This is a genomic window from Fictibacillus macauensis ZFHKF-1 (genome assembly GCF_000269865.1).
GTDB lineage: Bacteria > Bacillota > Bacilli > Bacillales > Fictibacillaceae > Fictibacillus_C > Fictibacillus_C macauensis.
Map to the genome: position 1 here is coordinate 115,344 of NZ_AKKV01000026.1, position 57,671 is coordinate 173,014.

Genomic DNA, 57,671 nt, shown 5'->3' on the forward strand with positions numbered 1-57,671 from the left:
AGACAGCAGCCATTTTATCAATTACTTGCTTGCGCTTTTTGCGGCTTACATCAGCAGAAATGAGCATTTTTTCAGCAGCCATCGTCGTTAGACGCTCGTCCCATAACACAACCGGAACGTTGTATCGTTCTTGCGCTTGCGCCGCAAACGCCTGACACGCTTCTCCGCTCGGCCCAATAGAGCCGTTCATGTTTTTGGGTAAACCTACTACAATGGCTTCTACTTCATACTGCGTAACCCATTCACCAATTCGTTCAAATACTTCATCGGGTTGATGTGGTTTTCGCTTCACCGTCTCAATCCCTTGAGCGGTCCAGCCCATGCTATCGCTTACGGCGACACCGACTGTATGCGAGCCAACATCTAGTCCTAAAACCCTCGGCATTAGTAAGAGTCCTCTTTCTTGGCATCAAGATAGGATTTCACAAGCTCTTCAATCAATTCATCACGCTCAATTTTCCGAATCATCGTTCGCGCATCGTTATGACGCGGAATATAAGCCGGGTCTCCAGACAGCAAGTATCCTACAATTTGATTGATTGGATTATACCCTTTTTCCTGTAGGGCTTCATACACAGAATAAAGGACTTTTTGTACATTTGGATCCATTGAATCGTCATGAAAGTTAAATTTCATCGTTTTATCCATCGAACTCACGGCCAACACCTCTTTCTCTAAACTCCCAAATATAGAATGTAAGCGCAACTGCCTACAGTCATTGTACCCTTTATGACGCAATTAGGAAACAGATTTCACTGTTTCAAAGACAGATTGTAACGCCTCTTCTAGCTTCGCTGGGTCTTTCCCACCAGCTTGTGCAAGATCCGGACGTCCACCACCGCCGCCACCACAACGGGTCGCTACTTCTTTAACAAGCTTTCCAGCATGGTAGCCTTGGGCAATTAAATCTTTCGACACGCCCGCAACGATATTAACTTTATCGCCATTGACGGCACCTAAGACGACAATACCACTAGCAAGCTTACTCTTCAAATCATCAACAATAGAACGCAGACCATTCATGTCACTAGCTTCTACGACTTTTGCAATAACCGCAACGCCATTTACGTCAACTTGTTCATTGACTAAGCTACCCGCTTCCATATTACCAAGTTTCGCTGTTAATGATTCTTTTTCTCGTTGCAGGTCGCGCATTTGGCCTTGAAGGGCTTCAACACGCTGCGGTACGTCTTTTAAATTGGTTTTTAAGAAGCTCGCTGCTTCTTTAAGCAGTTGCACTTGTGCATTCATTGCTTTGTACGCTTCCTCACCTGTTACAGCTTCAATTCTGCGCGTTCCTGCACCTATACCCGTTTCCGAAAGAATCTTAAACAACCCAATTTCAGACGTGTTTTTAACGTGCACGCCACCACAAAGCTCTAAGCTATACTCACCAATGCGAACAACTCGCACGACTTTTCCGTATTTTTCACCGAAAAGAGCCATCGCTCCCATTGCTTTTGCTTCTTCAATAGGCTTTACCATTTTCTCAACAGCAATCGAATGCCAAATCTTCTCGTTTACAATGCTTTCAATTTGCTCTAATTCTTCTGCTGTTATACTTCCAAAATGAGAAAAGTCAAAACGCAAGCGGCCAGGAGCAACGAGTGATCCTGCTTGGTTAACGTGTGTGCCTAGTACGTCTTTCAGCGCTTGATGCAGCAAGTGAGTCGCTGTATGATTTTTTACGGTTGCTTGACGAAGACGCTCATTAACCGTCGCGGTCACAGTTGCGCCTTTTTTGATCGTACCGGTAAGCACTTCAACATGATGTACGTTCTGTCCATTTGGCGCTTTTTGTACATCTTTAACGCGCAATTGCACGCCATCCGCTGTTAGCACGCCTTGATCCGCTACTTGCCCACCACTTTCAGCATAGAACGGTGTTACATTTAAGATGAGCTGTCCTTCATTACCTGCTGCTAACAAATCTACTTTTTCTCCATTGCTTAACAGCTCTTCGACAGTTGCTTCACACTGTTCTTCATCATAGCCGATAAATGTACTTTCCACAGTAATTTGGCTTAAATCGCCACCTTGTACTTGCATGGAATCTACATCTTGGCGAGCTGAACGAGCGCGCTCACGCTGTGCTTCCATTTCACGCTCAAATTCTTCGCGATCAACGGTCATATTCTGCTCAGCCGCGTATTCTTCAGTTAATTCAAATGGAAAACCAAATGTATCATACAATTTAAACGCATCAGCCCCAGCAATCACGGTATGGTTTTGTGCTTTTTCCTTTTGCATAACCTCTTCTAAAATCGCTAAGCCTTCATTAATGGTTTCATGGAAACGCTCTTCTTCATTTTTGATTACTTTTTGAATAAATGGCGTTTTCTCTTCTACTTCTGGATAAAAAGCTTTCATAATTTCGGCTACAGTTGGAACGAGCTCATACATAAATGGCTTTTCAATGCCAAGCTGTTTTGCAAAACGAATCGCGCGGCGAATGAGGCGACGCAAAATGTAACCGCGGCCTTCGTTCGATGGAAGAGCATTATCACCAACAGCAAAGGATACGGTTCGAATGTGATCGGCAATGACTTTAAATGCCGTATCATCCGCGTTGTTTTGCCCATATGCGCTTCCGGACAAACGTTCTGTTTGCTTAATAAGCGGCATAAATAAGTCGGTATCAAAATTGGTAGGCACGTCCTGAATTACACAAACCATGCGCTCAAGCCCCATACCAGTATCAATGTTTTTCTTTGGTAGCGGTGTATACGTACCGTCTGGATTATGGTTAAATTCTGAAAAGACGAGATTCCACACTTCTAAGTAGCGATCATTTTCTCCACCTGGATACAGTTCAGGATCATTTACGTCATTGCCAAAAGCCTCTCCACGATCGTAGAAAATTTCCGTATTTGGTCCACTTGGGCCTTCGCCAATGTCCCAGAAGTTACCTTCTAAACGAATAATGCGCTCTTCTGGCACGCCTACAGTATGTAACCATAAATCGTACGCTTCATCATCTTCTGGATGAATGGTAACAGATAGCTTTTCTGGATCAAAGCCAATCCATTTAGGATCAGTTAAGAATTCCCATGCCCACACGATGGCTTCTTTTTTAAAGTAATCTCCAATAGAGAAGTTTCCTAACATTTCAAAGAACGTATGGTGACGCGTTGTAACCCCTACATTTTCAATATCGTTCGTACGAATTGATTTTTGCGCGTTAACGATACGAGGGTTGTCTGGAATGACACGACCGTCGAAATATTTTTTTAGTGTTGCTACGCCACTATTAATCCAAAGCAACGATGGATCTTCATGCGGAACGAGCGATGCACTTGGTTCTACACTGTGACCTTTTTCTTGGAAAAAGTCTAAAAACAGTTGACGAACTTGAGCGGAAGTTAAGTGTTTCATATGAATTCTCCTTTCATTTTCGAAAGCGATGACAAAGGCTATTTTTATACCATAAAAAAAACTCCCATCCCCGATTGATCTGCAATCAGGGACGAGAGTTGAATTCTCGCGGTACCACCCTGGTTATAAAGCACACATGATGCTTTATCACCTTCGTTTAAAGGGTAACGGCCTTCAACCGGCAGGTATTAGCTGCACTTATAAGAGTAGCTTTCTGTTTAGCCTTCCGAGAAACCTTGCAGCCGTGGGTTTCTTCTCTAGTAACAAAAGGAATTAAACATACTTTTCTCTCGTCATCATTTTACATTATTCTTGCGGTTAGTATACTTCCTTTTATGGCTCTTTGTCAATCTTTGCCGACCATCTGCTCTTTAACATATGCAAGGCAACCACTTTTAATACAGAGAAAAGAGGCACTGCAATGATTAATCCTACGACGCCTCCTATTTGACCACCAACTAAAAGTGCAAAGATAATCAGCGCAGGATGAATATGTAGACTCTTACCGACAATGAATGGACTTAAAATATTTCCTTCAATAAATTGTAGTGCTAACATGATCAGAGCGGTAAATAGCACCATTTTCGTAGATATCGTAAACGCTATAAACAACACCGGAATTGCGCCTAAAATCGGTCCGAAATAGGGAATAATGTCTGTTAACGCAATGATAATGCCCAGCACGATTGGATACGGCATGCCGACTAACCATAAAGCAATCATCGCACCTATTCCAAGCAGTCCACCTACAATAAGCTGACCCCGAATATAGCCGCCTAACGTATGATGAATATCAATGAGTAAAGATCTTCCCTCTTTGCGCCAAGCAGGCGGCGTCACATACCAGATAGCTCGTTTCATCACATCAATATCTTTAAGAAAATAAAAAACAAGAAAAGGAATGACTATAATTAAAAAGAAATAATCTACGATGCGTTTAAAAAACGTTAGTGAATGAAGTAAGCTTTGTTGTACATATTCCTCTCCAGAATGGATGTAATCCTCAATACGAATATGAATACTTCGAGGAAAATGAGACGTATGATGATCGATAAAAGCTAACCCATCTTCATACGAGTGAACAATCAACGGTAAGCTTTCCATCAGTTCGCGAAGCTGCACAATTAGTTGCGGAATGCCCTTGTATAATCCAAAAGCAAGACCGCCAAAAAACAGCAGATAAATACATAGAATAGCAGGTGTGCGTGGCATACCATGATGATGGAGCCACTCGACGAGCGGATGCAGCAAATAGGCAAGAAATAGCGCTAGCAAAAACGGGATTCCAACCGACCGCAGTACGTTAAGTAGACCACTTCCGTAAGGAGCCAGCAATAACAGTAACCAGCTGCATAAAAATAGGAGTAATACGATGGACAACCATTGCATCCATTGGATATAACGCTCCTTCTGCATCCAACTTCACCTCCATCCTTAGTGTAGCCAAGACGATAAGAATCCATGTAACAAAAAGAAGGACTTGGGACACAGGTTTTTGGGCGCACTTGCGAGCTCGGCGCTTGTTTTGCTCTCTTTTCGGACCCTTGCTCATGCTCTAAAGAGAGGATTGTCTTGTTTACCCGCAAACTAGGTGCCTCGACGCTTGACTTCTCCTTTTTGCGATGATTGCATGTCTTGCACGCTATTTCTGCTCATTTTGAACACATTTGCGAGCTCAGCGCTTGTTTTGCTCTCTTTTGGACCCTTGCTCATGCTCTAAAGAGAGGATTTGTCTTGTCTGCGCGCGAATCAAGTGTCTCTGCGCGCGAACCAAGGGCCTCTGCGCGCGAACGGAGTGCCTCTGCGCGCGAACCAAGGGCCTCTGCGCGCGAACGAAGCATCTCTGCGCGCGAACGGAGCGTCTCTGTGCGCGAACCAAGGGCCTCTGCGCGCGAACGAAGCGCCTCTTGCGCGCAATCCACTTTTTTCGAAATCATTGACATGTTTAGTAATAATCATGCGATTTCTAAAAAGTCCTTCTACTCTCTCTAACATGCTTTAGCGTTAGATCCATCACAGGTACGAGCAAAAAAAACGTGGCGTTGCGGTCATATCAGAACCTTGAAGGCCAGACAAGCTAAAGTGAAAATAACAAGTGACATAAAAAAATAGCTTCAGCGTCAAAAAGCGATGCTGAAGCTATTTTTTATGAGGTAGGGCTATTTATGTCCCTGCACCTCTTCTTTTTTGTTAATAAATGGCTTTTGCTAACTTTTTACGGAATCGTTTTACTTTCTTAGAAGAAAGCAAATCATCGACCGCTTTAAAGTGTAGCATATGGTTGCGAGAACGCATCCCATACATAGCAGCCCAAAGGCCTCCAAGCGCCAACATTGGTTTAAGATAACTGTTCATGCTGTCACCCGCCTAGTTTGGATAGTTAGTGAGCATCTGCGTTGTAGGATAGATCATGCTCTTCAAACAAGTCATCAAGTGACGTTAACGAACCGTCCTGTTCTACTTGATGAAGAGAAAGTCTGCCATTAACAATCGATAGCTCGATGAAACATCCCCAGCAATAATACTGGTTAACACCAATTTTCCCAATGTCTTTGCAACCGCAATTCGGGCACTTCATGAAAGGTCCTCCTTCTAGCACTAGCGTACAAAAAGGCGTTGTGTTCCGATGGTTACCGGCTCATGTGAGTAGATTAACGGTCTTCCGTCATTCCAATCAGGAAACAACCCTTTTGTTACTTCAATTGCTATAATCTTGGACCAATCACTGGAAAAATATACATCTTCAATTACCGCTTCTGTGCACCCGTCACTCGAACAAAGCGCTTGCTTCCACAAATTACGCGGTCCTTTTCCAATATAAAAGCAACCCGACGGCAAATGAGGCACTTTTGTTACCTCACCTTTGCAACAGACAAGAGAATGATCAAGAGATACGTGTGCACCTTGACAAGGCACATAGGTTCGATGCGGTAGCAGTCGTTTTTTACAAATGACCCAGCCTAACACCGTCCCTTTCGCATTTAACACGACATCTTCTACTTTGCCAAGGAGCTGACCTTGATCGTTAACGGCTTTTACACCTTTTAAAAAAGAAAATGTTCGCAAAGTATCCTCCACCCTTCCGAACATTTCTTAGAATGCCTCTTTGTTTACGAATTCATGCTTGAAACGTTTTCCATAAACTGTACGAGCTTTTCTTTTAACGCCGTATGGCGAATCGCTGCTTCTGAATGATCAACAGCCATGCGAAATGCTTGTTCATCGCCACACAGAATGAGAAATTCTTTACTGCGTGTAATTCCAGTATATAGCAGGTTTCTTCGCAGCATGCGATAATAACTTTTCACTACAGGCATAATAACGATTGGAAATTCACTGCCTTGTGATTTATGAATAGAGCAGCAATAAGCGTGCGTTATGTGATGAAACGAAGAACGCGGATAAAGAACTTCAATCTCGTCAAATGCCACAACAAGCTGATCTTCTTTGTCGACATTTTCTTTGCTATAAATGATAGCAACAATTTCGCCCATATCGCCATTATATACACCATCTTCTGGTTGATTAACGAGTTGAAGCACTTTATCGCCGGTACGAAATATACCTTGTGGCACGGCTAACTCACGCTTTTGTGGAGAAGCAGGATTAAAAAGGGTTTGCAACGACTCATTTAAGGCATCAATGCCAGCACTGCCTTTATACATCGGGGCAAGCACTTGAATGTCTCTTGCGCGAAAACCTTTTTGCACAGCATTGGCACACACTTGATTCACAACGTCTAACACTTGTTGCGGATAACACGTAAAAAAGCTGCGATCGCTTTTCTTTTGTAGCAGATCTTGGGGAACAGTGCCTTTTTTCATCGCATGCGCTAGTTCTATAATTGACGAGCCTTCCGCTTGTCGGTAAATGTCTTGTAACTCAACAACCGGAATAACCTTAGAATCAATAATGTCACGCAAAACTTGTCCCGGACCTACAGAAGGAAGCTGATCTTCATCACCGACAATCACGACTTGAATAGAGCCTGGCAAGGCGCGAAATAACGCATGAGCGAGCCAAATATCAACCATAGACATCTCATCAATGATTAGCAACGAGCCTTCTAATGGATTTTCCGTAGAATGATCAAAGCCCGCGCCGCCTTTCCAACCGAGCAAGCGATGAATTGTAGAAGCAGGAATGCCCGTCGATTCGGTCATTCGTTTCGCCGCCCGGCCCGTCGGAGCAACGAGTAAAACAGGAAATGGTTCGTCTTTTTTATACTTTTTAGGATCAAGAGAAACGCCATGAAGCTCACTAAATAGCTCCACGATGCCTTGAATTACCGTTGTTTTTCCGGTACCTGGTCCGCCCGTTAAGACCATAATGGGCGATGATAACGCTGTTTCAATGGCTTCTCGCTGTGTGGGGGCATATTCAATATTTAAACGCTCTTCTAATTGACCAAGCGCCTTAAGAAACTCCGCTTGGCCAAATTGTTCGCGGAATTGATCTTGTCCCGCTAAACCGACAATTGATTGCGCTAGCCCTTGTTCCGAAAAATACAGCGATGGGACATAAAGACGATCTTCCTCCATCATGACATGTCCTTCTTCGCGTAATGCTTCGATTTCTCGAAAAAGATCGCTATCTGTTAAAGGCTCATCGCCTCCTGCTAACAATTGCTTGGCAGCGGCTAGCAGTTGTTCGGTACTCATAAATACATGACCCGCTTCGGCCCCTTTTTCTTGAAGAAGATACAAACATCCTGCCTTTAGTCGGTCCGGATGATGATAGGCTAGTCCTAACCCTCGTCCGATTTCATCTGCGCGCTGAAAGCCAATTCCCTCCACATCATAAATGAGTTGATACGGATTATTTTGTACAACATGCAGCGCTTCTTCTTTGTAGGTTTGATAAATTTTTATAGACAGTTGCGGACCTATGCCAAATGGGTTTAAGGCAACCATCACTTGCTCAAGTCCTTGGTGCTCGACGAGAACATCATAGACGGTTTTTGCTTTTTCCTCATTTAAATGAGGAACGCCATTTAACACTTCGGGATTTTCTAAAATGGCGGAAAGGGCATTATCTCCGACGTGATCAACGATCGCCTCTGCGGTTTTTTTCCCGATGCCATGAAACAAATCGCCAGATAAGTAATGAATCATCCCTTCACGGGTTTGCGGCATGTCTTTGCGAAATTGTTTCACATCATATTGCTTTCCATACTTCGGATGTTCTTTAAACACACCAAAAAAAACGTAGCGTTCTTCTTGCTGCATGGGCGGTAACGTTCCAATAATAACGATTTCTTTTTCATTGTAGGCCTCATTCGTTTCAATCACACGAATGCGAGCAACGGTATATAGATTTTCTTCATTAAAAAAGATCGTGGAAAGCAACGTTCCTTTTATATATTTTTGTTGTTCATCAAATAGATCGAAGGAAGACTGTCTCTCCATCACCTCTTCTCCTTACATTAGCTTTTTTTCAGCATTATTTTTTCCATTCGCAGCCAGATAATGATCAGGTTGTAAGCGCAACGCCTCATTAAACTGAGCAAGGGCTTCATGCGGTTGATCAAAATACATATGCGCCACGCCAAGATTGTATCGTGCATCCGCATGCGCTGGCGCTTGAGCAATCACCTGCTGAAACACGGCCTGTGCCTCTTTAATTTGAGAACTATTCGCTAAACAGAGTCCGTATTGAAAACGTGCTTCAACATCGGCTTCATTCAGTTCAGTGGCTCGCAAAAAATGAGGCAATGCTCGTAGCGACTGCTCTAAAGACACATAACACATACCAAGCATAAAATGCACATCTCCTTCAATTACGCCACGCTTTTGCGCTTCTTGAAAGCACGAGATTGCCTCTGTAAAGCGCTCTAGATGATACAAGGCTATTCCCGCGCTATAATACGCCGCGCCTGCTTCTGCATCAAGTGCCATTGCTTTTTCAAAAAAGAGAAGCGCCTGCTCATGCTCATGCACTTTACTTAACAAATTTCCATAATTAATGTAGGGCACAGGATTGCCTGGCTCACGTTCCATTTCTTCTTGTAACGCTTTAGCAATTTCTTCTAATTTTCCTTTTTGTGCGTATGAATCCATGTCAAATCTCCTTATTCTGTCATCGTGTAGCCATTCTACTTATTATGTAAAAAAACCAGCCCTGCTTGAACATTCGAGGACTGGTTTTCTAGTGAATTACAAATACGAGATGCGTGTGTCGTTTTTAAACACTTCATCAATAGTAGCGCCACCAAGACAAACATCACCATCATAAAAAACAACGGCTTGTCCAGGTGTGATGGCACGCTGTGGTTCATCAAAAACAACGGATAAACGACCATCTTCCATCGTTGTTACCGTAACGCCTTTATCGGGTTGACGGTAGCGGAATTTTGCCGTACATTTCTTTGATCCTTCTAACGGTTTAGACGACAACCAGCTTGGTTCTTCAGCAATTAAACGATCGCTATATAACGAATCATGATCAAAGCCTTGTTCTACGTAAAGTGTATTTGACGCTAAATCTTTACCAACCACGAACCATGGTTCGCCGCTGCCTCCAATACCAAGGCCGTGACGCTGACCAATCGTGTAGTACATTAAGCCATCATGTTTTCCTTTTACAGCACCGTCTAGCGTCGTCATATTGCCCGGCTTCGCTGGCAAGTAATTGCTTAAAAACTCTTTAAAGTCACGTTCACCGATAAAACAAATACCTGTTGAATCTTTTTTCTTTGCTGTCGCAAGGCCTGCTTCTTCAGCAATTTTACGAATTTCCGGTTTATTTAACTCTCCAATTGGAAAGAGTACTTTACTAATCTGGTCTTGAGAAAGCTGATTTAAAAAGTACGTTTGATCTTTGTTAGCATCGACGCCACGCAACATCGTCACAAGTCCTTCCTCATCTTCTCCAATGCGCGCATAATGACCTGTAGCCACATAATCGGCCCCTAGGCTCATCGCATGATCGAGGAACGCTTTAAATTTAATTTCTTTATTGCACATCACATCAGGATTTGGTGTGCGCCCTGCCTTGTATTCTTCAAGAAAATACGTAAACACTTTATCCCAATATTCTTTTTCGAAATTGACGGCATAATATGGAATGCCAATTTGGTTGGCTACAGCGATGACATCATTATAATCTTCAGTAGCTGTACACACTCCAAACTCATCGGTATCATCCCAGTTTTTCATAAAAATTCCGATGACATCGTACCCTTGTTGTTTTAGGAGCAGGGCAGCGACAGAAGAATCAACACCACCAGACATTCCGATGACGACCCGTGTATCCGCTGGTGACTTTTTACTTAGTGCTGACAAATGGCTCCCCCCCTTTTTTTGTAATCGTTAGCAGACGTTCTCTAACATAATGCTTAGTTTACTTTATTTTTGCAGGCGTTTCACTATTTTTGCTGTTTCTTGTGCAGCTTGCTCGATTTCTTCCATCGTATTATGCAAACCAAAGCTAAAGCGCACCGCTTCTTTCGTCCGATTTTGCTTCCCAAACATGGCCGTTAACACATGTGATGGCTCCAGCGATCCTGCGGTACAGGCTGAGCCACTAGAGGCGGCAATACGAGCTAAATCAAGATTAACGAGCAAGATTTCCGTTTTTACGCCTGGAAAAGAGACGTTCAGTACGTGTGGTAGCGTATGCTCTTGCTCACCATTGCGTAAAAACGTAATGCCTGCTTCTGTAAAGATGGAGAGCATTTTTTGTTTATACGCTTCATAACGCGCCGCTTTTTCCATCCCTTCTTCTCTCATGATGGAAATGGCTTGCTTAAAGCCAGCTATAGCCGCAACATTTTCCGTTCCTGCTCGGCGTTTTCGCTCTTGCTCGCCGCCATACAACAGCGGATCTAGTGCTACTTCCTCGCGAATATAAAGAAAACCAACACCTTTTGGTCCGTTTATTTTATGAGACGAAACACTGAGCAAATCAACCTTTAGTTCATTAACATCAATTGGTAAAACGCCATAAGCTTGAACAGCATCTGTATGAAACACCGCCTGATGAGCTTCTAGCAACTCACCAATTGCAGCTATGTCTTGAAGCGTTCCTACTTCATTATTACCATACATAATAGAGACAATAATTGTATCAGGACGAAGCGCCGCTTTTAGCTCTGAAAGCGAAATACGGCCTGTTTCATCAACAGGTAAATACGTCACTTCAAAGCCTTCTGACTCTAAGCGCGCGCACGCATGTAAGACGGCGTGGTGTTCGATTTGCGACGTAATAATATGACGCCCGGTTTCTTTTTTAGCAAGGGCGGTTCCGAACAATGCCGCATTGTCTGCTTCTGTTCCACCACTTGTAAAGACGATGCTGTTCGGCGTGGCACCAATGCTCTGTGCCGCTACAAGCCGTGCTTCATCAAGCAACTGTCGTGTTTTTCGACCAAAGTGATGAATGCTAGACGGATTGCCGAAATGCTCGGTTAAATAGGGCACCATCGCTTCTACAACATCAGGATGGACGGGAGAAGTTGCTGCATGATCTAAATAAATGTAATCCATAAAAAACTCCTTCTTTCATTCTCCTAAATGTAAAACATATACGAATCCTGACTGCCTTCGCCTTCATAATTTGCTAAGTCATCGAGCGTTGTATGATCCAATACATCTTTTACCGCATCACGTATACGAATCCATAAATCTCTCTTTGCTGGCTCTTCGTCTTCTAACACTTCAACAGGAGAAATGGGACCTTCAAGCACGCGAATAATATCTCCCGCTGTAATCGTTTTTGCTTCTTTCGCTAAAATGTAGCCACCATACGCACCGCGAATGCTTTTTACGAGACCTGCATTGCGAAGTGGTGAAATCAATTGCTCTAAGTAATGCTCGGACAAGGAATGCTCCTTCGCGATCACCTTCAGCGCAGTCGGACCTTCACCGTGCTTTTTCGCTAATGCCATCATAATGGTCAGCCCGTATCGGCCCTTTGTTGATATTTTCATTTTGAACACTCCGTTCTATCCAATAATTCACGATTTTCTTACAAATAGGTAACGTATAGCCAACGAGCATTCCTATGGATAAACAAAAAAGTAGCGTTCCCATAAACACTGGCCCTTTTAATAACCAGCCAACGATTAAGACGAGCACTTCCATACCTAAGCGAACACGCGCAAGTTTATAACCCGTTACTTCCGTTACAGCTAACATTAAGCTATCTCGCGGCCCTGCTCCACAGTCACTAGAAATGTAAAAGCCGATTCCAATGCTATTAATCACGATTCCTGCTACGAGCATAAGCACGGCTCCCACCGTTGAATGTGGTGTTGTAATAAAAGGAAGCATTAAATAGCCGTCAATAAAAATGCCCACACATAACATATTCAAAAAAGCACCAAGCTGTGGTGGTTTTTTCGTTATGAACGCCGTCGCACCAATAATAAGAAAACCGACAAGAATACTCCATGTTCCGATTGTTAAGCCTATGTGGCGATACAGTCCAATGTGGAGGACGTCCCACGGTGCACTTCCCAAGTCAGCACGAATCATTAACGTAATGCCAAACGCCATAATAAGCAGCCCGCCAAAAAACACGAGCCAGCGTTTGAAACTTCTCTTGATGCTAAATGAATGACTTTTCACTCATATACCCTTCTCTCGGCTTATTTACCTGATTGCTATTCTGCTTTTTTCACCTATGAATTTCACCGATACGTTCTCTTTATACATACTGCTCATTATAGCATTCTGCTCTAAAAATGGCTATGCATCAAGCGAGGTGCACTCGTTTCCCCTTCTAAAATGGTCGGACCCTTTTGCACATAACAACATAGAATAAAAGACAGGTAAGTTTCTCTACCTACCTTCCCTATTATCCCCGTTGGAGGCTATGCATGTGATTGATAAACAAAAAATAGAACAGTGTATTCGTGAAATCCTAATTGCACTTGGTGAAGATCCTGATCGCGATGGCATTAAAGACACCCCTCGTCGCGTCGCTAAAATGTACGAAGAAGTCTTTCAAGGTATTCAGTATACAAACGATGAAATCGCAGACCAATTTGGAACATGTTTTGAAGAAGACATGGACTTTCTAAGTAAAGATGGCATTATCCTAGTCAAAGACATTGAATGTACAAGCTATTGTGAGCATCATATGGCGCTCATTTATGATATGCATATTACCGTTGCGTATAAACCAAAAGATAAAGTTATCGGCTTAAGCAAGATTGCGCGCATTGCCGATATGGTTTGTCGTCGCTTACAAATTCAAGAACGCATTACGTCCGACATCTTTTATATTATTGAAAAGGTAACCGACAGTGATGATATTTATGTAAAAGTAGACGGCAAGCATGGGTGCATGACAGCACGCGGAATTAAGAAACATCAAGCCGTGACCTTTACTGAACAAAAAAGCGGCATTTTTCAGCAACAACCTCCTACTTTTTAACCCTTGAATCGAAAGGAATTTATCATGATTTCTTTTAAAATCAAAGACACCATTTACAGCGTAAATGAAAAACGACATCGGATTGAAGATATCCTCCTCGTTGGCTCATTGATCAATGGTGATTATGAAGAAAAAAGCGATATTGACTTTTACATCGTTATTGATAATTGTTCACCGCGCGTTCGTCAGCAAACGTTCGAAAGAATTGCACAAGAATTAAACGTGCCAAAATATTGGATTACATTTTTTACGAAAGATGAATTTCAGCAAGAATGTAATCAAGGTCGCCAAAACTATTATTTTTGGTATGTTCGGCTAAAACACAAAAAAATCTACTCTCGAAACAACTTTGCGCATCAAGCGTTACAGCGCATGCCATTGTTTTCGGATGTGGATGGATTATTACAGATGAAAAGAAATCACATAAGATCCATCATGTCCGAAGTAAGAGCGAATCGCTACTCAGATGAAGAAGCTATCAATCAACTTGCTCGTGTCATTCGTGATACGTGTATTAATATTTGTTTCTTACAAGGCTATTTAGAATTTGGCAAATATAAGCCAGTGGAGCTTTGCTACCAATTTAAAACGATAAAAATGCCGTTTTCTTACGCTAATTATCGGCACCTTTATCGAATTAAACGAGCTTATAAATTTGATAAAGGTAATTTCGCTCTTTCCGGGGATGTTGCAGCCTTTATTGAGACGTGGTATGTACGCTATAAAAAGCTATCTCAGGAAGCCCTTCGCCTCTGTGAAGATGTGCAAACGAAAGACTTTAAAAACCCCCTCCAAAGCTTTATTTCATCATAATCTCTCTTACAATTCCTTGCATTCCCTCTACCAGTATAGTACCTTTTGATTACTGTGAACCTGATAGAGTAAGGAGGATCTGATGGATTTATTCAGCCAACATAGCGAAGATGTAAACCAAACACGCGGACCACTTGCTAGTCGCATGCGCCCGCAAACACTACAAGAATTTATCGGACAATCTCATATTATTGGTGAAGGAAAATTATTGCGTCGTGCGATTATGGCTGATCAGCTAACACCTATGATTTTCTTTGGACCACCCGGAACGGGGAAAACAACGTTAGCAAAAGTAATTGCGAATACGACCTCTGCCTATTTTGAACAATTAAATGCCGTGACATCTGGTGTTGCCGACTTAAAACGCGTTACGTCCGAAGCGAAAGAACGCCTCATCATGGAGACCCAAAAAACCGTTCTCTTTATTGATGAGATTCATCGCTTTAATAAGAACCAACAAGATGCGCTGCTGCCGTTTGTAGAAGATGGAACGGTCGTCTTAATTGGGGCAACAACAGAAAGCCCGATGTTTGAAATTAATCCAGCCCTGCTTTCACGCTCGCGCCTATTTCGCTTTGAACCGCTAGGCGAAGCAGATATTTCTCTTCTCATCGAGCGAACGCTTCATAATAAAGAACGTGGCTATGGCAAATACAACGTAGTGCTTGATGAGGATGCGAAACAGCATCTTGTAACAGTAGCCAATGGCGATGTGCGCACCGCCCTTAACGCGTTAGAGCTTGCTGTCTTAACAACGACCCCAAACAGCGATGACGAAAGCATTCACATCACTCTTGCCATTGCTGAAGAAAGCATTCAGCAACGTGTATTGCAGTATGATAAAAAAGGCGATAACCACTATGACACCACTTCCGCCTTTATTAAAAGCATTCGTGGTTCTGATCCGGATGCGGCGCTTTATTGGCTAGCGAAAATGATTTATGCCGGTGAAGATCCTCGCTTTATTGCACGGCGAATTTACGTACATGCCGCTGAAGACATCGGCCTTGCCGATCCGAATGCGCTGCTGGTCGCTCAGGCTGCTGCGTATGCCGTAGACTTTGTCGGCATGCCCGAAGCACGTATACCGCTCGCTGAAGCCGTCGTTTATTTAGCAACCGCTCCGAAAAGCAATAGTGTCATTAAAGGAATTGACACGGCTCTTGCTGCCGTTTCAAAAGAAAAAAGCGGCCAAGTACCGATTCATTTGCGCGATGCTCATTATAAAGGTGCTAAAGAACTTGGACACGGTCTTGATTATCAGTATCCGCATGACTTCCAAGATGGTTATGTTGTGCAACAATATTTACCAGACCATTTACGCAACAAAACCTTTTATGAACCGTCACCTCGCGGCTTTGAGAAAAGCATTCAAAATCGCTTACACTACTTTATGGAACGTAAACGTAAGAACCGTTAATCTAGCACTCTCCTAGAAAAAGACTAGCAAAGTTATTTTCTATGTATAGAACACTCTCCTTTTGCTCACAATGAAAACATAACCTTGTATTCGAAAAGAAGGAGAGGATTTATATGATGAAAGTGCGACAAGATGCTTGGTCTGAAGAGGACGATCTCTTATTAGCAGAAACCGTACTCCGTCACGTTCGTGAAGGCAGCACGCAGCTGCATGCATTTGAAGAAGTTGGTGATCAATTAGAACGCACAAGCGCGGCCGTCGGATTTCGCTGGAATGCGATTGTACGTAAAAAATATGAGCAAGCTTTAAAAATAGCGAAAAAGCAACGCAAAGAACGACAACGAGCACTTGCTAAAAGTGTAAAAGAACAACCAAGCCAACCGAAAGCACCCGTAGCACCTAAGAAAACAACGTATGAGCCGCCACTCGTTACAGATGAAGAAGTCTATCATCCCGATGATTTCTTTAAACACGCCTATAGCGCGCCTGTTGCAGCAGCGCCACCGCTCGTACCACAAACGCAACCTACACACCCACTAGCTCATCATCAAAAGCTAACGAATAACAGCACAGATGATTTGCTAGCAGACGTTATTGTCTTTTTACAAGATTTGCACAAAAACGGCTATAACACTGAAGAAATACATCGTGAAAATGAGCAGTTACAGCAAGAAAACAGCCAGCTCCGTCAGCAAGTAAACACGTTAGAACGAGATTTTGCAGCGATGAAAGAGGATTATCAAGCTTTGTTACAAATAATGGACCGGGCCCGTCGTATGGTACTTCTTCAAGATGAGCTACCTACCGATAATACGAGTTTCAGAATGGATAAAAATGGAAATCTAGAAAAAATGGCAAAATAGCCAGCAAAAAGAACCTAACCACGCGTATGCGGTTAGGTTCTTTTTCACGAGATTCTATTACTAGTTTCTCTAGCCACGGTTAATATGAATGTGATGCGTTTCTAACAACGTATTCACAACATAACCTGCCATAAATAACCCTGAGACTGATGGCACAAAGGAGTTGGATGACGGTGGCATTTTTGCCTTGCGAATCTCAGGTGCATTTTCTGGAACGATTTTTTCACGAATGTCTTCGCGAATCTTCACAGGTGTTTCATCTGAAAACACAACCGGTACACCTTTATAAATCCCCTCTTTACGAAGGCGTTGACGAACAACACGCGCAATGGGATCGTATGACGTTTTTGAAATATCGGTAATGCGCAAACGTGTAGGATCTAGCTTATTCGCAACACCCATGCTCATAATGATCGGAATGTTGCGTTGTAAACATTCTTTTGCCACGTGTACTTTATACGTAATCGTATCCGATGCATCGACAACAAAATCTAAATTGTGCGCAAAAAACTGTTCATACGTTTCTTCTGTATAAAACATTTTAAGCGCAATAACTTCACAATCTGGGTTAATATCGGCAATTCGTGCTTTCATAAGCTCTACTTTATCTTGACCAACCGTTGAAAGCAGTGCATGAATTTGACGGTTTACATTCGTAATATCGACAGCATCTTTATCAACGAGAACGAGTTTTCCAACACCGGCACGCGCTAATGCTTCTGCTGAGAAAGACCCAACGCCCCCAATTCCTAAAACCGCGACCGTACTGCCTTTTAGTGCGGCTACACCATCCTCACCAATTGCTAATTCATTTCTAGAAAATTGATGTAACATGTTTTCTCCTTTCACAAAGAACCACATAATAAATAACGAGCTACCAATTACAAAGAATATACTATTTTGTTTTTTCGTACAACCATTTCCACTAAAGATTTCCTTAAAATATGGTCTTTATCTTGATAAATAAGAAAAACCGACTATCACATAGCCGGTCATACCGTTAACGTATAAAGAAAGAGTCCCGATCTTGCCGTTACATCCTAAGTTTTGAACCTGCTTCGCAGGTGGGTGCCTTGTTTCGTAACTTATGCGTCCCTCTTAAAAAGAGGGCGTGCACGCCTTACAAAAACGCAGGCTCCCGGATAAAAAGTGTTGGCTCAAAACATTCGGTATAAACGAACAAATCAGGACTCTTTGATTGCTTTAACTATAGCATATCGTATTTCTAAAAATCAAGAAAATGAACACTATTTTAAAAATATTCTAATAGTTCGCTCTTCTTCCTTATGCTTGCGTCTTTTCAGAGCGTTGAATGCGTAAGTGCAAATCATCAAGCTGTTTTTCACTTACTGCAGACGGCGCATTTGTTAATAGGCAGCTTGCACTTGCTGTTTTTGGGAAAGCAATGGTATCACGGAGATTCGTTCTACCTGCTAACAGCATAACAAGACGGTCAAGGCCAAGAGCAATTCCACCATGAGGCGGTGTTCCATATTCAAACGCATCCAAGAGGAAGCCAAACTCTTCTTTCGCTGCTTCTTCTGAGAAACCAAGCGTTTTAAACATTTTCTCTTGAATGTCACGTTGGTAAATACGCTGTGATCCGCCACCAAGCTCATAACCATTTAAGACAAGGTCATATGCTTTTGCACGAACAGAAGCTGGGTCGCTTTCTAGCATATGAAGATCTTCGTCTTTTGGCATTGTAAATGGATGATGCGCCGCTACGTAACGATTTGCGTCCTCATCGAATTCAACAAGCGGGAAGTCGACAACCCACAAGAAATTAAATTGATTCTCGTCAATTAGATTTAAATCTTTGCCAAGTTTTAAACGCAATGCGCCTAATGCATCAGCTGTTACTTTTTTGGAATCAGCTACAAATAATAAAAGGTCTCCTGTTTCTGCTTGCGTTGTTGCGACAAGGCTTTGTTGCTCTTCTTCACCGAAGAATTTAGCAATAGGTCCTTTTAATTCGCCTTCTTCTACTTTTAACCAAGCAAGACCTTTAGCGCCATAACGGCTTACAAACTCCGTTAAACCATCAATGTCTTTGCGAGAATAGTTCGCTGCTTCGCCTTTCACATTGATCGCTTTTACTTCGCCACCATTTGCTACTGCACTAGCAAATACTTTAAAGCCCGATGTTTTTACAATCTCAGATACATTAACAAGTTCTAATCCAAAACGAGTATCTGGTTTATCAGAGCCGTAGCGTCCCATTGCTTCTGCATACGTCATACGTGGCAATGGTGTAGATACATTGACACCACGAATGTCACGAAGCAATGTTACCATCATGTCTTCCATCATTTTCATTAATGTTTCTTGTGTCATAAAGGATGCTTCAATATCGATTTGTGTAAATTCTGGCTGACGGTCAGCACGTAAATCTTCATCACGGAAGCAACGCACAACTTGGAAATAACGTTCAAAGCCAGATACCATTAATAGTTGTTTAAATAATTGTGGTGATTGTGGCAATGCGTAAAATTCACCCTCATGCACACGGCTTGGCACGAGATAGTCACGCGCGCCCTCTGGCGTGCTTTTCGTTAACATCGGCGTTTCAATTTCCATGAATGCTTCTGCATCTAAATAATCACGAATAAGCTTTGTTACGCGGTATCGCATTTTCATCGTTTCTTGCATTACCGGACGGCGCAAGTCTAAATAACGATACTTAAGGCGAATGTCTTCGTTAATGTCGTTATCATTAGAAATCGCAAATGGTGGTGTCTTAGATGCGTTTAACACGTCTAATTGTGCACCGTGAACTTCAATGTGACCTGTTGCTATATTTTCATTAATCGTTCCTTCTTGGCGCGCAACGACCGTTCCTTTTATCGAAAGAAGAAACTCACTGCGCACACTTTCTGCTGTTTGCAATGCTTCAAGCGAAACCGCTGGATTAAAGACGACTTGGACTTGACCAGAGCGGTCGCGCAAATCGATAAAAATTAAGCCCCCAAGGTCACGGCGCTTTTGCACCCATCCTGTTAATGTTACTTCTTGCCCTACATGTTCTTTTGTTAAAATGCCACACTGATGTGTTCGTTCCATTTTTTGTTTCCTCCTTAAATTCTTCCCTGTATATAGGCAACCGCTTCGGTTAAAGCTACCTCTGTTTGCTGACCGGTTGCCATTTCTTTAATCGCAATGACGCCGTTCGCTAATTCATCGTCTCCAAGTACCGCCACGAATTTAGCATTCGTACGATCAGCTGCTTTAAACTGTGCTTTCATTTTCTTATCGCAATAGTCTTTATCTGCTTTTAATCCTGCTTTTCGGAAGCTATACAACAGTGCTGGTGCTTGCGCCTTTGCTGCGTCTCCCATCGTTACAAGATAACAATCTAACGCTGTTTCTACCGGCAACGTAATACCTTCAGCGTCAAGTGCTAGTAGCAAGCGTTCCAAACTCATAGCGAAACCAATTCCTGGCGTTGCAGGTCCGCCCATTTCTTCAGCAAGACCATTATAACGACCGCCGCCACTTAACGTTGTAATCGCTCCAAATCCATCGGCTTCACTCATAATTTCAAAAGCTGTGTGATTATAATAATCCAGGCCACGAACGAGCGTTGGATCAATCACAAAAGGAATATCCATTGCCGTTAAAGTCGCTTTTACCGCTTCAAAATAACGAGCAGAACCTTCATTTAAATAATCATGTATCGATGGCGCGCTCTTCATCAACTCATGCTCACGATCTTTTTTGCAATCCAAAATACGCAGTGGATTACTTTCTAAGCGATTTTGGCAATCAGAGCAAAACTCGCCGATGCGTGGTTGAAAATGAGCAACAAGTGCCTCACGATGCGCTTGGCGGCTTTCTTGATCGCCGAGCGTATTCAAAACAAGCTTCAATTTTGTTAAGCCTAGCTCACGATAGACATCCATTGCCAAAGCCATTACTTCTGCATCAATTGCTGGATCATCACTACCCATCGCCTCAATCCCAAACTGAACAAATTGGCGATAACGGCCCGCTTGGGGACGCTCATAACGAAACATTGGTCCAATATAATAAAGCTTTGTTGGTTGCTGTGGAAGTCCATAAAGTTTATGTTCAACGTACGCTCGTACGGTGCTTGCCGTTCCTTCTGGGCGCAGTGTTAAACTGCGATCGCCACGATCTTTAAAAGTATACATTTCCTTTTGAACGATATCCGTCGTATCCCCAACGCTACGAAGAAAAAGTTCTGTATGTTCAAAAATAGGCGTTCGAATTTCATTGTAATTATATTTACCGCAAATTTCCCGTGCTTTTCCCTCAACATATTGCCATTTTTCAACCGTACCTGGCAAAAGATCTTGTGTTCCTCTTGGAATTTGATAGCCCATTTGTTACATCCTCCTTATCAACTAACCCATATAAAAAAAATACTCCCGTCCCTATTCTTTCTATGAAAAGAAAGAATAGGGACGGGAGTTATTATACCCGCGGTGCCACCCTAAGTTGAAGCTAACACAAGCTTCCGCTTTATTTTGCAATAACGCCTGCTAGCGTTCAACTCTACTTAGGGATGAAAATCCGTTCGAATTGAAACCTCAGAAGTGTCTTTCACAAAGTCATCATTCAGAAATGCTCTCAGCCGGTGGCATTTCCTCTCTTTGAATGTGGAACTTAGCTACTTTTCTCCATCAATGGTGAATTTCATATGAATTGTTTTTTATCTTACGCATGTCTGCAACTATTGTCAACGTTTTTTTATAACTAGTGCCAGATTTTTTGTTTAAACGAGGTCATTCGCATGGAAATCGTAAGCAGTGCTTCTTGATTTCCATCACGCATTACAACATCTTTTTTCATGATATCATTGATGTCGCTTCGGCCATCAATCCATTGCATTCCTGCTTGCTCTTCTTTCTTTCCTCTTTGCAACTGATCCTCATCCTTTCTTTTTCGGTCTATGGTTAGTGTTCCCAAAAAAGAAAGAAAATATGACACTTTTTACTGACTATCTAAAATTAACGTAACAGGTCCATTGTTTTTTAATTCAACGTCCATCATGGCGCCAAAGCGACCTGTTTCAACAGCAATTCCAAGCTCACGAAGCATCTTGTTAAACGTTTCATACAAAGCTTCTGCCTCAGCGGGTTTTGCTGCTTTCATGAAATTAGGACGTCTTCCTTTTTTCGTATCACCATATAACGTAAATTGTGAAACAGAAAGGATGGAACCACCGATATCAAGCAGAGAATGATTCATTTTTCCTTCTTCATCTTCAAAAATACGTAAATGAGCGACTTTTTCCGCTAGATAGGCAGCATCCTTTTCTTCATCACCATGCGTTACCCCCACGAGCAAAAGAAGGCCGCGGCCAATTTGACCTACGACTTCTCCTTCCACTGTGACGGAGGCATGATCGACGCGTTGTAAAACGACTCGCATTGTTCATTCGCTCCTTTACTTATTGCATCACCCGACGAACAGCATAAATGTCAGGAATTCGTTTTATTCTTTCCACTACTTTTTGTAAATGATTAACGTTATGAATCGAAATCGACATGCTAATGGTTGCCATTTTATTACGATCTGAACGACCGGAAACAGCCGTAATATTCGTTTTTGTTTCGCCAACCGCATGCAGCACTTCATTTAACAGTCCTCGGCGATCAAACCCGTTAATTTCTATGTCTACATTATAACTTTTTGGCTTTTCAATACTGCCTTCCCACTCTACAGGAAGTAACCGCGCTTTCACATCAGTTGTCGTGACATTCACACAATCTTGACGGTGAACAGACACTCCTCGGCCTTTCGTTATATAGCCAACAATGTCATCCCCTGGTACCGGGTTACAACATTTCGCTAAGCGAATTAATAAATTATCAATGCCTTTAACGACAATGCCTGAATCAGTTTTCTTTGGTGTTGGTAAGCTTTTCGATTCGCCAACCGCTTCTAGAATTTCTTTATTCTCTTGCTCTTGGTCTTTTTTACGGCGTAGCTTATCGGTTAAGCGCGTCGCAATTTGTGCGCCATTAATTCCGTTATAGCCGACCGCCGCGTACATATCTTCTTCATTGGAAAAATTATATTTGCGTACAATCATCTGCAAGTTATCAGAGGTAAAGACGTCTTTTAACTCAAAGCCTCTATTTATAACTTCACGCTCAATAATTTCTTTTCCTTTTGCGACATTTTCATCTCGGCGCTCGCGTTTGAAAAACTGACGAATTTTATTTTTGGCATGTGAGCTTTGCGTAATTTTTAGCCAGTCTTGACTCGGACCATATGAATGCTTGCTCGTCATAATTTCTATAATATCACCGGTCTTTAACTTATAATCGAGCGTCACCATTTTGCCGTTAACTTTGGCGCCAATACAGCGATTGCCAATTTCAGTATGAATGCGATACGCAAAATCAAGCGGAACAGAGCCGGCCGGCAATTCAATGACATCGCCTTTTGGTGTAAAGACAAATACCATATCAGAAAACAAATCGACCTTTAAGGATTCCATAAACTCTTCCGCATCCGCCACATCATTTTGCCATTCTAATATTTCTCGGAACCAAGAAAGTTTATTCTCAAACGTATCACTCGGCGCTTTTTTAGCCTCTTCTTTATACGCCCAGTGAGCCGCTATCCCGTATTCAGCGACACGGTGCATATCGCCCGTACGAATTTGCACTTCAAGCGGATCACCCTTTGGTCCAATAACGGTCGTATGAAGCGACTGATACATATTTGCCTTTGGCATTGCAATATAATCTTTAAAGCGACCTGGCATCGGCTTCCATGCTGTATGAATAATACCAAGCGCTGCATAGCAGTCTTTTATGTTATGAACAATTACCCGTACCGCTAAAAGATCATAAATTTCATTAAACTGTTTATTTTGTTTAACCATCTTCCGATAAATGCTATAGATATGTTTCGGTCTTCCAGAAATATCCGCTTTAATCTGTACTTCAGTGAGACGGTTTTCGATTTCATTCATTACTTCTTGAACGTATTGCTCACGTTCAGCACGCTTTTGTTTCATGAGATTAACAATCCGATAATATTGCTGCGGATTTAAATACCGTAACGAAACGTCCTCTAGTTCCCATTTAATCGTGGAAATTCCGAGACGGTGAGCAAGTGGTGCAAAAATTTCTAATGTTTCATTGGCTTTTTGAATCTGTTTTTCTTTGGTCATATGCTTTAGCGTGCGCATGTTGTGCAAACGGTCCGCCAGCTTAATTAAGATACAGCGAATGTCCTGTGCCATCGCTACGAACATTTTGCGATGATTTTCCGCCTGCTGTTCTTCTTTTGATTTGAATTTAATCTTCTTAAGCTTCGTTACGCCATCAACAAGCATCGCCACTTCTTCATTGAACCGGTCACTTATGTCCTTTAGAGTGATCGGGGTATCCTCCACGACATCATGAAGAAACCCAGCTGCAACCGTCACAGGATCCATTTGCAATCCAACAAGAATGCCGGCTACTTCTATTGGGTGTTGAATATACGGTTCCCCAGATTTCCGGAACTGCCCCTCATGAGCATCCTTCGCATATTCGTACGCATCATTTAAAAACTCAATGTCTTCTTCGGCAAGATAGCTTCTTGCATTTTGCAACACTTCATCTATTGTCATGAAATCACCTTAGGTAAAAAATTGTATATTGATTCTATTATCATGAAAAAAAACGATGATGTCCAGTAAAAAACGAAAATTGTCGAATTCCCTTTCATTGTAAGCCCTTCTAAAAAAGAAAGAGTACTCACCAAATGACGAGCACTCTTTCTCTATAGATTAATATTGCGTTAACGTGAAGATATCATGCCCTTTTAATTTAGCACGTCCATCTAAGTATGTTAATTCAATCATGAAAGCGATTCCGGCAATCACGCCACCTAATTCTTCAATAAGCTGGATCGTCGCATCAATTGTTCCACCTGTTGCTAACAAGTCATCTGTAATTAATACGCGTTGACCTGGTTTAATCGCGTCTTTATGCATGGTAAGTACATCTTTACCATATTCTAAGCCGTAGCCTACTTTTACCGTTTCACGTGGCAACTTACCTTCTTTACGCACAGGAACAAAGCCTAAGCCAAGCTTGTAAGCAACTGGACATCCAACGATAAAGCCACGTGCTTCTGGCCCAACGATGACATCTACATTTTGTTGTTTCGCATATTCCGCAATATCGTCAACCGCTTTCGCATACACTTCACCATTTTGCATGAGCGTCGTAATATCTTTAAAGCGAATTCCCTCCATTGGGAAATCTTCTACGACAGAAATATATTGTTTGTAATCCATCTTCTTGTCCTCCTGTATTAAGCCTGAGTCCGATTAATATAGTGCTCTAAACTATTCTTTAACTCTTGATAGGAAGAATAAATGAGCTGATTTTCAACTTCTCTTTGTTCTACCGTATTTCGATAAGTTGTTGAATGCGTTAAGTCTTTTTTCTCAGGCCGGTCATGGATAGTAATAACACCATCCTCTATTGTAACAAATTCCAGTTCAGAAAACACTTGTGACATGAAAGGAATTGATTCTTTTGTCCATCCTTTTAAGCGTGCTAACTCTTCTCCATGCTTTTTCATAGCAAATGTGCGGCGTTTGTGTAAAAAACCATAGTACCAGCGAAATTGCTCTCGCGATGGAACCGATGAAAAGAAGGGCTCGTTTTCATTGTAAAACACAACGTACGTTCGCTCTGGTACTTGACCTTCAATTAGATGAAACAGCTCTTCTCTCGTTGTGGGCGCGTCTAAAAAGACAACATAATAGCCTTCTACTGAGAGCGGTTCCTTCCTATCTTGTAGCACAATAATTGCATCAGCAATGGATGCAAACAATGGCAAGGACTTCGTTTCTTCATGAAAAGCTAAAAACAACGTCTGCTGTTTCGGCAACATAGCAAGCTTATCTTGCACATTTTTAATGCCGCGCAAGTCAAAGAGCTGCCACTGATCGACCCTCATATCTTGCAGCATGAGCTGCGGTTTACGATAGCCATTCCATTCATTAATGGAGAGCTCACCAATAACAGACACTGGCGCTTGGAACGTTACTTCTTCAAAAAGCACTCCTTTTTGAAAGCCAATCGCATCTAACTTCGCGCGTCCGTCACTTAACGTCATCTTTAAATGATTGGCTTGCGTGCCGATTTTTTTCATTTCAGAAATAGAAACATTTTGTAGGCGAACGCGTGGTGCTGGATTGCCAACACCAAACGGCGCTAACGTATTCATTTCTTCAATCGTTGAGAGCGTCACATCAGCTAATGAACAATCCACATCAATGCGCGTAACAGGTAAAAAGTCTTCTGCTGTTAATTGCGCTTGTGCTTGCTTTTGTAACCGCGTGCGCAACTCATCTACGTCATGTGCCTGCAGTGTCATACCTGCTGCCATCGGGTGACCACCGAAATGTGGTAAAATATCACGATTGCTTGATAGATTTTCAAACATATCAAAGCCTTCAATACTACGAGCGGAACCTTTGGCAAGTCCGGTACTTGCATCGATGCTTAAGACGATTGTCGGTCGATAATATTTTTCAACCAGACGCGAAGCAACAATCCCGATTACGCCAGCATTCCAGCCTTCTTTAGCCACCACGAGAACCGTGCTCTCATGACGAGGATCCTGTGCTTCCACTTCAGCAATTGCTTCTTCGGTAATTTCCGCAACGATCCCTTGTCGCGTCTTATTCAGCGTGTCAATGTCTTGCGCTAAACGTGTTGCCTCTGCATCGTCTTCCGTAATAAAAAGTTCAACAGCAGGCACAGCCGAATCTAAGCGGCCTGCTGCGTTCACACGAGGACCTATGGCAAAGCCAACATGTTCGGCCGTTAGCACTTCGTCTGCAATGCCAGCGACGGTAAGAAGCGCTCGTAAGCCTTTCTTCGTCGTCCGCTGTAACGCTTTAATGCCTTCTTTTGCAAGAATGCGATTTTCATCAACCAGCGGCACGAGATCAGCAATCGTTCCGATGCAAGCAATATCAAGTAGATGGAGCGGTGGCTGACGCAGAAGTGCATGTGCCACTTTAAAAGCTACGCCTACTCCTGCTAAGCCTTTAAACGGATAAGAACAACCTGGTTTTTTCGGATTTACAATGCTATACGCGTCCGGCAAGACAGGTGGTGGTTCATGGTGATCCGTTACAATAAAATCAAGCTCAATCTCTTTGGCAACGGCTGCTTCATGCACAGCAGAAATGCCTGTATCAACCGTAATAACAAGAGAAAACCCTTCTTCTTTTGCCCAGCGAAGCGCTGGTTCATTCGGTCCGTATCCTTCGGTAAAGCGGTTCGGTATGTAGTAATCGAACAGCGCACCGGCCTCTCTAAGCGCATAAATCATCACAGACGTACTGCTTACGCCGTCTGCATCATAATCTCCAAACACAAGAATCTTTTCCTGACGAGCGATTGCTCGCTCGAGACGCTCAATCGTTTCCTGCATCCCATCTAGTAGAAAGGGATCATAGAAATCATTACTATTGTTTTGTAAAAACCGCTCTGCGCTTTCTTTTGTTTCCATACCTCGGGAAATAAACAGACTCGCTACAAGCGTTGAAATATTTAAGGATGAGGCTAACTCCGTTACTTTTTCTGAATCAGGGGAAGTCATTTTCCACCTAGATTTTGGTTTTAACATACAAAAAATCACCTCGCAACCTACTCATTATACATAAGAGGTTACGAGGTGACAATTGATTTTATTAGGCTTGATTATCTGCTTCTTTTACGCGTGGTTTTTTTAACTGCTTACTTTTAAGCACATACCAAAGTTGTGAAGCAATACAAATGGACGCGTACGTTCCAAACACTAAGCCGATTAAGAGGGCAATGGAGAAGTTACGAATCGATTCATTACCAAAGATTAAGAGCGCCACGACCGTAATTAAAACGGCAACAACGGTATTAATCGAACGCGTTAACGTCTGCATAATGGAGTCATTAATGACTTTATAAAGATCGGCAGTCGTTTTCACTTTCGTAAACTTCATGTTTTCCCGAATGCGGTCAAACGTAATAATCGTATCATGTACCGAATAACCAACAATCGTCAGTACGGCGGCAATGAAGGTAAGATCGACTTCTAATCGTAAAATGCTAAACACAGCAACAATCAAAAAGGCGTTATGCAGCAACCCAACAATCGCCGATATAGACATTAACCATTCAAAGCGGAAACTTATATAAATAATGATGCCGATGGAGGCAATTAATACAGAAATTAACGCGTTACGTGCGAGTTCACGACCCACATCTGGTGATACGGTATTAATGTTCACTGAACCGTATTTTTTCGTTACCATCGTATTTACATTTGCCACTTCTGTTCGTGAAAATTGTCCGATAAACGATACAGTCGCTCGCTCATTGTTCTTACCGGATATAACGGGTTCGCCGTCAGGCTTCAAGGATAATTCTTTGAAATCCGTCTTTAATTGTTCGGCATTTAAATTTTTACCGCCAATTTCTACTCTCGTACCACTTTCAAAATCAATTCCTAGTTTCAGTCCGATCGTTAGTAAGCAAACAATACCGATGATTGTGAGCAAGCCTGAAAAAAGAAAGAATTTCTTTCGTTGCTTCACCACATCAAAATGAAAGTTCGGGTTTCTAAAGCTCATGGATATCACTCTCTTTCACTCCGAAGTAACGCGGCTTTTTGTTGAGGAATTTACTGTTCACCCATAAGCCTAACAAGATTCTAGAAACATAAACGTTCGTAAAGAAACTTGTAATGACGCTGACAATCAAGACAAGAGCAAACCCTTTAACAGAGCTTGTTCCGTATGCAAACAGAACAGATGCCGTAATGATTGATGTTAAGTTTGCATCAAAGATTGGCGCAAAGGAACGCTTTGTTCCTGCTTTATATGCAGACATAATTGATTTTCCTGAGCGAATTTCTTCTTTAATCCGTTCGGCTGTAATAATGTTCGCATCAACCGCCATTCCGACCCCTAAGATAAAGGCGGCAATCCCTGGTAAGGTTAAGACGGCACCCATCCAATAGAAGATTAAAAGGTTTAGGTAAATATAGAAGCTTAACGTCACAATAGCGATTAAGCCTGGGAAGCGATAATAGAAAATCATAAACAAGTAAACAATGATGATGCCAATAATCCCGGCTGTTACGGTTTCATCAAGCGCTTGTTTCCCGAATTTTGCACCAACAGAGTTGGAATACACTTCATCCAATTTTACTGGCAATGCCCCAGCATTAAGGATGTCACGTAAATTGTTAGCTTCTTCTTGAGAGAAACGTCCTTCAATAACGACCGTTTTTTGATCTAATTCTTGGTTAACAGCTGGCGCAGAAATATACTTTGGCTTCTTGCCTTGCTGTTCTTTTTTTGCTTCTTTTGCATAAGAATCGCCTTTAGCATAATCAAGCCAAATGACAAGCTGATTTTTGCCTGGTCCCATTCCTAGTACTTGCTTTGTTACTTTACCGAATTTGTTGCCATCATTTAGCGTTAATTGAACAATCGGTTTTGTTGGTGCGTTTTGATCATACGTAACTTTTGCCGCACCGCCTTTTAAGTCTGAACCGTCAAGCAACACTTTATCATTCACATCACGGAATGTTAACTGCGCTTTCGTGGAAAGTAGCTTTCTCGCTTTGTTTTCATCTTTCACGCCAGCTAGCTGCACGCGAATGCGATTCTTTCCTTCAATCGTAATGTTCGGTTCTGATACCCCAAGGGCATTGACACGACGATCGAGTGCACGAACGGCACTTTTTAGCGTATCTTTGTCAATTGTTTGTCCTTCTTTTGCAGGCTTCACATCATAAAGCACTTCAAATCCACCTTGCAAGTCAAGACCAAGTTTGATTTTTTTTACAATTCCCGTTGTTGTTGATCCTACAATCCCAACCAACACAGCGAAAATGATAAAAAAAGTAATTATCTTGCTCTTTTTTACCATTCCTTCTTTCCTCCTTCATGCTGCCGATCCACTTTACACGCCAAAATAAGTTCATATGTATAGAAAAGTGCAATCTTCCTCATTATAGCGATTGTTATTTTTTTCTGTCAATTTGATTCCGATAAGTTTGTGAAACTTTACATCTTTTCTTGTTGATTGACGCCTCCTTCTTTTTTTACATCCCGCTTATACGCTTCGAGCATTAACCAATTCATAAAGTCCGTTAAGCGCAAATTTAACAATTGACTAGCAAGCTGGTGCAGCTGCATGTCTACCTTTTTCTTGTTCATAACATACAGTGTACATCGCCATATTTCCTCAGGTGTAACACTTTCATACCCAAAAAAATGAAATTCCTCCGCTTTATTTTGCAACACACCTTCCATCTTCGTCTTTAGGCGTTCTAGCTCCGAAGCGTTCAATAGTGTAGCCTCCTTTTATTTTAACATAAAAAAGTTCAACTACTTGTCATGACTGTATAAGCACGTCCATATACATGAGTTACAAGAGAGACATTTACGATAGAAAGCAGGTCGTCTGTATGTCGAAACAAACGCTTATTCAAGGAACGTTATTGCTTATTCTGGCAAGCTTTATCACGAAAGCACTCGGCTTTATTAACCGAATTGTTATTGCACGTGTCATGGGACAAGAAGGGGTCGGTCTTTATATGATGGCCGTTCCCACCTTGCTGCTTGCGATTACGCTCACACGAATGGGTCTCCCGATTGCCATTTCTAAACTCATCGCAGAGGCGGCAGCGATCAATGATCGACAAAAAATTAAAAAGATTTTAATTGTATCACTAAGTATTACTGGTTTTTTAAGCATCGTGATTACCGTAGGCATGGCCTTAGCTGCACCCATCCTATCCACTTTCTTCTTTACCGATGAGCGTGTCTTTTACCCGTTAATCGCCATTACACCAGTAGTACCGATCATTGCCATTTCCTCCGTATTGCGCGGTTATTTTCAAGGCTTACAAAACATGCGCCCTTCTGCGTATTCACAAGTAATCGAACAAGTCGTTCGCATTACGTGCGTTGCTATGTTAACCGGTTTCTTTCTGCAATATGGCGTGCAGTATGCAGCAGCTGGTGCTATGCTTTCCGTCATTCTTGGCGAGCTTGCTTCTCTTCTATACATGTTTTCCATGTTTAAGATGAAAAAAAACATGAAGGTACGCAAAGGCTTTTTTTCTCACTTAAAAAGCAGCAAAGGAACCGTTTCTGAATTGTTAGGCATTGCCTTACCAACGACAGGTAGTCAGCTCATCGGCTCCCTTTCTTATTTTTTTGAACCAATCGTGGCTGTACGCAGCCTGGCGATCGCTGGAGTAAGTACGATTATGGCTACCCGACAATACGGAGAGCTGACGGGTTTTGTCATCCCGCTCTTGTATTTGCCGACCTTTATAACGTATTCGTTATCCGTTTCACTCGTCCCTGCCATTAGTGAAGCAAATGCAAATAAAAAATACGGTCTTATAGAACATCGACTGAATCAAGCCATTCGTTTAGCCATGCTTTCCGGTGGCCTGTCTGCTGTCATTACGTTTGTGTATGCTGTACCACTTATGGACATGATGTATGATTCACCATCTTCAGCAACGTTTGTAAAAATGATGACGCCTCTTTTTTTCTTTTTATACTTTCAAGGGCCGTTACAAGCGGTGTTACAAGCATTAGATTTAGCCAAAGCGGCGATGATGAATAGTTTAATTGGTTCGATTGTCAAGATCGGTGCCATCTTTTTACTCGCTACGCGACCTGAATTCGGGATTATGGGCGTCGCTTTAGCAATCGTGTTCGGCATTGTTGTTGTGACACTGCTTCATTTTGCAACGGTTGTCAAAGCCATTAGCTACACGATTCAAGTAAAAGACTTTTTGAAAAGTGTGCTTGCCATTGGCGGGGCAGGCGTTATTTCTCATCTTTTCTATCGCTATCTCTTTCCTTTCTTTTCACCGCTTCAAAGCCTCTGTCTTGGGCTTGTCATGACCATCGTATGCTACACCATTCTCGCGCTTTGCTTGCGCTTAATTAAGCGCAGTGATTTGAAACAAGTCCCGCTCCTTAAGCGCTGGGTGTAGTACATTATTTTTTTACAAACGCAAAATCACTATTGAAATAAACATAAGGCTGCGACTCAACTTCTCAAGAAGTGTGAGCGCAGCCTTATTTTTTATCCTTTTGATCGACATACAGTGAACCATTGCCATCGACCGTACAAATCGCAATGGATTTTAAATCGGTAACACCTATTTTTTTTAATTGCTGACGAAGCCAAAGAGGAGTGAAACCAAGTTTCGTTAAGTGCTCTTCTTGAATGTTTCCGTCTAATACGACTGGGAACACGAGTGAGGCTGCGTTCTTTTGCTTAGGTGGACTCGACTCTTCTTTCGTAATAACAGATAGCTTTCCAGTCGTTTCTAGAATGCCAAATTCCACATCAGCAATACTTTTAACATTGTTTTCGCGCAATTGCGATAGCAAGTCATCGAAATTATAACGCGACATTTTCATTTCATAATCGTTAACCTTCCCCTTTTCTATGAGAATGGTCGGTTTTCCGTCCGCTAATTCCCGAAACTTCTTACTCCAAAGGGATAGCAAGGAAAAGATAATTTGAATGACAAACATAACAAAAATCCCCGTTAAATGCTTGAGCATCGGCTCTTCTGGATTTTCGATAGATATGACTGCCATCTCTGCAATCATAATAAAAACGATAAAATCAAGGACAGAAAGCTGACCAATTTCCCGTTTACCCATCATGCGAAAGATGCCCAACAAGATGAGATAAATGAAGAGTGTTCGGTAAATAATCGTATAATATTCCATCACTTTCCCTCCTTTCCTTTTTTATAGTGTAGCCATCCTTGTTCAGAACATGAGACGTATGTTTTGTAAGGTCATGAAAAAAATGGATTAATTTCTAAACAGCGTGAATATCGTTATATAAAGGCTTGTTTATAAAGGAGGACAACTTTCATGAAACTAATGGCAACAAGTATGTTTAAAGGCGTCATTGCAATTATTGCTACGATTTTAATTGCTAGCCTCTTATTATCGTTGCTTCTTCGATTCACGTCGATGACCGAAGAATCTGTTAAATGGGTAATTATTGGCTGTTCCTTTCTTGCTTTATTTATCGGGGGCTTTTTATCAGGAAGAAAAGGGAAAGAACGAGGGTTAATTCTCGGAACAGGAACAGCGTTACTTTTTTCTTTGCTCGTCTTTTTCGTGAAATATTTAGGCTACCATACGACGTTCTCTGCAGAACAATACATGTATCATGGCATCTTTCTCGTCCTCTGCATTATAGGAGCTCTCTTCGGAGTGAATACGAGTCGCCCATCGTCTTAAAAGTGTACGCAAAAAAGGTTCAGCTCGAAATTCGAGCTGAACCTTTTTTTATAAAAGATTACACTTCTGTCGTTGGTGCAGGTGCAGATTGACGCACTTCACGAATTGCATTGCGTTCAAATGTTAGCTTAGCGCCATCTTTAGAACGAATTACCGCTGTGTTTTCATCAATCATATCAATTGTGCCGTGTAAGCCGCCAATTGTTACAATTTGATCTCCTTTTTTCAATCCACCTTGCATTGTTTGAACTGCTTTTTGTCGTTTTTGTTGTGGACGAATAAGCAAAAAGTAAAACACGACGAACATTGCAACGATCATAATAATAGAACCCATTTTAGTTTCACCCCTTTCTACTAGTTACGAGCGATCTTTAGAAATTACGAGCATTTGGTTTATTAAAGCCGTAAGCTTCAAAAAACTCTTCACGGAAATCAAGCAAACGATCTTCTCGAATGGCTTGTTTCACTTGTTCCATCAAGTTCACTAAGAAATATAAGTTGTGATAGCTCGTCAAACGGAACCCAAATGTTTCATTGCTTTTCACTAAGTGACGAATGTAAGCACGCGAATAATTTTTACATGTATAGCAATCGCACTTCTCATCAAGCGGTCGGAAGTCACGCGCATACTTTGCATTGCGAACAACAAGACGACCTTCACTCGTCATTAACGTCCCATTACGTGCAATTCTCGTTGGCAATACACAGTCAAACATATCAATTCCACGAATTGCACCATCAATAAGTGAGTCAGGCGAACCCACACCCATTAAATAACGCGGTTTGTTGCTTGGCAAATGAGGCGTCGTAAACTCTAGCACGCGATTCATGACGTCTTTCGGCTCACCGACAGACAACCCACCTACAGCATAACCCGGGAAATCAAGCGACACAAGGTCTTCCGCGCTTTTACGACGAAGATCTTCATATTCGCCCCCTTGCACAATTCCAAATAGGCCTTGATCTTGTGGACGTTGGTGCGCTTCTAAACAACGCTCCGCCCAGCGACTCGTACGCTCTACCGATGCCTTCATATACTCATGAGAAGCAGGATATGGTGGACACTCATCGAAGGCCATCATAATATCGGAACCGAGAGCGTTTTGAATATCCATCGCTCCCTCTGGACTTAAGAATAGCTTTTCTCCACTTAAATGATTGCGAAAATGCACGCCTTCTTCTGTAATTTTTCGTAAATCACTTAAACTAAACACTTGGAAACCACCAGAGTCTGTTAAAATCGAGCGATCCCAATTCATAAATTTATGAAGTCCACCTGCTTCACGAATAATTTCGTGACCTGGTCGTAGCCAAAGGTGATAGGTGTTGCTTAAGATAATATTCGCTCCGAGGTCTTTCACTTCCTCCGGGCTCATCGTTTTTACTGTCGCCAATGTTCCAACCGGCATGAAGACGGGCGTCTCAAATACGCCGTGTGGTGTGTGTACTTTTCCAAGACGTGCCCCAGATTGCTTACACGTTTTGATTAATTCATAGCGAACCGCTGCGGTCATGATTGTTTCTCTCCTTCTAAAATGAGCATCGCATCTCCAAAGCTAAAAAAGCGATACTTCTCTTCAACAGCTTTTTGATAAGCAGCTAAGACGTGTTCTCGCCCAGCGAGCGCACTGATGAGCATAATTAACGTCGATTTTGGCAAATGAAAATTTGTTAACATGCCATCAATCGCTTTAAATTCATAGCCTGGATAAATAAATATATCTGTCCAACCTGAAGCTTTTGTAAAGTCACCATGTTTTTGAGCAATCGTTTCTAATGTGCGCGTAGAAGTCGTACCGACTGAAATAATGCGACCGCCGTTTGCTTTCACCGAACGCAATAGCTCTGCCGTTTCTCTCGTCATTTCGTAATACTCTGCATGCATGTCATGCTCTAAAATGTTATCTACTGACACAGGGCGAAACGTACCAAGACCTACGTGTAACGTTATAAATGTAACATGTACGCCTTTTTGTTTAATCGCTTCTAACAGCTCTTCCGTAAAATGAAGTCCTGCTGTTGGTGCCGCTGCCGAACCTTCATGTTTGGCAAAAACCGTCTGATAACGATCGCGTTCCTCCAGCTGTTCTTTAATGTATGGCGGTAATGGCATTTCTCCAAGTGCATCGAGAATTTCGTAAAAAATACCTTCATACTGAAATTGAAACACACGACCACCTTGATCGGTCTCATCGACACAAGTCGCTTTTAAACGACCGTCACCAAACGAAACGACCGTGCCTTTTTTCACGCGTTTGGCAGGCTTTACAAGGGTTTCCCACGTATCGTTACCAACTTCTTTTAACAACAATACTTCAATCTTCGCTTGTGTTTCTTCTTTTTCACCGAGAAGGCGTGCTGGTAGCACTCTCGTATCGTTTAAAACGAGACAATCTCCTGGTTGAAAATAGTCAATAATATGCTTAAACGTTTCATGCTTTACCTCACCGGTCATCGGGTTTAGTACCATCAAGCGGGATGCGGTGCGATCTAAAAGCGGCGTTTGCGCGATTAGCTCGTCCGGAAGGTTAAAATCAAACATTGTAATATCCATGATCTTCTCCTACGATTTCATTGTTTCTTTTGCTTTATGAGTTTGGCATTTCTAATTGAAAATGGTCGTACGCTAAAGCGGTTGCTACTCTTCCTCTAGGCGTTCGTTGAATAAAGCCAATTTGGAGTAAGTAGGGCTCATAAACATCTTCAATAGTGTGCGTTTCTTCACCAATGGTGGCTGAGAGCGTTTCAATACCAACAGGACCACCTTTGTATTTGTGAATGATCCCCTCTAATAATTTATGGTCAATATGATCCAAACCTAAACGGTCGACCTGGAGCATCTCTAATGCTTTCATCGCAAGTGCCACAGAAATCTCTTCTGTGCCTTCAACTTGTGCGAAATCACGAACCCGTTTAAAGAGGCGATTGGCGATCCGCGGCGTTCCGCGTGAACGACTCGCAATTTCTACCGCTGACTCATCATCAATTTTCATGTTAAAGACACTTGCCGTTCGTACGACAATTTCTTGTAAATCACGCGTTCCATAAAATTCTAAACGAGAAAGCACACCAAAGCGGTCGCGCAATGGCGACGATAATGAGCCTGCTCGTGTAGTGGCTCCTACTAGCGTAAAAGGAGGCAAATCAAGGCGTACAGAACGCGCTGTTTCTCCTTTACCGATCACAATATCAATAAAGAAGTCTTCCATCGCTGAATAGAGCACTTCTTCCACTGCTCGCGATAGCCGATGTATTTCATCAATGAAAAGGACATCACCTGGCTCAAGCGCTGTTAAAACAGCGGCTAAGTCTCCTGGGCGCTCAATGGCCGGGCCGCTCGTAGACCGAAATTGCACACCCATTTCATGAGCAATAATGGCGGCTAACGTTGTTTTCCCAAGTCCCGGAGGACCATACAATAAAACGTGATCGAGCGGTTCATTTCTTAACTTTGCGGCTTGAATAAAGATGGCTAAGTTTTCTTTCACACTGTGCTGTCCAATATATTGTTGCAACCATTCTGGTCGAAGACTTAATTCAAATGCATCTTCTTGAGAAGAGTTGCCGGATACGATTCGATCATCCAAAAAAGATCACGCCCCTAATGATTCACTAGCTTCTGTAGCGCTTTTCTTATGTATTGGTCCGTCGATAATTCTTCTTGTTTTAGCGCTGGGAGAACCTTATTAATTTCTTTTTTTGCATAGCCGAGGGCAATAAGCGCCTCCACTGCTTCATCAAGCTGTTCGGATACGCTAACTGGCTCCATGGCAAATAAGCCTTCGCTTGGTGCCTCTGCAAAAAGCGTTAATTTCCCTTTAAGATCAAGAATCATTTGTCGAGCGGTTTTCTTACCTACACCTGGAAACTTAATAAGAAAGGCTTCATCTTCGGCTTCGATTGCTGTAATCACTTGATCCGGCTGACCAAATGCCATAATCGCTAAGGCCCCTTTTGGACCGATTCCAGATACATTAAGGAGCTTTAAAAACAAATCGCGCTCTTTGCGCGAGCGAAATCCATACAATGCCATAAGATCTTCACGTACGTAGTGATGCGTATACATCGTCTCTTCTGTACCCACTTCATATACGAATGGGTTGGGACACATCACTTGATAGCCTACGCCATTAACGGTAAGCACCGCATAGCCTGCACACACATACGTAATTTTTCCATTCAAATGTTCTATCAATTTTCTTTCTCTCCTTACATGTAAAAAGCGACCATACGTTTCTGTGAGTATTGTAACATACCGCCATCCAAAATGGGGACTAATCACCATGAAAACTAAAAAAAAGAGAACAGAATAGTCTGTTCTCTTAACGATTGTTTTCGAAAGGACGCTTGACAGCTTTGCCGAGATTGCTGCCCGCTTTACCGATATCCGTCATAATGCTTTTGAAGTCATTTTTGAATTCATCGGCAGCTCTACCATTGGTTAACCCAAGATCAACATTTTTAATGCGGCTAACGATGGAACGGTTTGCCGTCACGTGAACTTTCATGTTCGGAACGATGTCTTTCACTTTGCGATAGACCATTCGTTCGGCGTGACGTGTGTTCTTATCACTTGTCATAAATCCGACAATGACGTTGTTATCACGAATAATAACATGAGCATCGTCTATATGACGCATATGATTGACACGTTTTGTAATCTTTTTGTCGAGCGCACCATTATAGTTTTTATGGTACACGACATTTTGATTATTATAATCCATCATGTTGCCGTCATTCATGTTGTCCTTATGGTTGGAATAGTAGCCAATTGGCCTCACGTCATTATTGTTGTTTCGATCAAGGGCACCTTTTTTATTACAGCCGACAAGACCACACGCTAACGTAAGAACCGCCATACCACTAATGATTTTTTTGTTCAATGGAAAAACCTCCTTTCACCACTAGAATGGCAATCGGAGGCTCTTTTTAATCTGTTATATAAAGGTAATTCCATCATGAGTGATGCATAATTTGCGATTGAAGTGCTTGAATGTAAGCGCGACGGGTTGGTAAATCTGAATCGGTAAAAGCTATCATTTCACGAATTTTTTCCCTGCCACCTTCAAACGCCCGATTCCATTCTCGATATAAATCAGTCGGAAATACAAGCGCTGTTAAAAACCATTTCTTTTGCATAAGTTGTTCTAAATAGTGACTTTTGCATTGCCGCAGTATATATGGTGACCATTGCCAGTAGGGCATGATGCGGTTAACATACTGCAACACGTCATATTCATGAGGAACAACAGAAAAAAGATCATAATCAATTAAGATAATCTCTTGTTCATCTAGGCGCATAAAATTATGTGGTGCCACATCGCCATGACACACTTCTCCACGCTTGCGTGCAGCGTTTTCTAGCAGGTCTATTTCCTTCTTATCAAGATGATGTAACGCCCATTTCCCCCAAGACAGCATTTCTTCAAAAGCAGGTTTCAATGACTCAGGATACGATTGTTGCTGAACATTTTTCTTAAACGCATTTAATCGTTTATTCCACTTTTTTAAGAGCGAATACGTCGATAACACCGAATGGTATTTTTCGGATGAAATGACGCTTTGTTCATGAAATTTTAAGATCGTATGCAAGCCTTCACGAACGTCTGTTTCATCATTTAAATCCAGTTCTTTGCCGTTATAAAACGGCATCATACACCAGTACATGCCATCATAATGATGGACTTTTGAGCCAGATGGATACGAAATATATACTGCCATCATCGGATGATTTTGCTTACTGTACCATCTTGAAAGCTTTAGCTGTTCATAATAATCGCGCTCTTTAGAAAATCCTTTTAGAACAAAATTACCCGCTTTCGTTTCGATAATACAAACATTATATTTTACAAAATAGTAATTTTTAATATCTAATCCTTTTTCCGTAAGACTCTCTAAAAAACCCCGGTTTTTTTTAAAGCCCTCCTGATTTCCGTTAGTTCTCATTAGCGTCGCTTCGCCCTTGATCAAAGTTGTACGTTTGGAAACGATTTCCTTGATTATGGCCTGTTGGAGGTGGATATTCTCCGTACATTTGCGTACTTGGCATGTGCATCATGCTTGAGGACTCTAAATGATGCTGACCGGTAGACATACCTTGTTGCCCTTGATATCCCTGATAGCCCGGATACCCTTGATACCCTTGATAGCCTGGATACCCTTGACTGTTATACACTGGCTGCCCGCCTCCAGTTGGATACGGTTGTGATGATTCTAACCATTGCTGTTGCTGCGTCGTTCCCGGATATGCTTGCATCGTCGGTGTCCACTGTGGCCCTGGTTGCGCATGAGACGACTCCATATGCGCATAACCCAGTCCTCCTTGCTGGTTACCGCCACCGGTCATCGGCATCGGGTGGTGCATCGGCGCCATGTGAGACGACTCCATATGGGCATAGCCCAATCCACCGCTTTGCTGATAACCACCACCATAGTTCATGGAATTCATGGGCATTGGCTGATGCATCGGCTGGTGCATCGGTTGCGCCATCGGCATTAGTGCACAAGAGTGATGACCATCGTGTGGCAGCATAATGTAATGCGAACCAGGCATCATGTTTGGCGGTGCTACAGCAGCTGGTGGCATCGTTTGTGCCGGTTGTGCCGGTTGTGTTCCTAACATTTTTCCATAAGGCGCGGGAGCTGGAGCGGGTATCGTTGCTTTTGGTAACACTTGTGGAGCAATTGTCCCTGTTTGTTGGAACATCGCCGGTGCTCCTTCGTACATGTGCTCCACGATGGATGAAGATTCCTTTTTTAAGAATTGCTTTTGCGGTTCTTTTAACGGCAGTATTTCAGGTGAAAAATAAGCGGGTGCTTTAGACGGCTGTACCTCTTGCTTTTGTAACATCGGCTCGCCGAGTTTCATATGAGACGACGATTCCAATTTCCCTTTGCTTTTTGGCACAGGCATTACGTGTGATGATTCTTTCCCTTTCATCTTAGGAAGCAATTGTTGTAATAGTGATCCTTTCTTTGCTGGCTCACTATCTTTTTTCATTTCAACGTCTTTTTTCGGTAGAACAGGTGCAGCTTTTGGTGTGGAAATGGGGGCCGGTTTAGGTAGTGGCTTCGGCTTTGGTGTTTCCTGCACCGGCATTTTCGGCATTTCTTTTGGTGCTTTCTTTTCCCCTCGTGTTACAGGCACTTCATACGACGGAATCTTCACTTTATCTCCGCGTTCGATGCTTTCCATCGAGAGACCATGATTTGCTTTTCTTACGTCATGAACGGACACGCCATATTTATTAGCGATCTTTTCAATCGTTTCCCCTCTTTGAACGATATGGATTCTCACGTAAACAAAACTCCCTCCTGCCAATATTTCAATACAGTATATGAACATTTGGGCATTGTGCTACTACCTAACTTGCTGTTAAAAAGGTATGCCTAAATGAACGACTGTATGACTTTAGAAGGAGGGAGCCTCTTATACGCGCTCTAACATTCGCTGAAGCGCTTTTACTGCATAGTGAGTTGTTTCCTCATTAACCGTAATTTTATGATAGGTTGGATTCTGCTCTAACTGCTCTAATGCATAAGCTAAATGGGGTAAATCAATTCGATTCATCGTTAAACAAGGACACATGTTAGGATTAAGCGAGATGATTTCTTGATCGGGATGATTCTTTCTTAATCGATTTACTAAATTCATTTCGGTGCCAATGGCCCATTTCGTACCACTTGCCGCCTTTTCAATCATTTGAATAATATAATGAGTAGAGCCATTATAATCTGCCTTTTGCACAACTTCATGGCTACACTCTGGGTGCACAATAATCTTCATAGCAGGATCGCTCTCACGAAGTGCAGCAATATTTTCTACGGTGAATTTTTCATGAACGGAGCAATGTCCCTTCCATAAAATCACTTTAATCTTTTCAACGTCCCCCTCATACTCTAACTGTTCTGTATCTGGGTTCCATACCGCCATTTCTTCGAGAGCAACGCCGAGATCATAGGCTGTATTGCGGCCTAAATGCTGATCTGGTAAAAATAACATCCGTTCTTTTTGCGTAAAGGCCCATTCTAGCATTTTACGCGCATTAGAAGACGTAACTGTTGCGCCTCCATATTTACCACAAAATGCTTTAATCGCGGCTGTTGAATTCACGTATGTTAACGGTAAAATCGTATCTCCAAATAACGCCTGAAGCTTTTCCCACGATCGTTCTGTTTGATGAATCGTTGCCATATCAGCCATTGAACAACCGGCTCGTAAATCAGGCAAAATCACCGTTTGGTCTTTTGTTGTTAACATATCGGCTGTTTCAGCCATAAAGTGAACACCACAAAAAACGATAAACTCAGCCTCTTGATTGAGAGCAGATTGCTGCGCTAACTGCAACGAATCGCCTGTTGTATCGGCAAACTGAATCACTTCATCTTTTTGATAATGATGACCGGGAATAAATAACCGCTTCCCCATTTTTTCCTTTACTGCCTGCACCCGCTTTTTTAGCTCATCTTCACTCATCGCATAGTAAGACTCAGGAAGAAGTGATTGTTGTTTGAATGCTTCTAAAATGCTCATCTTTTACGCCTCCCAAATAATTCAAGCTAATATCAAGTGATTTTGCCGAGTGTGTTAACATACCAAGTGAAATATAATCAACACCCGTATCCTGAAATAAATGTAACGTTTCCAGTGAAATGCCTCCAGACGCTTCTGTTACAATAGAGGGTGACACGTACGTTCGCCATTCTGTAATTACTTCTGGCGAGGCATTATCAAACATAATCACATCCGCTTGTGCCGCTACAGCTTCTTTCACTTGTTCTAACGTTTCCACTTCTACTTCTACTTTCACCATATGTCCTGTTGCTTTTTTTACCTTCGCAACAGCTTCCGTAATACTACCTGCTTGGGCGATATGATTGTCTTTGATCATAACAGCATCATATAAACCGAAGCGATGGTTATACCCGCCACCACATGTTACCGCATATTTTTCGAACATTCGTAAACCCGGCGTTGTTTTTCTCGTATCACAAATGCGCGTATGCTTACTGTTAAGCGCAGCGACAGCTTGGTGGGTTAACGTTGCAATGCCAGACATACGCTGAAGGAGATTTAACACAACACGTTCTCCACTATAAATCGCAGCGGCTGGGCCTTCTACTTCTGCAAGCGCTTGCCCTTTCATGACTTCCTCACCGTCTTTCACAAAACATGACACGCGACAACGGGCATCCAGTAAGGTAAATGCTTCCTTAATAATGGCCATGCCCGAAATGATGCCTTTTTCTTTTGCCACTAAGCGAGCCGCCGATCGATCATCTTCATGAAACAAGGCCGTGCTTGTTACGTCCCGTTCTCCTAAATCTTCAAGCAAAAATACTTTGAGCTGCTCTTGCAATTTTAGTCTGTTCACCGTCTTCTCTCCTTCTATAAATTTGGTGCTGATTCCATGTTTCTCTCATCGTTGGATAATCCATTCGATAATGAGCACCGCGACTTTCTTGACGCTCATAAGCGGACAAGGTGATGAGTCTACCTACATGCAACATATTTAACGTTTCAAGCGTCACTGTATCCATCGCCATCGTAGGTGCATACGCTTCATACGGCGCAAAAAAAGCAAGCGCTCGTTGTAAGCCTGCTTCATCACGAACGATGCTCACGTCCTTACTTAAAACGTCACGAATGGCAGCTGCTGTCGGCAACGGACCCATGGGTTGCTCTTGCGTTGAACTGCTTAGCGCATGCCGTTGTTCTGCTTTTACAGTTCGTGATAAAGACGCAATATACAATGCTGTCTTCTTAGCAAAAACAATGCCTTCAAGTAAAGAGTTACTAGCTAAACGATTGGCGCCATGAACGCCCGTTCGCGCTGCTTCACCGACCGCATACAATCCCGCAATGGACGTTTGACCACATGCATTCGCCACTACACCACCCATCGTAAAATGCGCACCAGGCGCAACTGGAATGCGTTGTTGATGCAAATCAACATTAGCATCACCACACAATTTTGTAATGGCAGGAAAACGTTTTGTGAAGTTTTTCACTTTTGAAATATCAAGAAAAACAGCGTCTCCGTTAGCGTAATAACGAAAAATTTCACGAGCCACAACATCACGTGGCGCTAAATCACCAAGTGCGTGTACACCGTCCATAATGTGCTTGCCGTCTTTCGTTACTAAGCGCCCCCCTTCGCCTCGGACCGCTTCCGAAACCAAACCATAACAATGCCCCTCTTGCATAAGCATCGTTGGATGAAATTGAATAAACTCTAAATCAGACAGAAGCGCACCTGCTCGATAAGCAAGTGCTATACTATCGCCTGTAATTGAGCGATCATTAGAGGATACTTCATACAAGCCTGCTGCTCCACCTGCCGCTAGGACGACATGAGATGCATGATACATCGTCACCTCTCCATTCGCATGCTTCGTCCAAGCACCAACGCATCGATCCGCTTCTATTACTAGATTTCCGACCATCTCATATTCTTTCAATGTGACGTGTGCTTTCACACGTTGCTGCAATGTATCTATTATTTTCTTTCCTGTTTGATCCCCACCAGCATGAACAATGCGATGCTCGTGATGACCTCCCTCGCGTCCTAAAGCAAGTTTGCCACATTCATCGCGATCAAGTGGAACATTCCACGATTCTAATAGCGCAATCGCTTCTGGCCCTTCTTTTACGAGTAATTTCGTAATGCTCTCTTCGTTATGAAAATAGCCTGCTTGTAACGTATCAAAGAAGTGCGCTTGCCAATGATCCTCATCTCGTTGAACAGCTGCAATGCCGCCTTGTGCGCGATAAGAATTACTATGGGTGAGCGCTGACTTTGTGAGAATTGTCACATTCATATGGTTTCGTAAAAAATCGGCTGTCATGAGACCTGCAATGCCTGAACCGATTACTAACACGTCGGTAAATTCATGTTTCATGGGAAACCCTCCAAGTTGTAATTTACAGGTGTCTTGACACTTATATTTACATACTATTACACTAATGACAAGAGTTTTTAAGAAAATTGAGGTGACAACACAATTGATTTATTTGGATTATGCTGCTACAACACACATGTCGCAAGAAGCGTTAGATGCTTATTATGAAACAGCTTCAAACTATTACGGCAATACAGCCAGTTTGCATGAAATCGGTACGGTTGCTCAAGATTTATTACAGATGGCGCGCTCTACTCTTGCCCGCGCTATCGGTGATTTTGATGATACGGTTTACTTTACAGGCGGAGGATCTGAAGCAAACTATTTAGCGCTTACAAGCTTAGCATTCGGTCAACAAAGCAAAGGAAAGCATATCGTTACCTCTCCTCATGAACATCATTCTGTGAAACAAACGTTAGCGTACTTAGAGAGTGTGGGCTTTGAAATTAGTATGATTCCAATTGATGAAGCGGGGCAAATCACTCCTGAAACCCTTACGAGCGTACTTCGGCCTGATACGATTCTTGCTACAATCGCTCACGGCAGTAGTGAACTCGGTATTATTCAACCTTTAGAAGTGCTCGGACCACTCTTAAGCACTCACGGTGTTCTTTTACATGCAGACTGTGTGCAAACATTTGGCAAGCTACCAATTGATGTTTCTACTATGAACATTACGGCTCTTTCACTTTCAGCACATAAAGTTCATGGACCAAAAGGAGTAGGCGCTCTTTACCTTAATCCGAAAGTGAAAGCTACCCCGCTTCTTCAAGGATCGACGCATGAGGGCGGTGTTCGGCATGGTACGGTAAACACGCCAGGGGCGGTTTCTTTTGCTACTGCAGCAAGCAATGTCATACAGGGTATGGTAAAATGGAAAGACCATGTAGAAGGGTTAAAAGAGCTATTTCTCTGTGAAACAGCGCATCTTAAAGGGATGGTTGTAGAAGGAACACCGCACACAACATTACCACATTATGTACCGCTTCGTTTTAAAGGGATTGAGGGGCAGTATATGATGTTAGAACTCAATCGTCGCGGCATAGCTGTGTCGACTGGCTCCGCATGCAAAGCAGGGTATCATACCCCACCTGCTTCCTTATTAGCTCTTGGACGCTCGGTATCAGAGGCTCATGAATTACTTCGAGTTACTTTTGGCTTAGCCACAACAGCAGACGATATACGACAACTCTGTACGGCCTTATCACACATTTCAGAGCACTACTATACGCTAACTACTTTAGAACGACTTTAAAACAGAAAGTGAGGTGAAGCTGCTACGAACAGCTCGTAGCAGCTCAACACATTGGATTCACCGAAACGACAAAGCCACCTTCGAAGAGAACAAATTCTTCATATTTTAAAAGCAAGCTCGCTGCCCATTAAGGGTGGAGAACTAGCCAACCAAATGAACGTAAGTCGCCAAGTCATTGTAGGCGATATTTCCTTATTGAAAGCTACAAATGAGCCGATTATTGCAACGAGTCAAGGCTATATTTACATTCAAAAAGAAGAAACACGAGCGCCAGCTACACGTTTAATTGTTTCAAAGCACTCGAAGGAACAAACGAAAGACGAGCTGTTTACGATCGTCGATCACGGCGTCACGATTAAAGACGTAACCGTAGAGCATCCTGTGTATGGCGATTTAACAGCCTCTCTTCGCTTAACGAGCCGAAAAGACGTGGAACAATTTCTAGCTCAACTATCGCATACAAATGCAACGCTTTTAAGTACGCTAACAGACGGCGTTCACATGCATTTGTTAGAGGCATCATCTATGGAGATCATTGAACGGGCATGTGAAGATTTACAAGCCAAAGGCTACTTATTACAAAATGGAGAATAACCAGGGACTGTCCCCGGTTGTTCTCTTTTTTATGGCACAAAAAAAGAGTATAAAATCGCCATGATTTTTATACTCCGTACAAAGAGGACTTTACGCGCCTGTCCCAACAATTTCAACTTGTTCAACAACTTCCATCTCTTTTAAGGCGGCTAGTAGTTCTTGAACTTCGCCTTTTAAGTTGTTTGTTTCAATCGTTAAGGTGACATGTGCTCTGCCTTGAAGAGGAATGCTTTGATTGATTGTTAATACATTACAACCAACAGAAGCCACCATCGTTAATAAGCTTGACAGAACGCCAGAACGATCTTCTAAGTGAATAGATAGCGTAATAATTTTTTCTTTTACCATCGTATGAAAAGGAAACAAACCATCACGGTATTTATAAAAAGCACTTCGACTTAAGCCCACTTTTTCAGCTGCTTCACCAATGGTCTTTACTTTGCCACGCTCTAGCATTCTTTTCGCTTCTAACGCCTTTAGCATGGAATCAGAAAGCAAATCCTCTCTTACCATATAAAATTGTCGTTCTTTCATATGTAAAAGCCTCACTTTATCGTTTTACGTTTCATAGATAGCAAATAAGCCGCTTGGGTAAGCAGCCTATTCGATAAACTCAAATTCATATTTCAGAACGCGAATGGTATCACCGTGTTCTGCACCTTTTTCACGTAACGCTTCGTCAACACCTAATGAACGCATTTGACGCGCAAATCGTTTCACCGATTCATCACGTGTAAAGTCTGTCATCTTAAAGAGCTTTTCAATGCGAGCACCATTAAGAATAAAAGTACCTGCTGAATCACGCGTAATATAGAAGCCAGCATCTTCTTTTTCATGACGATACAACACACCTGTATCTTCTTTTTCCTCGTGAGAAAGTGGGAATTCTGGTGTTGTTTCTAAAAGTGTCGCTGTTGCATAAAGCACTTCTTTTAAGCCTTGACGTGTCACTGCTGAAATCGGGTACACCGGAATGGACGCATCAATTTTTTCTTTAAATGCTTGAAGGTTTTCTTCTGCGCCAGGAATGTCCATCTTGTTAGCAATCACAATTTGTGGACGCTCAGTTAAACGCATGTTATATTGCTTTAGCTCTTCGTTAATTTTCACGAAGTCTTCGTAAGGATCGCGCCCTTCCATTCCTGACATGTCAAGAACGTGTAAAATAACGCGCGTGCGTTCAATATGGCGAAGGAATTGATGGCCAAGTCCAACACCCTCATGTGCGCCTTCAATCAGACCCGGAAGATCCGCCATTACGAAACTACGACCATCATCTACAGAAACAACCCCGAGGTTCGGTGTAATCGTTGTAAAATGATAGGCAGCAATTTTCGGTTTTGCCGCTGAAACGACGGAAAGAAGTGTTGATTTTCCTACGCTCGGGAAACCAACAAGTCCAACATCTGCAAGGACTTTAAGCTCCATAACTACTTCACGTTCTACACCTGGTTCCCCATTTTCCGCTAATTCTGGTGCTGGGTTTGCTGGTGTTGCAAAACGTGTATTTCCTCGTCCGCCACGTCCACCTTTTGCGACGATTGCGCGTTGACCGTGATAAACTAAATCAGCAATTGTTTCGCCTGTCTCTGCATCGGTAACGACTGTGCCTGGGGGAACTTTGACGATCATATCTTCAGAATTTTTGCCGTGCATACCTTTTGACATCCCGTGTTCACCACGAGGTGCTTTAAAATGCTTATTGAAACGAAAATCCATTAGCGTTCGTAAGCCTTCTTCTACTTCAAAAATAACATTTGCGCCTTTACCGCCGTCGCCACCGGCAGGTCCGCCGTTTGGTACGTATTTTTCACGGCGAAAAGCAACCATTCCGTTACCGCCGTCGCCGCCTTTAACGTACACTTTGACCTGATCTACGAACATGTTTGCTCGCCTCCTTCTTGTTGGTTTTCTTTACATGTGCGCTTGTAGCTCTACATTGATGACACTCTCTGTTGGATGAACATAGCTTTCGATAACTCGCCACTTTTTATGTGCTTGCCACTCGGTGAGCGCACCTGAAAACTGATCACGATGCAATAACGTTCCTTCTAGCGTGAACGTTAACATTGTGACCGCTTCTTCATTAAAAATGGTTAACGTTAGCTTATTTTCACTGAGCGGATCTACCGCTTCATTTAACAGGGCAATCAATGATTCACAACAATGCAATAATGGTGCTTCTATTTTGGATAAGTCTTTTACTTGTCCGGTTACTTCTACACTGAGGACAATTGGATACTTTAACCAGTTATACGTGATAAGGAATTCTGCAAGTTCTGGAACGTTTATATTCATCAGATGCGACTCATGACGTGATGACTGAACAATAGCAGCAATAATCTCTTCTACACGATCAGTGCGACCGAGCGACAAGTTTGTTTTAATTAACTGCAAATCATTAAGCCAATCGTGCCGTGCATGTCTTACCACGTCTAAAGTAGACCATTTTTTCCTTTTACCCATACTCGCGCTCCTGTTTTCAGTAATAAAAGTGTCCTTCTTTAATGCTTATTTTTTACGATACAAAAGAAAAAGCTCTAACCAACCCGGTTAGAGCTATCTTCTTACGCTTCGTTTGCGATTGGATATACACTTACTTGTTTGCGGTCGCGTCCTAGGCGCTCAAAACGAACAACTCCGTCCACTTTCGCAAAAAGAGTGTCGTCACCACCACGTCCAACGTTCGTTCCAGGATAGATTTTCGTACCGCGTTGACGGTAAAGAATTGAACCACCTGTTACGTGTTGACCATCTGCTCTCTTCGCGCCAAGGCGTTTAGAGATGGAGTCACGTCCGTTCTTTGTGCTACCTACTCCCTTTTTGGAAGCAAAGTATTGAAGGTTTAATTTTAGCATTCGTTCCACCTCCTCATTAGGTGTTCTTGCAGAGAACTACTTCTCTTGCAGTGAGATAAAACGGCCATAGCCGTCTTCAATTGTTTGTAACGAAACAACCATACCTTCTAAAAGAAGTTGTACTTTTTCATCAATATGGTTAGAAAGATGCAAGGGTGTTCGATAGGCTAAGTAACCCCCATCCTCTCGTGTTTCCACTTCGAGGGGAATGTTACATAACGTTTCGATAGCATTTAAAGCACCAAATGAGACTGCCGAAGCAGCTGCACAAACCAAATCTGTTCCATATGGACCAGAATCAGCATGTCCACTCATTGTAAATGACGAAATGCGACCTCTATCATCTCGTTGAACTGTAACCTTAATCATTGGAATTAACCGTTGATTTTGTCGATTACAACTTTAGTGTAAGGTTGACGGTGACCTTGTTTACGACGGTAGTTCTTTTTAGCTTTGAACTTGTAAACGACCACTTTCTTACCACGGCCATGTTTTTCAACTTTACCTGTAACAGTTACTCCATCAAGAAGTGGAGCTCCTACTTTAAGGCTGTCTCCGCCGACCATAAGAACATCCTCAAATGTTACTGTTTCGCCTGCTTCAACGTCTAGTTTCTCAACATAGATCGCTTGACCTTCTTCAACTCTTACTTGTTTACCACCAGTTTGAATAATTGCGTACATCTCGTGCACCTCCTTGTAGACTCAGACTCGCCATGACAGGTGCGACTAGCGCTTAAAAACCTGCTTCTGTGCGGTTGGAGCGGGTGCTCCAATAAACTAACAGAAGAATCATATCATGTTATACCGTGCTATGTCAACGTTCTCTTTGAATTCTCTCTTGAATTTCTGTTACGGTTCCAAACTGTCGAATATGATAAGAATGCTCGCCGCGCGTAGCTACTTTTGTTAAGAAAATACGCAGTCTTGTCGCTGCTTCAAGCTTTTCAATATCCGCTTGCAGGTAGTCAAAAACTTCCGCTGAAGCTTCAATCCACAAGGCATCATAATCTTGATATTGATACGTCATCATTTCGTGTGAAGCTTGTTCGCTAACGGTCGCTGCTGACAGGAGACGTCCGGTCCCACCGCATGCAGCGCATGACTCTGTTTGATTTTGCAAAAGAGAGCGCCGCTCTTTTTTGCGCGTCATTTCAAATACACCCATCCTTGTAAAACCATGAAGAACCGTTGTTGTGCGATCGCGTGCTAGCCATTTTGCAAACTCTTGTTTTACCGTACGCTGATCTTCTTCTTCGTTCATTGTAATGAAGTCAACGACAATCATGCCTCCGATGCCTCTTAAACGCAATTGTTGAGCAATTTCTTTCGCCGCTATAACATTCGTTTGCAACACCGTCTCACGTCGGGATTTCTTGCCCGTAAATTTATCAGTGTTCACATCTATAACAGTCATCGCTTCGGTATGATCAATTTTTAACGAGGCACCGTTTTTTAACCAAACATGAGGCTGCAGCGCTTTTTCCCACACCGCATCCACTTCATAAAAGGCGGAAAGCGACATGCGTCCTTTATGTAACGAGATGCGCGCTTTTAATGATGGAAAAGGTTCAGCCAATTGCAACAAGCGTCGATATTGCAACGGATCATCGACAATGATTTCTGTATTGCGTTCAAAGGCATAATCACGAACAAGCTTACTCAGGACATCTTCTTCATCATATAAGAGAACAGGCGCTTTCTCTTTCTCGGCTTGTTGCACTAATAAACGATAGCGTTCCACCAAACCATGAAATTCATGATGTAGTTCCTCTTCTGTTCGCTCTACACTCGCAGTTCGGAATATTACACCATCCTTCCCTTTTACGAGTGACTGTCCAAACGTACGCCATTTTTCTTTTTCTGCGCGACTCATTTTCTTCGATACAGCAATATGCGAGGCTTCTGGAAGGAAAACAAGACAAGAGCCTGGAATGGACAGCATCCCTGTTAGTCTCGCCCCTTTCCCTCCTTCTTGCTCTTTTACGACCTGAACAAGCAATGAATCGCCTTCTTTTACAAAAGCGGAAATTGGCTTATGCTGTTCCCCTCCTTGCGCCAGCTTTGCTTCTTGATAGCTTGGCAAGTCATCGCGATGAATAAACCCATTCTTCTCACCGCCAATATCAACAAACGCAGCTTGCATGCCCGGAAGTACTTTTTGCACACGACCGCTATAAATATTACCAGCTTTAGCATGTTCACTTCTTTCCTCAACACGTAGCTCCACTGCTTCGTTATTTTCATACGTTGTCATTCGCTTCGTCTCTGTTCTACAATCAATGATTATTTTTCTCTCCACAAAAAAAATCCTCTCTTCGAAAACGATTGTTACTAGTTTACCGAAAAAGAGGACCAATTGCACATTTTACTTGGTTATGTGAAAAAAAAGCGTGTAATACGCGCTCTTCTTCGATCAGTGTTTGCTCATAAACTCCTTGAATAACAATCAGATGAGCGACGCCTTTTCGAAAACGATCCAACACTTCGCTTAGCGTCATCTCTGCTGAGACATGCAGTGGTTTCGTAACAACGCGCTCATGTGCGATTGTGCGCGACATCAAAAAACGCATAAAAACAAAAGGACGGCGTTTCCACTCAATATAATGAGAAATCGCAAGAAAAGACGCAATAATCCAAAGGTTGGCATGCAGTGGGTTTTGAATTAAAAAATAACAGAGAAGACTGCTAGCGAGTAGGGCAGAACACGCTAAAAAGAGTGATTGCGCCTTTTTATACGGCAAACACATCGTCATCGCAGTAAAAACAAGCTTTCCACCATCCAATGGCCAAATCGGCAACAAATTAAAAAGCAGCAAAGTCACATTAATGGTAAGAAACCATTGACCGTCCTCTCCCCACCATCCCATCTGTATACACCAAAAGGTTACTGCCAACAACCAGATGTGTTGCAGCGGACCGAGCAAGGCTACAATGACTTCTTCTTTTGCCGGCCGCGTCCCATGCTCTTCTACTTCCAATACGCCTCCAAATGGAAATAACTCCATTTTTTTTATGTTCCAACGAAAGTAAGCAGCGCCTACGTAATGTCCCACTTCATGAATGAATACAGCAAGAAACAAATAGAGAATTTGCCGAAAGTGCCCCGTCATAATAGCAAGCATAATAACGAGCCAAAAAAGCGGATGGATTTTCAATTTCTTCAAGAATAAACGAACGTTATTCAAAACGAATCACCTTACTCGGATCTATAAATTTATCATCCTTTTTTAACGCAAAATAAAATTTTCCTGTTTTTCCATCTTTATTCGGAGAAACCGTACCAAGCGGCTTTTCACTTTTCATATACGTATACATTTTCACCGAAGAATCAATGCTCTCAAGCATGCCATACCATGATTCTTCTCCATTACTATGTTGAATAATTACCGTTTTTCCTAACTTCTCTTTTGTGCCTGCAAAAACAACATAACCTTCTTTTACTGTATCAACTTGAGAGGATTTGTTCGTTTCCATCATAATTCCTTGCCCATTCGCTGCAAAGGATTCATATACTTTCCCCGATGCCGGAACAGCATAGGGCTCTTCTGTTGCAACCGCTGCTTTCTTTGGTACAGCTGTTTCAGGCTTTTGCTCTGGTAATAAAGCGAGCGTTTTACCAAATGTACCTTCATACCAATTTTTAACAGAAGCAAATTGGAATTCAGTGACAAACATTTTCTTTACATAGCTTTGTCCAGACTGAGCTTGCTCACTTCCATTTTTAAACAACACACCGACTCCTAGAAATAAGCATAGCGAAACCATCATTTGAAATAAGAAAAATGAACCATTAAAGAAACGAGGACGTTTACGCTCTTCTTGCCCGTTCTGTGACAGCATAGAATTGCTGACGTAGGGCCGCTTTACATCAGCTTCCGAAAATCGTTGCTCATATTTCTTTCGTACTTCATCTGCGCGATTCCTCATCATTCATTCCTCCGCTTTTCATCCATTTCCTTCATCTTATGACTTGTCCGGAGAGCTTATGACTTGCTTTTCACATAAAAAAAAGCCTCCATCCATCAGGACGAAGGCAGACAAAGAAGGCACAACTTATTTCATACCAAGCAACAGTTTAATTTTAGAGAAAAAACCTTTCTCCTCTTCAATCGCTGTTAATGGTACTGATTCTCCGAGTATGCGGCGAGCAATGTTACGATAAGCAAGTGATGCTTTACTTTCTGAGCTTAAAGCAATCGGTTCTCCCTTATTAGCGGCTTTAATGACACTTTCATCATCGACAACGACGCCAATTAATTCAATCGCTAGTATAGTCACAATCTCATCCACGTCCATACTATCGCCACTTTTGGAAAGATGAGGGCGCACGCGATTAATAATTAACTTTGGCGCTGCTACCTCTTCATGCTCTAATAAGCCAATAATCCGATCAGCATCACGTACGGATGCCACTTCCGGATTCGTAACGACGATTGCTTGGTCAGCGCCAGCAACCGCATTTTTAAAGCCTTGCTCAATGCCAGCGGGACAATCGATGATTACATAGTCATAGTCCTGTTTTAGTTCAGCAATGATTTTTTTCATTTGCTCCGTATTAACAGACCCTTTGTCTTCTGTCTGCGCAGCTGGCAATAAATACAAACATTCAAACCGTTTATCTTTAATAAGTGCTTGATGCAAGCGACAGCGTTCTTCGACTACATCTACAAGATTATAAATAATACGGTTTTCAAGGCCCATCAGTACATCAAGGTTACGAAGGCCAATATCTGTATCGACGAGACAAACTTTTTTTCCGGAAAGGGCGAGGGCTGTACCGATATTAGCAGACGTCGTTGTTTTTCCAACGCCCCCTTTTCCAGAAGTTATGACTATTGCCTCTCCCATGATTCATTCCCCTTTCTATCTATAAACGATTCAAGTTGGGCCTGATTCTATGTATCTTTCTAATGGTGTCAATCTCAATGCGATTTTCATCATCAGAAATAAACGCACATTCCATTTCATGCCCGGTTGTTTCATACTGGTCGGGTGCTAGACTTAGCACATCAGCAATGCGTAACTGACTCGGTCTCATATCCGAAGCCGCAATAATTGTCTCGCGGTCGCCGTCACATCCGCTATGGGCAATTCCTTTAAGCGAGCCAAGAATGAAAATATTGCCGGTGGCTTCTACTGTTCCTCCAGGGTTCACATCCCCAATGAGCAGTAGATCACCTTGCACACGTTCCACTTGACCTGAACGAACAATTTTTGAGGCGCGGACAATTTGCGCTTCTTTACGCAAATGTTCGGCCTCTTCCACCGTCATAACGTTGGATTCTAATCGTTTAATACGCAAATTATCGCGTTGTTCAATAATAGCGGTAATTTGCTGTCGTTGCTCTTCTGTTACGTAGCGATTGCCAGTTTTGACAACGACCGAGAAGAGTGGACCATTTAACAATTGACTGTTCGCATCTGATAACTTGCTATTTAGTTCTTCAATAAGCTGACTGTATGCGCATAGATCATCCAATAGAAGGACGAGGCCGTCTTTCGTGCCTTTGATCGTAACATTATGTTGGAGTTTTTGTGTCATTGCCATCATTCACCTCAACATACTTTCATTCGGCAACATATTGGAAAATCCTCTTTCCTCAGCCGTTTTCGTTCATCGTTTTTCGAAGTAATTTCATAAACGGGTAATAAAGCAAAATGGTAAATACCATATTTAAAATAAGTGTACCAATTAAACGGTCATACATAAATGCCTGAATGCTGCCATGAGCAACACCGACAAGTGTATTGAGGCCGTAGACGAGAAACTCTAAACCCGCAACGCCCCCAGCACTTAACACAACCGCAATGAGAAAGTTACTAAACATATAGCGAGATAAAACGGTAATAAGATACGCGACAAGTGCTGTTGAAAACATATAAATACCAATTAAATCCGTATACATAAGATCGGTTAACAGTCCGAAAATCAACGCATAAATAAGACTCACGCGCGGAGGAAGATAGCATGCCATTAGCACAATAAACACAAATGAAAAGTGTGGAATCAGTATGTATGAATATCCGTAATGTTCTGGTGTTACCGTTTGGATCACTGTTCCTTCAATAATGAATGCTAAGTAGGTGACGAGCGGTAGAATGAACTTACTCATTTCGCCACCTCCTCTACTGCTTTAAATTGATTTACATCAACGGGCTGCATACGACGATCTAAGACCATCACATGATCTAAATTGTAAAAACCAGCCGCTGGTTTAACGTATGCTATTTGCGTATCATCACTTTCATCCTCAACAACTTGATCAACAGTTCCAATCAAGACACCTCTTGGAAAACCTTCCCCAAGACCTGAGGTAATAACCTTTTGCCCTTTTGCAAGCGCTGTTTTACTAGGAAGCTTTGAAAATACAAGCGCTTGTTTCTTTTGATCGTACCCTTCAATCGTACCAAAGATCCGTTCTTTACCTTCTACAATTGCAGAAATATTATTGTTTTTACCATTATCATTCATTAGCTTAACAGTCGAATGAAACATGGACACTTTATCAATGCGCCCAATTAAACCTTCTGGTGAGACAACAGCCATTTCTGTTGTAATGCCATCGCGCGATCCTAGATTAATAGAAACCGATTGATTCCAGCGGTCGGGTGAACGCCCGATAATACGCGCATCACGGACTTTATAATCCGTTAAATCTGCTGGTTTTTCTAGTTTGTTTTTTAACGAATCATTTTCATTTTTTAGCTTTTGGACATCCTGTGATACCGTTGCGTATTGCGCTAATTTAGACTTTAACGTCTCATTTTCACTGTACATATCTTTCATATCGGCTATGTTCTCAAAGAAACCCGCTACAGAATGAGCGGGTTTATACAGTAGTGATTGACTTGTGCCAACCACATCATTTAAAAATTGTTCCGGCCACGTTAATTCTTCCCGATCTTTCATCGAAAAACCGATCATAGCCACCAACACGATGATACTTACGAGAAGAACAATTAGCCGCTTGTTGGAGAAAAACTGGGGCATGATCTAAACACCTACTTACGCTTTTGTTTTGGAACGTGAAGTAATCCCTGCTTTAGAACGGAAAAGGTGTAGGTTTTCTAACGCACGTCCTGTTCCGACTGCCACACAATCAAGAGCATTTTCAGCTACGATGACAGGCATTTTTGTTTCGTCACTAATTACACTATCAAGATTTCTTAAGAGCGCTCCGCCTCCTGTGAGGACGATTCCGCGGTCCATAATATCAGCCGCAAGCTCTGGTGGTGTCTTTTCAAGCGTAACTTTTACAGCTTCCATAATGCTGTTGACCGTATCACGAAGAGCACTGGAAACTTCTTCCGCTGTAATCGTAATAGTTTTTGGAAGTCCTGTCAACAAATCACGTCCACGAATGTCCATGTTATCAATGCCTTCAGCAGAGCCTGCAGAACCTACTTCAAGCTTCAACGTTTCCGCTGTACGCTCACCAATCATGAGGTTGTACGTTTTCTTAATATACTGAATAATTGCATCGTCCATTTCATCACCTGCGATGCGAATCGATTGGCTCGTAACAATCCCACCAAGTGAAATAATCGCTACTTCTGTCGTTCCGCCACCGATGTCAACAACCATGCTTCCTGTTGGTTCCCAAACAGGTAAGTCTGCACCAATAGCCGCCGCAAAAGGTTCTTCAATCGTGTACGCTTCACGTGCACCCGCTTGTTTTGTTGCATCTTCAACTGCACGCTTTTCCACTGCAGTAATGCCAGATGGAACACATACCATTACATTCGGTTTTCTTGCAAACACCGAACGATTCTTTTGCGCTTGTTGAATAAAATACTTCATCATCGTTGCTGTTGTTTCAAAATCAGCAATGACGCCATCTTTCATCGGACGAACAGCCACGATATTTCCAGGCGTACGACCAATCATATTTTTAGCTGCATTACCTACAGCCTCAATTGAACCAGTATCTGTTCTTAACGCTACCACGGAAGGTTCACGCACAACGACACCCTTACCCTTCACGTATACAAGAGTGTTTGCAGTCCCTAAATCAATCCCTAAATCTCTTGAAAATCCACCAAACATTTATGTAACTCCTTTCATCAAGCAAAACTCATAAATATGATTATACGCTATGGAAAGCGTAAATTACAATGTTAAACATACCCTTTTTCTTTTAAACTTACATACTTTAAATCACCAATAATAATGTGATCGAGCAATTCAATCCCTATTATTTTTCCGCACTCTGCCAATCTTCTTGTCACATCGATATCTTCTCTACTTGGGGACGGATCCCCACTTGGATGATTGTGAAAGCATATAAAAGAAGCTGCTGATTTCTTTAGACCTTCTTTAAATACTTCTCTCGGATGTACAATCGAAGAATTCAAGCTGCCGATAAAAATCGTTTTCTTGTAAACTACTTGGCTTTTCGTATTTAAATACAAACATACGAAATGTTCTTGTTCTAAAAAACGCAGTTCTTCCATCATGTATTGCGCCCCATCTTCTGGTGAACGAATCACATAACGGTCTTCCATAGGCAATTGGCTCATTCTTCTTCCAAGCTCAATTGCAGCGAGCAATTCAACCGCTTTCGCATTTCCGATGCCGTGAATTTCCTTTAACTCGCTAATACTTACGTTTTTTAACGATCGTAACCCTTCAAAGTGACGAATAATCCGATTGGCGAGCTGAAGTACAGACTCGTGGCGAGAACCAGTTCGCAATATAATGGCTAGCAGCTCATGGTTCGCGAGCGCTTCCGGTCCTTTCGCAAGCAATCGTTCTCTCGGTTTATCCTCATGGTTATAATCGCGGATCATAAGCGTCGCATCAGTCAATGCCATTCCTCCTACAAAATATCTTCCTGACTGACCGTGCTGATTCCAAAGCTGTCAAGCTCTCTGACGACTCTTGAAACCGGTAACCCTACCACGCTGTAATAATCCCCTTCAATGCGCTT

59 protein-coding genes, 1 other RNA gene, 1 pseudogene and 3 other annotated features (2 of these 64 cut by a window edge) are annotated in these 57,671 nt (G+C 42.3%); of the genes and pseudogenes, 8 read left to right on the forward strand and 53 right to left on the reverse strand.

The features are described from left to right. From ruvX to A374_RS11165, 14 genes are all read right to left on the reverse strand, one after another. A protein-coding gene (gene ruvX / locus A374_RS11105) for a Holliday junction resolvase RuvX (protein ID WP_007202304.1) crosses the window boundary here: on the reverse strand, positions 1-385 show its 5' portion. It extends 44 nt beyond the left edge of the window; 385 of the gene's 429 nt are visible here — the first part of the coding sequence; its start codon is at positions 383-385; its stop codon lies beyond the left edge, outside the window. Next, positions 385-657: an IreB family regulatory phosphoprotein gene (locus A374_RS11110; protein WP_007202305.1), complete on the reverse strand. Its 273-nt coding sequence runs from the start codon at positions 655-657 to the stop codon at positions 385-387. The genes ruvX and A374_RS11110 overlap by 1 nt, the downstream gene beginning before the upstream one ends. Positions 658-738: 81 nt before the next feature. Next, on the reverse strand, positions 739-3,375 hold the full coding sequence (gene alaS / locus A374_RS11115; RefSeq protein WP_007202306.1) for an alanine--tRNA ligase: 2,637 nt from the start codon (positions 3,373-3,375) through the stop codon (positions 739-741). An 84-nt stretch (positions 3,376-3,459) separates the two neighbouring features. Then, positions 3,460-3,681: a binding site (T-box leader), on the reverse strand. A 27-nt stretch (positions 3,682-3,708) separates the two neighbouring features. Further along, complete coding sequence (locus A374_RS11120) at positions 3,709-4,791, reverse strand: AI-2E family transporter (protein WP_007202307.1); 1,083 nt, start codon at positions 4,789-4,791, stop codon at positions 3,709-3,711. 293 nt (positions 4,792-5,084) lie between these two features. Further along, positions 5,085-5,318, reverse strand: coding sequence for a hypothetical protein (locus A374_RS11125; protein ID WP_007202308.1), 234 nt, complete (start codon positions 5,316-5,318; stop codon positions 5,085-5,087). Between the two features lie 247 nt (positions 5,319-5,565). Continuing rightward, positions 5,566-5,730 carry a hypothetical protein gene (locus A374_RS20640; RefSeq protein WP_156793208.1) on the reverse strand — a complete coding sequence of 55 codons (165 nt, stop codon included), beginning with the start codon at positions 5,728-5,730 and terminating at the stop codon, positions 5,566-5,568. 25 nt (positions 5,731-5,755) lie between these two features. After that, on the reverse strand, positions 5,756-5,953 hold the full coding sequence (locus A374_RS11130; protein ID WP_007202309.1) for a hypothetical protein: 198 nt from the start codon (positions 5,951-5,953) through the stop codon (positions 5,756-5,758). A gap of 20 nt (positions 5,954-5,973) precedes the next feature. After that, the gene (locus A374_RS11135; RefSeq protein ID WP_007202310.1) at positions 5,974-6,441 is read right to left on the reverse strand and encodes a PRC-barrel domain-containing protein; all 468 of its coding nucleotides are present in this window, start codon (positions 6,439-6,441) and stop codon (positions 5,974-5,976) included. 44 nt (positions 6,442-6,485) lie between these two features. Beyond that, entirely contained in the window at positions 6,486-8,783 is a 2,298-nt protein-coding gene (gene recD2, locus A374_RS11140) for an SF1B family DNA helicase RecD2 (RefSeq protein WP_007202311.1), read from the reverse strand. Between the two features lie 12 nt (positions 8,784-8,795). Continuing rightward, the gene (locus A374_RS11145; RefSeq protein WP_007202312.1) at positions 8,796-9,434 is read right to left on the reverse strand and encodes a tetratricopeptide repeat protein; all 639 of its coding nucleotides are present in this window, start codon (positions 9,432-9,434) and stop codon (positions 8,796-8,798) included. A 96-nt stretch (positions 9,435-9,530) separates the two neighbouring features. After that, entirely contained in the window at positions 9,531-10,658 is a 1,128-nt protein-coding gene (gene mnmA / locus A374_RS11150; protein WP_007202313.1) for a tRNA 2-thiouridine(34) synthase MnmA, read from the reverse strand. A gap of 63 nt (positions 10,659-10,721) precedes the next feature. Then, a complete protein-coding gene (locus A374_RS11155) occupies positions 10,722-11,861 on the reverse strand; it encodes a cysteine desulfurase family protein (RefSeq protein ID WP_007202314.1) in 1,140 nt (379 codons plus the stop codon). Positions 11,862-11,884: 23 nt separating this feature from the next. Further along, positions 11,885-12,304, reverse strand: a complete 420-nt coding sequence (gene cymR, locus A374_RS11160) for a cysteine metabolism transcriptional regulator CymR (protein ID WP_007202315.1) — start codon at positions 12,302-12,304, stop codon at positions 11,885-11,887. Beyond that, positions 12,237-12,944 (reverse strand): YczE/YyaS/YitT family protein, encoded by a 708-nt coding sequence (locus A374_RS11165; protein WP_007202316.1) that lies wholly within the window; start codon positions 12,942-12,944, stop codon positions 12,237-12,239. The genes cymR and A374_RS11165 overlap by 68 nt, the downstream gene beginning before the upstream one ends. 247 nt (positions 12,945-13,191) lie before the next feature. Here A374_RS11165 and folE point away from each other — a divergent pair, with 247 nt between their 5' ends. The 4 genes from folE to A374_RS11185 all read left to right on the forward strand — a co-directional run bounded on the left by folE (position 13,192) and on the right by A374_RS11185 (position 16,851). Beyond that, positions 13,192-13,755: a GTP cyclohydrolase I gene (folE, locus tag A374_RS11170; RefSeq protein ID WP_040340533.1), complete on the forward strand. Its 564-nt coding sequence runs from the start codon at positions 13,192-13,194 to the stop codon at positions 13,753-13,755. Between the two features lie 24 nt (positions 13,756-13,779). Continuing rightward, positions 13,780-14,568, forward strand: coding sequence for a nucleotidyltransferase domain-containing protein (locus A374_RS11175; protein WP_007202318.1), 789 nt, complete (start codon positions 13,780-13,782; stop codon positions 14,566-14,568). Between the two features lie 82 nt (positions 14,569-14,650). Continuing rightward, positions 14,651-15,988 (forward strand): AAA family ATPase, encoded by a 1,338-nt coding sequence (locus A374_RS11180; protein ID WP_007202319.1) that lies wholly within the window; start codon positions 14,651-14,653, stop codon positions 15,986-15,988. 113 nt (positions 15,989-16,101) lie between these two features. Continuing rightward, entirely contained in the window at positions 16,102-16,851 is a 750-nt protein-coding gene (locus A374_RS11185; protein WP_007202320.1) for an RsfA family transcriptional regulator, read from the forward strand. Between the two features lie 69 nt (positions 16,852-16,920). On the opposite strand, the gene A374_RS11190 is transcribed toward A374_RS11185, so the two are convergent. The 11 genes and pseudogenes from A374_RS11190 to A374_RS11230 all read right to left on the reverse strand — a co-directional run bounded on the left by A374_RS11190 (position 16,921) and on the right by A374_RS11230 (position 30,184). Next, entirely contained in the window at positions 16,921-17,685 is a 765-nt protein-coding gene (locus A374_RS11190; protein ID WP_007202321.1) for a tRNA threonylcarbamoyladenosine dehydratase, read from the reverse strand. A gap of 180 nt (positions 17,686-17,865) precedes the next feature. Then, a non-coding RNA gene (gene ssrS, locus A374_RS20045) (6S RNA) lies at positions 17,866-18,045 on the reverse strand. A gap of 90 nt (positions 18,046-18,135) precedes the next feature. After that, complete coding sequence (aspS, locus tag A374_RS11195) at positions 18,136-19,914, reverse strand: aspartate--tRNA ligase (protein ID WP_007202322.1); 1,779 nt, start codon at positions 19,912-19,914, stop codon at positions 18,136-18,138. A 14-nt stretch (positions 19,915-19,928) separates the two neighbouring features. Continuing rightward, positions 19,929-21,197: a histidine--tRNA ligase gene (gene hisS, locus A374_RS11200; protein ID WP_007202323.1), complete on the reverse strand. Its 1,269-nt coding sequence runs from the start codon at positions 21,195-21,197 to the stop codon at positions 19,929-19,931. Between the two features lie 74 nt (positions 21,198-21,271). Then, positions 21,272-21,510 (reverse strand) — a binding site (T-box leader). A gap of 60 nt (positions 21,511-21,570) precedes the next feature. After that, positions 21,571-21,738: a hypothetical protein gene (locus A374_RS20645; RefSeq protein WP_156793210.1), complete on the reverse strand. Its 168-nt coding sequence runs from the start codon at positions 21,736-21,738 to the stop codon at positions 21,571-21,573. 69 nt (positions 21,739-21,807) lie between these two features. Next, complete coding sequence (gene dtd / locus A374_RS11205; protein WP_007202324.1) at positions 21,808-22,248, reverse strand: D-aminoacyl-tRNA deacylase; 441 nt, start codon at positions 22,246-22,248, stop codon at positions 21,808-21,810. A 19-nt stretch (positions 22,249-22,267) separates the two neighbouring features. Beyond that, positions 22,268-24,448, reverse strand: a complete 2,181-nt coding sequence (locus A374_RS11210; RefSeq protein WP_007202325.1) for a RelA/SpoT family protein — start codon at positions 24,446-24,448, stop codon at positions 22,268-22,270. Between the two features lie 159 nt (positions 24,449-24,607). After that, positions 24,608-25,120: an adenine phosphoribosyltransferase gene (locus A374_RS11215; protein WP_007202326.1), complete on the reverse strand. Its 513-nt coding sequence runs from the start codon at positions 25,118-25,120 to the stop codon at positions 24,608-24,610. A gap of 17 nt (positions 25,121-25,137) precedes the next feature. After that, a complete protein-coding gene (gene recJ, locus A374_RS11220; RefSeq protein ID WP_007202327.1) occupies positions 25,138-27,474 on the reverse strand; it encodes a single-stranded-DNA-specific exonuclease RecJ in 2,337 nt (778 codons plus the stop codon). Between the two features lie 64 nt (positions 27,475-27,538). Beyond that, positions 27,539-29,762 (reverse strand): annotated as a pseudogene (gene secDF, locus A374_RS20650) (protein translocase subunit SecDF). Positions 29,763-29,899: 137 nt separating this feature from the next. Further along, positions 29,900-30,184, reverse strand: coding sequence for a post-transcriptional regulator (locus tag A374_RS11230; RefSeq protein ID WP_007202330.1), 285 nt, complete (start codon positions 30,182-30,184; stop codon positions 29,900-29,902). A gap of 119 nt (positions 30,185-30,303) precedes the next feature. Here A374_RS11230 and spoVB point away from each other — a divergent pair, with 119 nt between their 5' ends. Then, positions 30,304-31,854: a stage V sporulation protein B gene (spoVB, locus tag A374_RS11235; RefSeq protein ID WP_007202331.1), complete on the forward strand. Its 1,551-nt coding sequence runs from the start codon at positions 30,304-30,306 to the stop codon at positions 31,852-31,854. Between the two features lie 85 nt (positions 31,855-31,939). Here spoVB and A374_RS11240 read toward each other — a convergent pair whose 3' ends face one another. Then, a complete protein-coding gene (locus tag A374_RS11240; RefSeq protein ID WP_007202332.1) occupies positions 31,940-32,605 on the reverse strand; it encodes a DUF421 domain-containing protein in 666 nt (221 codons plus the stop codon). Positions 32,606-32,755: 150 nt separating this feature from the next. On the opposite strand from A374_RS11240, the gene A374_RS11245 reads away from it, so the two are divergent. Beyond that, the gene (locus A374_RS11245; protein ID WP_007202333.1) at positions 32,756-33,130 is read left to right on the forward strand and encodes a TIGR04086 family membrane protein; all 375 of its coding nucleotides are present in this window, start codon (positions 32,756-32,758) and stop codon (positions 33,128-33,130) included. 58 nt (positions 33,131-33,188) lie between these two features. Here A374_RS11245 and yajC read toward each other — a convergent pair whose 3' ends face one another. From yajC to nadB, 11 genes are all read right to left on the reverse strand, one after another. Next, a complete protein-coding gene (yajC, locus tag A374_RS11250) occupies positions 33,189-33,464 on the reverse strand; it encodes a preprotein translocase subunit YajC (RefSeq protein WP_007202334.1) in 276 nt (91 codons plus the stop codon). A 37-nt stretch (positions 33,465-33,501) separates the two neighbouring features. Beyond that, the gene (gene tgt, locus A374_RS11255) at positions 33,502-34,644 is read right to left on the reverse strand and encodes a tRNA guanosine(34) transglycosylase Tgt (RefSeq protein WP_007202335.1); all 1,143 of its coding nucleotides are present in this window, start codon (positions 34,642-34,644) and stop codon (positions 33,502-33,504) included. Then, the gene (gene queA / locus A374_RS11260; protein ID WP_007202336.1) at positions 34,641-35,684 is read right to left on the reverse strand and encodes a tRNA preQ1(34) S-adenosylmethionine ribosyltransferase-isomerase QueA; all 1,044 of its coding nucleotides are present in this window, start codon (positions 35,682-35,684) and stop codon (positions 34,641-34,643) included. Before queA ends, tgt begins: the two co-directional genes overlap by 4 nt. Before the next feature lie 34 nt (positions 35,685-35,718). Next, on the reverse strand, positions 35,719-36,717 hold the full coding sequence (gene ruvB / locus A374_RS11265; RefSeq protein WP_007202337.1) for a Holliday junction branch migration DNA helicase RuvB: 999 nt from the start codon (positions 36,715-36,717) through the stop codon (positions 35,719-35,721). Between the two features lie 14 nt (positions 36,718-36,731). Next, on the reverse strand, positions 36,732-37,325 hold the full coding sequence (ruvA, locus tag A374_RS11270) for a Holliday junction branch migration protein RuvA (protein ID WP_007202338.1): 594 nt from the start codon (positions 37,323-37,325) through the stop codon (positions 36,732-36,734). A gap of 127 nt (positions 37,326-37,452) precedes the next feature. Then, positions 37,453-38,013, reverse strand: coding sequence for a YhcN/YlaJ family sporulation lipoprotein (locus tag A374_RS11275; RefSeq protein WP_007202339.1), 561 nt, complete (start codon positions 38,011-38,013; stop codon positions 37,453-37,455). A gap of 73 nt (positions 38,014-38,086) precedes the next feature. Beyond that, positions 38,087-39,076: a phosphotransferase gene (locus A374_RS11280; protein WP_007202340.1), complete on the reverse strand. Its 990-nt coding sequence runs from the start codon at positions 39,074-39,076 to the stop codon at positions 38,087-38,089. Beyond that, complete coding sequence (locus A374_RS11285; protein WP_007202341.1) at positions 39,066-40,427, reverse strand: LysM peptidoglycan-binding domain-containing protein; 1,362 nt, start codon at positions 40,425-40,427, stop codon at positions 39,066-39,068. The genes A374_RS11280 and A374_RS11285 overlap by 11 nt, the downstream gene beginning before the upstream one ends. Before the next feature lie 132 nt (positions 40,428-40,559). Next, positions 40,560-41,663, reverse strand: coding sequence for a quinolinate synthase NadA (nadA, locus tag A374_RS11290; RefSeq protein ID WP_007202342.1), 1,104 nt, complete (start codon positions 41,661-41,663; stop codon positions 40,560-40,562). Next, the gene (gene nadC, locus A374_RS11295; protein WP_007202343.1) at positions 41,620-42,504 is read right to left on the reverse strand and encodes a carboxylating nicotinate-nucleotide diphosphorylase; all 885 of its coding nucleotides are present in this window, start codon (positions 42,502-42,504) and stop codon (positions 41,620-41,622) included. Before nadC ends, nadA begins: the two co-directional genes overlap by 44 nt. Continuing rightward, positions 42,458-44,032, reverse strand: coding sequence for an L-aspartate oxidase (gene nadB, locus A374_RS11300; protein WP_007202344.1), 1,575 nt, complete (start codon positions 44,030-44,032; stop codon positions 42,458-42,460). Before nadB ends, nadC begins: the two co-directional genes overlap by 47 nt. 103 nt (positions 44,033-44,135) lie before the next feature. On the opposite strand from nadB, the gene A374_RS11305 reads away from it, so the two are divergent. Then, on the forward strand, positions 44,136-45,287 hold the full coding sequence (locus A374_RS11305; protein ID WP_007202345.1) for an IscS subfamily cysteine desulfurase: 1,152 nt from the start codon (positions 44,136-44,138) through the stop codon (positions 45,285-45,287). A gap of 51 nt (positions 45,288-45,338) precedes the next feature. Then, positions 45,339-45,881 (forward strand): transcription repressor NadR, encoded by a 543-nt coding sequence (locus A374_RS11310; protein WP_007202346.1) that lies wholly within the window; start codon positions 45,339-45,341, stop codon positions 45,879-45,881. A gap of 90 nt (positions 45,882-45,971) precedes the next feature. Here the strand turns inward: A374_RS11310 and A374_RS11315 are convergent, their stop codons facing one another. The 16 genes from A374_RS11315 to A374_RS11390 all read right to left on the reverse strand — a co-directional run. Beyond that, the gene (locus A374_RS11315; RefSeq protein WP_007202347.1) at positions 45,972-46,415 is read right to left on the reverse strand and encodes an ACT domain-containing protein; all 444 of its coding nucleotides are present in this window, start codon (positions 46,413-46,415) and stop codon (positions 45,972-45,974) included. Between the two features lie 66 nt (positions 46,416-46,481). After that, a complete protein-coding gene (gene obgE / locus A374_RS11320) occupies positions 46,482-47,765 on the reverse strand; it encodes a GTPase ObgE (protein WP_007202348.1) in 1,284 nt (427 codons plus the stop codon). A gap of 30 nt (positions 47,766-47,795) precedes the next feature. Continuing rightward, positions 47,796-48,347: a Spo0B C-terminal domain-containing protein gene (locus tag A374_RS11325; RefSeq protein WP_007202349.1), complete on the reverse strand. Its 552-nt coding sequence runs from the start codon at positions 48,345-48,347 to the stop codon at positions 47,796-47,798. Between the two features lie 101 nt (positions 48,348-48,448). After that, positions 48,449-48,739 carry a 50S ribosomal protein L27 gene (gene rpmA / locus A374_RS11330; RefSeq protein WP_007202350.1) on the reverse strand — a complete coding sequence of 97 codons (291 nt, stop codon included), beginning with the start codon at positions 48,737-48,739 and terminating at the stop codon, positions 48,449-48,451. A gap of 36 nt (positions 48,740-48,775) precedes the next feature. Further along, positions 48,776-49,108, reverse strand: a complete 333-nt coding sequence (locus A374_RS11335; RefSeq protein ID WP_007202351.1) for a ribosomal-processing cysteine protease Prp — start codon at positions 49,106-49,108, stop codon at positions 48,776-48,778. 5 nt (positions 49,109-49,113) lie between these two features. Beyond that, positions 49,114-49,422: a 50S ribosomal protein L21 gene (rplU, locus tag A374_RS11340; protein ID WP_007202352.1), complete on the reverse strand. Its 309-nt coding sequence runs from the start codon at positions 49,420-49,422 to the stop codon at positions 49,114-49,116. A gap of 13 nt (positions 49,423-49,435) precedes the next feature. Continuing rightward, positions 49,436-49,508 (reverse strand) — a sequence feature (ribosomal protein L21 leader region). Positions 49,509-49,555: 47 nt separating this feature from the next. Then, positions 49,556-51,040, reverse strand: a complete 1,485-nt coding sequence (locus tag A374_RS11345) for an Rne/Rng family ribonuclease (RefSeq protein ID WP_007202353.1) — start codon at positions 51,038-51,040, stop codon at positions 49,556-49,558. 37 nt (positions 51,041-51,077) lie between these two features. Beyond that, the gene (locus A374_RS11350; protein WP_007202354.1) at positions 51,078-51,926 is read right to left on the reverse strand and encodes a M50 family metallopeptidase; all 849 of its coding nucleotides are present in this window, start codon (positions 51,924-51,926) and stop codon (positions 51,078-51,080) included. Next, the gene (locus tag A374_RS11355) at positions 51,919-52,671 is read right to left on the reverse strand and encodes a M23 family metallopeptidase (protein ID WP_083842020.1); all 753 of its coding nucleotides are present in this window, start codon (positions 52,669-52,671) and stop codon (positions 51,919-51,921) included. Before A374_RS11355 ends, A374_RS11350 begins: the two co-directional genes overlap by 8 nt. A gap of 123 nt (positions 52,672-52,794) precedes the next feature. Next, on the reverse strand, positions 52,795-53,589 hold the full coding sequence (gene minD, locus A374_RS11360; protein ID WP_007202356.1) for a septum site-determining protein MinD: 795 nt from the start codon (positions 53,587-53,589) through the stop codon (positions 52,795-52,797). Positions 53,590-53,608: 19 nt separating this feature from the next. Then, complete coding sequence (gene minC / locus A374_RS11365) at positions 53,609-54,283, reverse strand: septum site-determining protein MinC (protein ID WP_007202357.1); 675 nt, start codon at positions 54,281-54,283, stop codon at positions 53,609-53,611. A gap of 58 nt (positions 54,284-54,341) precedes the next feature. Continuing rightward, positions 54,342-54,854, reverse strand: coding sequence for a rod shape-determining protein MreD (gene mreD, locus A374_RS11370; protein ID WP_007202358.1), 513 nt, complete (start codon positions 54,852-54,854; stop codon positions 54,342-54,344). Next, positions 54,851-55,732: a rod shape-determining protein MreC gene (gene mreC, locus A374_RS11375; protein WP_040340535.1), complete on the reverse strand. Its 882-nt coding sequence runs from the start codon at positions 55,730-55,732 to the stop codon at positions 54,851-54,853. Before mreC ends, mreD begins: the two co-directional genes overlap by 4 nt. 15 nt (positions 55,733-55,747) lie before the next feature. Continuing rightward, positions 55,748-56,788, reverse strand: a complete 1,041-nt coding sequence (locus A374_RS11380) for a rod shape-determining protein (protein WP_007202360.1) — start codon at positions 56,786-56,788, stop codon at positions 55,748-55,750. Between the two features lie 71 nt (positions 56,789-56,859). After that, on the reverse strand, positions 56,860-57,531 hold the full coding sequence (radC, locus tag A374_RS11385) for a RadC family protein (protein WP_083842027.1): 672 nt from the start codon (positions 57,529-57,531) through the stop codon (positions 56,860-56,862). Positions 57,532-57,560: 29 nt separating this feature from the next. Further along, positions 57,561-57,671, reverse strand: the 3' end of a protein-coding gene (locus tag A374_RS11390; protein ID WP_007202362.1) for a Maf family protein. The gene runs 477 nt beyond the window's last position; the window shows 111 of its 588 coding nt (coding positions 478-588); the start codon falls outside the window, past its right edge; it ends in the stop codon at positions 57,561-57,563.

Coding starts and splice junctions, on each gene's coding strand:
- A374_RS11130 (WP_007202309.1), bottom strand. CDS start 5,953: ATGAAGTGCCCGAATTGCGGTTGCAAAGACATTGGGAAAATTGGTGTT.
- A374_RS11185 (WP_007202320.1), top strand. CDS start 16,102: ATGATGAAAGTGCGACAAGATGCTTGGTCTGAAGAGGACGATCTCTTA.
- A374_RS11175 (WP_007202318.1), top strand. CDS start 13,780: ATGATTTCTTTTAAAATCAAAGACACCATTTACAGCGTAAATGAAAAA.
- obgE (WP_007202348.1), bottom strand. CDS start 47,765: ATGTTCGTAGATCAGGTCAAAGTGTACGTTAAAGGCGGCGACGGCGGT.
- recJ (WP_007202327.1), bottom strand. CDS start 27,474: ATGTTAAAACCAAAATCTAGGTGGAAAATGACTTCCCCTGATTCAGAA.
- recD2 (WP_007202311.1), bottom strand. CDS start 8,783: ATGGAGAGACAGTCTTCCTTCGATCTATTTGATGAACAACAAAAATAT.
- A374_RS11325 (WP_007202349.1), bottom strand. CDS start 48,347: ATGGGTAAAAGGAAAAAATGGTCTACTTTAGACGTGGTAAGACATGCA.
- A374_RS11190 (WP_007202321.1), bottom strand. CDS start 17,685: ATGTTACATCAATTTTCTAGAAATGAATTAGCAATTGGTGAGGATGGT.
- tgt (WP_007202335.1), bottom strand. CDS start 34,644: ATGACCGCAGCGGTTCGCTATGAATTAATCAAAACGTGTAAGCAATCT.
- queA (WP_007202336.1), bottom strand. CDS start 35,684: ATGGATATTACAATGTTTGATTTTAACCTTCCGGACGAGCTAATCGCG.
- minC (WP_007202357.1), bottom strand. CDS start 54,283: ATGACACAAAAACTCCAACATAATGTTACGATCAAAGGCACGAAAGAC.
- A374_RS11245 (WP_007202333.1), top strand. CDS start 32,756: ATGAAACTAATGGCAACAAGTATGTTTAAAGGCGTCATTGCAATTATT.
- rplU (WP_007202352.1), bottom strand. CDS start 49,422: ATGTACGCAATTATTCAAACTGGTGGTAAACAAGTAAGAGTTGAAGAA.
- A374_RS11335 (WP_007202351.1), bottom strand. CDS start 49,108: ATGATTAAGGTTACAGTTCAACGAGATGATAGAGGTCGCATTTCGTCA.
- radC (WP_083842027.1), bottom strand. CDS start 57,531: ATGATCCGCGATTATAACCATGAGGATAAACCGAGAGAACGATTGCTT.
- rpmA (WP_007202350.1), bottom strand. CDS start 48,739: ATGCTAAAATTAAACCTTCAATACTTTGCTTCCAAAAAGGGAGTAGGT.
- A374_RS11380 (WP_007202360.1), bottom strand. CDS start 56,788: ATGTTTGGTGGATTTTCAAGAGATTTAGGGATTGATTTAGGGACTGCA.
- folE (WP_040340533.1), top strand. CDS start 13,192: ATGCATGTGATTGATAAACAAAAAATAGAACAGTGTATTCGTGAAATC.
- A374_RS11240 (WP_007202332.1), bottom strand. CDS start 32,605: ATGGAATATTATACGATTATTTACCGAACACTCTTCATTTATCTCATC.
- dtd (WP_007202324.1), bottom strand. CDS start 22,248: ATGCGAGTCGTTTTACAACGCGTCGATCATGCCTCCGTCACAGTGGAA.
- A374_RS20640 (WP_156793208.1), bottom strand. CDS start 5,730: ATGAACAGTTATCTTAAACCAATGTTGGCGCTTGGAGGCCTTTGGGCT.
- A374_RS11120 (WP_007202307.1), bottom strand. CDS start 4,791: ATGCAGAAGGAGCGTTATATCCAATGGATGCAATGGTTGTCCATCGTA.
- A374_RS11215 (WP_007202326.1), bottom strand. CDS start 25,120: ATGGATTACAAACAATATATTTCTGTCGTAGAAGATTTCCCAATGGAG.
- A374_RS11145 (WP_007202312.1), bottom strand. CDS start 9,434: ATGGATTCATACGCACAAAAAGGAAAATTAGAAGAAATTGCTAAAGCG.
- A374_RS11180 (WP_007202319.1), top strand. CDS start 14,651: ATGGATTTATTCAGCCAACATAGCGAAGATGTAAACCAAACACGCGGA.
- A374_RS11355 (WP_083842020.1), bottom strand. CDS start 52,671: ATGATGAGGAATCGCGCAGATGAAGTACGAAAGAAATATGAGCAACGA.
- nadB (WP_007202344.1), bottom strand. CDS start 44,032: ATGAAACATGAATTTACCGACGTGTTAGTAATCGGTTCAGGCATTGCA.
- yajC (WP_007202334.1), bottom strand. CDS start 33,464: ATGGGTTCTATTATTATGATCGTTGCAATGTTCGTCGTGTTTTACTTT.
- spoVB (WP_007202331.1), top strand. CDS start 30,304: ATGTCGAAACAAACGCTTATTCAAGGAACGTTATTGCTTATTCTGGCA.
- A374_RS11280 (WP_007202340.1), bottom strand. CDS start 39,076: ATGAGAACTAACGGAAATCAGGAGGGCTTTAAAAAAAACCGGGGTTTT.
- A374_RS11210 (WP_007202325.1), bottom strand. CDS start 24,448: ATGACAATAGATGAAGTGTTGCAAAATGCAAGAAGCTATCTTGCCGAA.
- A374_RS11315 (WP_007202347.1), bottom strand. CDS start 46,415: ATGAAAGAACGACAATTTTATATGGTAAGAGAGGATTTGCTTTCTGAT.
- nadA (WP_007202342.1), bottom strand. CDS start 41,663: ATGAGCATTTTAGAAGCATTCAAACAACAATCACTTCTTCCTGAGTCT.
- mreC (WP_040340535.1), bottom strand. CDS start 55,732: ATGCCCCAGTTTTTCTCCAACAAGCGGCTAATTGTTCTTCTCGTAAGT.
- alaS (WP_007202306.1), bottom strand. CDS start 3,375: ATGAAACACTTAACTTCCGCTCAAGTTCGTCAACTGTTTTTAGACTTT.
- A374_RS11155 (WP_007202314.1), bottom strand. CDS start 11,861: ATGGATTACATTTATTTAGATCATGCAGCAACTTCTCCCGTCCATCCT.
- aspS (WP_007202322.1), bottom strand. CDS start 19,914: ATGGAACGAACACATCAGTGTGGCATTTTAACAAAAGAACATGTAGGG.
- minD (WP_007202356.1), bottom strand. CDS start 53,589: ATGGGAGAGGCAATAGTCATAACTTCTGGAAAAGGGGGCGTTGGAAAA.
- mreD (WP_007202358.1), bottom strand. CDS start 54,854: ATGAGTAAGTTCATTCTACCGCTCGTCACCTACTTAGCATTCATTATT.
- A374_RS11125 (WP_007202308.1), bottom strand. CDS start 5,318: ATGTCAATGATTTCGAAAAAAGTGGATTGCGCGCAAGAGGCGCTTCGT.
- hisS (WP_007202323.1), bottom strand. CDS start 21,197: ATGGGCTATCAAATTCCAAGAGGAACACAAGATCTTTTGCCAGGTACG.
- cymR (WP_007202315.1), bottom strand. CDS start 12,304: ATGAAAATATCAACAAAGGGCCGATACGGGCTGACCATTATGATGGCA.